A 47183-nucleotide genomic window follows, 5' to 3' on the forward strand; every position below is an offset into this window, starting at 1 on the left:
GCGCTTGTAGGGGCGGTCGGAGGTGATGGCATCGTAGACGTCGCAGATGGCCGTCATGCGCGCGATCAGGCTGATCTCGTCGCCCTTGAGCTTGTCGGGGTAGCCCGAGCCGTCCATCTTCTCGTGGTGGTGGCGGCAGGCATCGAGCACCGCATCTTCCACGCTGCCGCCTTCCTGCAGCATGAGGTAGCCCCGCACGGGGTGGCTCTGCACCACGGCAAACTCCTCATCCGTGAGCTTGCCCGGCTTGTTGAGCACGGTCAGCGGTATGGCAGCCTTGCCCAGGTCGTGCAGCAGCCCGGCCATGCCGGCCACGCGCCTGTGCTCCTCGTTGAGGTTGATCTGCCTGGCCAGTGCCACCATCAACGCGCAAACCGCCACCGAGTGCATGTAGGTGTAGTCGTCCGCTGTCTTCAGGCGGGCCAGGCTGATCAGGGCGCCCGGGTTGCGGGTGACCGAATCCGAAATTTCTTCGACCAGGCTGCGGGCGCTCTCCGCGTTGACCGCCTTGCCCATGCGCGCCTCGCTGAACATGGAGACCATGGCCTGCTTGGCCTCGCCGCAGATCGAGGCGGCTGCCTGCAGTTCGCTGTGCATGCTGGCGGCAGCCCGGCCACGCGCGCGCCGTGGAGCAGGGGGAGGCGAGGGCGGAGAGGGGGGATCCACCTGCAGGGGCGGCAGCTTGTCAAGCATGCCGAAATCGGTCTCCACCTGGAAGTCGGCCTCCTCGCGCGAGACGGAGCGCACACCGGCCGCCACGTCCAGGCCCTTGGACGTGTCGATCCAGACCTCCTTGATGGACGCGGCCTTGATGCGCGCAAGGTCCTTGGGCTCTTTCAAGACGAACTTTGCCCGCCAGAATGGGTGGTCCATCCAGGAGCCGCAGAAATCATGCACATACATGCCCAAGGTAAGGTGCTGGATGCTGATGCGCTTGAGCATGGGTGTGTCCTGTGGCGGCCAAGTGCCTGGGAGCGGCAACCGGGGCCGAGGCTGTCGCCAGTCCATTCTTGTCCATCGGCGGGCTGGCAACAAGCGGGCGATTGCCACTGTGGCAAAACTCCCATGCAGCGACCCCAGGCAGCCGGTGCGCTGGCCCTGCCGCGCTCCATGCGGCGTGCCCGATATGGTGCAATGGGGACTCAGCCTGCCGCTTCGACCAGCGCGCGCCCTGCAGCCCGCAGCACCTTGCCCGCACTATCGCCCAGCAGCAGCGAGCCGCTGCTGAACGCGCCATCGACCAGCAGCGAGAGCTGCGAGGCCGTCACCTCGGGCTTCCTGAGTCCTATGCGCCTGCACAGTGCAGCCAGGCGTTTGCGCTGCTCCAGCCGGTGTGCGGCCGATATGGCGCGGGCCGGGTGGGCCGGGTCGGCAAACTCCGCCGCCACGTTGAGCTGCGGGCAGCCGCGGTAGCCGGGGCGGGCCACACGCTCGCCCACCCAGGCGAGCAGGGCGTCGAGCTCGGCCGCCGCATCCGGGGCATGCGTATTGGCGGCCTCGTCCCATTGCTGCCAGAACTCCCTGTCCTCGCGTTCCAGGAAGGCGGCGACCAGGTCGTCCTTGGTGCGGTAGTAGCGGTACAGGCTGGTCTTGGCGATCTGTGCGCGCTCGATGATCAGGTCGATCCCCACGGCGCGCACGCCCTCGGCATAGAACAGCTGGCAGGCCGTGTCGAGGATGCGCTGCTGCACGTCGCCCGCCGGCGCTGGCGGTGCCGCGGCGGCTGGCGTACTGGCTGCGGTGGTCTTGCGGGCGGCGGTAGGGCTCATGCCGGCATTGTCCCATATTCCGCGTTGACACGATACAGACCTGTATGTAGCATCGCGCCACCTTCAACAAAACGTACAGGTCTGTATCGTGGCTGCAAACACCTCCCTCCCTTTCTCTTCTTCTTCACACGCGTCTGCCCGCCCTGTGCTGGTCTACGGCGCCGCCGGGCACACCGGGCGCTTCGTGGTGCAGGCGCTGCGCGAACAAGGCCATGCCGCGCTGCTGGCCGGGCGCGATCTGGGCAAGCTGCAGGCCGCCTTCCCCGATGCGCCGGCGGACCAGCTGCGCGTGCAGGGGCTCGATGGCGATGGGGCCGCCCTTGCACGCCTGCTTGCCGAGAGTGCGCTGGTCGTGAACTGTGCCGGCCCGTTTACCGACAGCGCGCCCCAACTGCTGCAGGCCGCACTGCAGGCTGGCGTGCACTATGTGGACGTGTCGGCCGAGCAGCCCACGGCGCGCGAGGTCTTCGGGCAGTGGGGCGAGCGCTTCAGCGCCTCCGGTCTGTGCGCTGCACCGGCCGTGGCCTTCTACGGCGCCGTGGGCGACCTGCTGGCCACCAGCGTCCTCGGTGACTGGCCCGATGCCGATGCCGTCGAGCTGCACATCGCCCTGGACAGCTGGCACCCCACCGAGGGCACGCGCAAGACCGGCGTGCGCAATGCGGGCCGGCACGTGGTGTATGCCCATGGCCAGTTCCAGGCGCCGCCCGCCGTGGCCCCGCGCAAGACCTGGGCCTTTGCCGCGCCGTTCGGCGAGCAGGCCGTGGTGGGCTTCTCCAGCGCCGATGCCGTCACCATCGCCCACCACATCCGCGTGCCCGACGTGCCCGCCTGGATGAACGAGACCCCTCTCACCGAGCTGCGCGCCGCCGATACGCCTGCACCCGTGGCGGTGGACGCATCGGGCCGCTCGGCCCAGCGCTTCCTGGTGGAGGTGGTGGTGCGCCGCGGCGGCGAAGCGCGCCGCGCCAGCGCCAGCGGGCAGGACATCTACGCCATCACCGGCCCCCTGGCCGCGCAGGCGGTGGGGCGCATCCTGGCGGCGCGTGGGGGGCTGACCGGGGCCTTGTCGGCGGGGCAACTGGGCGATGCGCGCAGCTTTCTGCAGGGGCTGGCGCCAAAGTACCTGCAGCTCGATTTCGGCGGGTGATGGGCGGGTGATGGACGGGAGCTGCGCAAACGGGCGGTGCCGGCCCGCCGATGGAGGGGCCCGCGCCGGCATCTCGTAGAATCCGCCCCCCTTCCACCGCGCAGCCCCCACCCGCCATGCCGCAGATCCTCGTCGACCAGTTGCGCAAGACCTACCGCATCCACGAGCGCGACCCGGGCGTGCGCGGGGCCTTGCGCGCGCTGGTGCGGCCGCGCCACCGCACGGTGGAAGCACTGGCGGGCGTGTCCTTCTCGCTGGAGCGCGGCGAGTTGCTGGGCTTCATCGGGCCCAATGGGGCGGGCAAGTCCACCACCATCAAGATCCTGGCGGGCATCCTGCGGCCCGATGGCGGGCGGGTGGAGGTCAATGGCCGCGACCCGTTTGCCGACCGCGAGCGCCACGTGGCGCACATCGGCGTGGTGTTCGGCCAGCGCACCCAGCTGTGGTGGGACCTGCCGGTGGGCGACGGTTTCCGTCTGCTGGGCGATATCTACCGGGTGGACCCGGTGCGCCTGGCGCGCACGCGCGACGAGCTGGTGGCGCTGCTGCACCTGGAGCGCCTGCTCGACCAGCCCGTGCGCCAGCTCTCACTGGGCCAGCGCATGCGCGCCGAGATCGCGGCAGCGCTGCTGCACGAGCCGGACATCCTGTTCCTGGACGAGCCCACCATCGGGCTCGATGCACCCTCCAAACTGGCCGTGCGCGATTTCGTGCTGCGCGCCAACCGCGAGCGCGGCACCACGGTGCTGCTCACCACGCACGACATGCACGACATCGAGGCGCTGGCCCAGCGCGTGATCGTGATCGGCCACGGGCGCGTGCTGGCCGACGGGCCGGTGGACGCGCTGCGCGCCCAGGTCATGGCCGCGCGCCGTGTGGCCGAGGGCCTGGCCCAGGACATCGACGCCGATGCGGATGCCGAGGACATGGCCATCGAGGCCGTCATCGCGCGCTTTTACGCGATGCACAGCGCCACCGAAGCGTGATCCGCATGCAGAAGATGTATGCCGCCATGCCCCTGCACGAACGGCTGCGTCCGTATAGGGCTGCGTTCGCTTCGCGCTTTCTGCAGATGCTGCAGTACCGCACGGCGGCGTACGCGGGCTTTGCCACGGAGTGCTGGTGGGGCGGCATCAAGGTGATGGTGCTGGCCGCCTTCTATGCCGGCAGTGCCGGGGGCGCGGCCGGGGCACCCATGTCGCTGGCCCAGGCCATCACCTACACCTGGCTGGCCCAGGGGCTGCTGGCGCTGCTGCCCTGGCTGGGCGACCCCGAGGTGGCGCAGGCCGTGCGCAGCGGCTCCATCGCCTACGACCGCATGCGGCCGGTGGATGCGTACACGCTGTGGTTCGTGCGCTCGGCCGGGTGGATCGCCGCGCGCGTGCTGCCGCGCCTGGCGCTGATGCTGGCCTTTGCCGGCGTGGCGCTGCCCCTGCTGGGGCTGGGCGCCTGGGCCTGGCAACCGCCGGCCGGCGTGGCGGCCAGCCTGGCGTTTGCCGCGTCGGCACTGCTCGCGCTGCTGCTGTCCACCGCGCTGGTCATGCTGCTCAACATCGCCGCCGTGGCAGCGCTCAACGAACGCGGTATCAACGCGCTGGCAGGCCCGGTGGTCATCGTGTTCTCGGGCAACCTGCTGCCGCTGGTGCTGCTGCCCGATGCCTGGCAGACGGCGCTGCTGCTGCAGCCGCTGGCGGGGGTGATGGACATCCCGGCGCGCATCTACTTCGGGCAGTTCGCGGGTATGCAGGCGCTGGGCGGCCTGGCGCTGCAGGGCGCCTGGATCGTGCTGCTGGTGGTGCTGGGCCGCGCTGCCATGGGGCGCACCATGCGCCGCCTCGAAGTCCAGGGAGGCTGACATGGGATCGCTGGCACTGTTCGCCCGCCTTGTGCGCTCCTCGCTGGCCGGGCAGGCGCGCTACCCGGCCTCGGCGCTGATGCTCACGCTGGGCCAGTTCCTGGCCACGGGCATCGAGGTGGTCGGGGTGTGGGCGCTGTTCCACCGCTTCGGCGAGGTGCAGGGCTGGGGCATTGGCGAGGTGGCGCTGTTCTATGGGTTGGTGAACTGCATGTTCGCCGTGGCCGATGCGCTGGGGCGCGGCTTCGACGTACTGGGCACGGAGTTTTTGCGCACCGGCAGCTTCGACCGCCTGCTGCTGCGCCCCCGGGCCCCTGGCGCTGCAGCTGATGGGGCACGACTTCCGCATCAGCCGCCTGGGCCGGCTGGCGCAGGGCTTGCTGGTGCTGGGCTTTGCCACGGTGCAGGCCGGCATCGCCTGGACTCCCGCCACGGTGGCCATTGCGCTGTGGGCGCTGGCGGGCGGCGTGGCACTGTTCCTGGGCATTCTGGTGCTGCAGGGCACGCTGTCGTTCTGGACGGTGGAGAGCCTGGAGATCGCCAACGTGCTCACCTATGGCGGCGTGCAGGCGGCGCAGTACCCGCTGGCGCTGTATGCGCAGTGGTTCCGCCGCGTGCTGACCTTTGCCGTGCCCCTGGCCTGCGTGGCCTACTACCCGGTGCTGGCCATCCTGGGCAAGGCCGACCCGCTGGGCGCACCCGCGTGGGTGGGGCTGGTGTCGCCGCTGGCGGGCTTCGTGTTTCTGGCGGCGGCCTTCGGCGCCTGGCGCGTGGGCGTGAGGCACTATGCCTCCACCGGCAGCTGAGCGAAGCAGCAGTGTCCCTGCGGCTTGCCGTGGAAACGGGCTTGGTTGGGTGGGCAGGTCCATGCGATCATGCCAGGCGATGACCACAACAGGAGTTGCAGAGTGAGCGAGATCGCCAAGGTGGAACCCCAGGCCGTGCCGCAGGCCGCTTCGGGCCTGGACGGTGTCGAGCGCGTCGTGGCCGAGCCGCTGCGCTTCAAGGCCAAGCTGGCCATCGGCGAGAACGCGTACGCCTCGCTGCGCATGGTGAACCGGGGCCGCGAGCTCTGGGACGTGCTGGGCGCAGCCGGCGCCGGGGCGGCCGTCGCCAAGTCCAGCCTGGTGGCATCGGCGTTCTTTGCGCCTTCGGGGCTGATGGGGGCGCTGGGCGTGGGCGCGGCGGCCACGCCGGTGGGCTGGGTGGCGCTGGCGGCGCTGGCCTCGGGCGGCGCCTGCTATGGTATGTACCGCTGGCTCGGCCATTCCAAGGGCAGCCGGGTCATCGAGATTCCGCGCTGTCTCAACACGCCGCTGGACACCCTGGGTCTGGCGCTGTTCGACCTGATCGCGCCGCTGTCGCTGCGGCTGGCTGCGGCGGCCGATGGCGTGGTGCCGCCGCCGCGGCACGCCTTCCTGGCCGCACACCTGGTGGACGAGTGGGGGCTGGATGATCGTTTCGTCACGCAGGCCATGGCCGCGATCGAGCCCGGCCTGGCCCATGCCCCGCCCCAAGAGCTGGCGCGTGAACTGGCTGCCTTTCTGCATGCCAACCCGGACTGCAACCACCAGGTCATTGCGGCCGAGATGGGGACCTTCCTGGAGCAGATGCTGCAGGCCGGCGGGGCGGCGCTGGCCGAGCCCGAGCAGCAATTGCTGGCCCAGGTGCAGCAGACCCTGCAGTCCCCGCCGCCCGGCGAAGTGGCCAAGGTCTGGACCCGGGCCCGAGAGCATGCGGGCCACTATGGCGGCCAGGTGGCCGGTGCGGCCGGCAAGGCGGCGACATGGACCAAGGAACAGCTGCCAACCGTGCAGCAGATGGAGGAACTCAGAATGCGTGGTACCGAACTGCCCGGTCAGATTGCGGGCGCCGTGGGCAAGGCCGCCAGCTGGACCAAGGACCAGATGCCCACCGCCCAGCAGGTGGACGAATTGAAGAAGCGCGGCGGCGAGCTGACGGGCCAGGCGGCCGAGACCTTGCGCAGCGCCACCCGTGCAGCGCAGGACGCGCTGCCCACCGCCGAGCAAGTCCAGCAGGGCGCGCAGCGCACGGGCGCCTTGGCGCGCCAGGGGCTGGACAGGCTCCGGGCGAAACTCGGGCGCTGAGCCGGGGCAGGGCGGGGTCGACGGCCTCTTGTTATCAGTACTGTATTTAAATACAGTATAGATTTCCAACGAAAGGCCAACCATGCTCCAAGGTAGCTGCTGCTGCGGGTCCGTCCGGTTCACGCTGTCCCGCCCGCCCACCATGATGGGCACCTGCCATTGCACGCGCTGCCGCAAGCTCGGCGCCAGCACCTTCGTGTTCGTCGAGCGCGAGGCGTTCACGCTGGTCTCGGGGGCCGATTGCATCACCACCTACGAGCCGCCGGCACCCTACCAGTACAAGCGCTGCTTCTGCACGCGTTGCGGCACCTCGCTGGGCGAGGTCACGTCGGCCGGCAATGCCTTCCCTGTCGCTGCCAATTGCTTCGACAGCGAATTGGAGCTGGCCAACCAGTTCCATGAATTCGTCAAGGAGAAGCCGCACTGGGTGGGCATCTGTGACGAGGCCCGGCAGTTCGCGGAGCACCCCCACCAGTAGCTGCTGGCCGGGCCCTAGCTACCGCTCCTGCGCGGCCAGCCGCAACCCCAGCCCGATCAGGATCACGCCCGAGATGCGCGACTGCCAGGCCATGAAGCGCCGGTTGCCCACCAGCCGCTCGCGCATGCGGTAGAGCACGGAGACCAGGGCCAGTTCGTACAGCGTGTCCATCACCGCCATGGTGGCACCCAGGATGAGCATCTGCACCACCACCGACCCACGTGCCGGGTCCACGAACTGGGGCAGAAAGGCCAGGAAGAACAGCGCCACCTTGGGGTTGAGCGTGCCGGCCACAATGGCCTGGGCCAGCGGGGCCTTGCTGGCGGCGGGGGCCGCAGCGGACTTGTCGGCAGGCTGTGCAGCTGTGGTGGCCTGGGCGCGCGAGCGCAGCGCCTGGATGCCCAGGTAGATCAGGTAGGCCGCGCCGACGTACTTCACCACCGCAAAGGCCAGCGCCGAGGTGGCCAGCAGAGCCGACAGCCCCAGCGCCGCGGCCGCCGCGTGGACCAGCGTGCCCACGTTCAGGCCCACTGCCGTGAGCGCACCTGCGCGGCGCCCGCCGGTCAGGGTGTTGGCCAGCACCAGGGCCTGGGCCGGGCCGGGCACCAGGATCAGCGCCGCGCTGGCGGCAACAAAGGTGGCGTAGGTGAGCGGGTCGAAGAGCATGGCGGTGCCTGGGTTGTTCTGTGGAGCGGATACCTTGGCCTGAAAAGCGTGGGAAGAGCGACGGTCTCGCTTCGGATATTCTGTCGTGTCTACCTTGTTAATGCAAGTGTGTTGCGTTTGAACTATTGAAGGATAACCATGGTGGTGGATGAAGAGCGCGTCTCTGGGGCCCGCACCGATGGGTTGCGCTTGGCCGAATGCCCGCCAGGCCAGGCGCCCGCATGGACCGCGCACGACCGCAGTTTTGTGGTGGAGGGCGAGCTGGTGCCGCACCTTGTGGATGGCCGGTTGGGCTATGGCATCACCAGCGTCGCGCCGTATGTGAAAACCTATGCGGACGAGGAGGGCGGTGCCGCAGGGCCGGACGACGGTGAGGCTGCCTGCCACTCCGTGGTCGCCTACCTGGGCGGGCAGCCGGCTGGCGAGATCGTCCTGGCACGGCACTGGAACGGGTACGCCTGTGTCCATGACCTGGTGGTCGGCCAGGCCTTTCGGCGCCGGGGCGTGGCCCGGGCCCTGGTGGAGCATGCGATCGCCTGGTCGCGTGCCCAGCAGTTGGCGGGCGTCACGCTGGAAACGCAGAACAACAACGTGGCGGCCTGCCGCTGGTACGCGGCCTGCGGGTTCAGGCTGGAGGGTTTCGATTACGGCCTGTACCAGGCGCTGGCGCCCGGCACGCGGGAGGTGGCCCTGTTCTGGTACTGGCGCGCGCCCCACTGAGGGTGCCGCCTTGGCGTTTCTGCGCCACGGGGCGTGGTCCTGTCATGCGGGGCCGCTATAGTGCCAGGGCATGCCATGCCCGGACTGGGGCATGGCTTGGGCTGCCCGCAGCCACACCACCACAAGCCGCCAGAAAAGACCGCCCCACCGATGCCCGGATCCCACCTCGACGCCCCGCTGTTCATCAAGGACATCTACGAAACCCAGGTCGATACCGCCAAGACCTCGTTCTTCTTCAACGATGGCGGCATGCCGGTCTACCTGAGCGAGGCGCCTGCGGATGTCACGCCGCTCGTGCCGGCCGCCACAGACCCGGCCCTGGCCGTGGGCAACGAGTACCTGGTGGCCGACGTATTGGGTGTGGCATCCAATCCGCCCTATGGGGTGGAGACGCAGCTGGGCTTTGCGGCCGAGGAGGTGGTGTTTGCACCCCTGTGGGCCACGCGCAGCATCGCGGCGGCCTTTGGCATCACCCTGGTGGAGCCCGGGCAGGCCGTGCGGATCGAAAGCCCGGTCACCGAACTGCAGCAGGTGGAGTACGAATACGGTGTGTTCGCCGGCCACTGGTCGCCCTACCAGGGCACGGGCGACGCCTTGCTCAGCGTGGTCTGCACCGACCTGGAGCACCATGATTTTCCGCATGTGTTCGCCTCCACCGACCCCACCCAGCCGCTGGTGATCTCGGTGGGCCGCTACTGGCCGGCGCTGGGCAAGATACGCTTGGCCGACCTGTGGGTGCCGCGCGGCAGTGCGCTGTATGTACCGCCCAAGCCAGCCAGCAGCGACCCGGCTGCCGTGGTCGACCTGCACAACAACCGCAACTCGGCGCGTGCCTGCTGGGGCGACATCCGCCAGAACAGCATCACCACGCACACGCTGCTGCAGACCGAGGGCGGCTTCTTCTACTGGTACTGGAATGGGATCGCGACCGTGCACAGCCGCCCGGTCGCGGTAAGCTGAGCCCGGGCCAGGAAGCGACAGCGAGCAATGACCATGGACATGTCCCACGTGAAGGGACTCGGTGGCGACGACAGCGACAGCGTGGTCTACAAGACCCTGCTCGAATCGACCCGCGCCATCCCCTGGAAGATCGATTGGGCGACGATGAAGTTCGCCTACATCGGCCCGCAGATCGAGCCGCTCCTGGGCTGGCGCCAGGACAGCTGGTTCACGGTGGACGACTAGGGCCTGTTCACACTAATTTCGGGGATCGCGTTGGCCGGCCTGGGGGCTGGATGCAAGGCGCCCGCGCGCAGCAAGGTGTGCACCTTGCAAGCGCGGGCAACGCCGCAGACGGCCCCCAGGCCGGACAACCCGAAGGGAAGACCCTTGCCTGCGCGCCACTCGTCGTTGCGCTCCTTGCGTGTGCAAGGGCACACGCTGCGTCGCGCGCCTAGAATGGCACGCTGGCAAGGGCCTTCGCGACCCCGAAATTAGTGTGAACAGCCCCTAGGCCACGCGCATGCACCCCGAGGACCGCGACTACGTGGTCAACTTCTGCGTGGCCCAATCCCAGGCCGGCGTGGACCACGAGGCCGACTACCGCGCCCTCACCAAGGACAACGGCTATGTGTGGATACGCGACGTGGTCCACGTGGTGCGCAAGCCCGATGGCCAGGTGGAGGCACTGATCGGCTTCATGTTCGACATCACCGAGCGCAAGAAGACCGAGGAAAAGCTGCTCGCCCTGCAAAAGGAACTCGAAGCCCTGTCGTTCAAGGACGGCCTGACCAACATCGCCAACCGGCGCCGCTTCAACTCCGCCATCGAGCTGGAGTGGGATCGCGCGCGCAAGGCCGGCACGCCGCTGTCCGTGCTCATGCTCGACATCGACTTCTTCAAGCAGTACAACGACCTGTACGGTCACATCCAGGGCGATGAGTGCCTGATCAACATCGCCCAGACACTGAGCCTGGCGCTGGAGAACCCGCGCGACCTGGTGGCGCGCTTTGGCGGCGAGGAGTTCATCATCCTGTTGCCTGGTGCCGATGCCGCCACCGCCCTCAAGGTGGCCGAGCGCTGCCAGCGCCTGATCCAGAAGCAGGCCATTGCCCATGCCCAGTCACCGCACGATCAGCGCGTGACGCTGAGCATCGGCGTGGGTACCTCCACGCCGGGTGGCTACGCCAAGCCTGCGGACTTCATCGATGCCGTGGACCAGCGGCTGTATGCGGCCAAGAAGAACGGGCGCAACCGCATTGAAGTGGTGTGACGGGCTGACTGGCCGTTCTATGCCCGGCCTCCGAAGGTGTCGGCATCGCGCAGGCCGGCCAGAAACGCGGTGAAATCCGGCGCGAGCGCGATGACCTCAGGTTCGTCGCCATAGGTGTCGACCCATACCACGCCGGGCTCGCCTTCGGGGCCGCAGGCGCGGTAGTCGAACATGACGACGGTGTGCCCCGCGGTCGGCGTTTCCGCGAACACGAAACCCCAGGAGGGATAGCCCCAGTCCGCATGGATGGCGTGCTCGGTGGCGATGTCGATCCCATGCTTGCCACCGATGCCGCGAATGCCGGTGATCGCAATGTGGTCAGTGGCCCAGGACGTGGGGCGGTCCACCGCAAAACAGGGGCGCCGCACGCTGCCTCCGTTCCTGGTCATCAGCAGCAGTTCGGCATAGGCCGCCGGAAACCGAAAGCCCAGCGCCTGCTGCGCCGCGTGCAGTGCGCTGCGCGCCAGCGGCGGGCCGGTGAACCAGTCCGTGCCATCGAAGAGGTCTGGGGCGCTTGCCGCTGCGCTCTGTCGGGCCAGCAGATCGATGGCATCTGCCACGTGGCCCGCCGCGGCATCCAGTGCGGCCCGGCAGGCAGCCACAGGTGCTCCGGACGCCAAGCGAACGCGCTGCAGATCGTGAAGCGTGGACGTCATGGTCGGGCCCGCCAGGTATTCATGCAGCAGCGTGCGGGCGCCTCATGCCAGATCCTGTGCCGATGGCAGGTACAGCCCCTCCGCCGTCGTGACCGAGCGCGCTGCGCGCACGGCCCGCGCCGTGGCGATCGCCGTCGCCTCGGCCGCCATGGTCGAGAGCACCATCATCCCCGGGTTCTTGCCCGCCACGCCTGTGCCCAGGGTGAACAGCGTGTCGCCATCGGACATGGTGTGCACCGGGTTAATGCTGCGCGCCAGGCCGTCGTGCGCGGCCACGGCCAGGCGGTGGGCCTGGGCCTTGGTGATGGTGGCATCGGTCGCGATGACGCCGATGGTGGTGTTGGTGCCGGCCAGCAGCGGCCTGGGCGGCTCCCCGCGCAGCAGGGCGCGGCGCGTGTCGCGCAGCTGGCGGCCATCGTCGGTGCGGGCGCCGGCGATCACCTGGGCGGTGTCGGGGTCGATCACATCGCCCAGGGCGTTGCAGGCGATCAGCGCGCCCACGGTGACGCCATCCACGGTGACCGATGCCGTGCCGATGCCGCCCTTCATCGCGTTCTGGATGCCGAAGATCTTGCCCACGGCCGCGCCCGTGCCCGCGCCCACATTGCCCTCGGCCGGGTCGGCGCGCGAAGCGGCCTCGCACGCGGCGTAGCCGGCCGCTGCATCGGGGCGGATGCGCATGTCGCCCACCAGCAGGTCGAACAGCACGGCGCTGGGCACCAGGGGCAGGCGGCCCACCACCACGTCGAAGCCGAAGCCGCGCTCCTCCAGCCAGCGCACCGCGCCGCTGGCCGCGTCCAGCCCCCACGAGCTGCCGCCCGCCAGCATGATGCCGTGCACCTTTTCCACCAGGTTCGACGGGTCCAGCAGGTCCGTCTCGCGCGTGCCGGGCGCGGCGCCGCGCACGTCCACGCCGCCCACCGCACCTTCGCGCGCCATGACCATGGTGCAGCCCGTGGGCCGGCGCGGGTCGGTGAAGTGGCCGACCTCGATGCCGGGCACGCGGGTGATGCTGCCGGCGTCGTGCGATGCGCTGTGGGGGACAGGGGAGGGGGAGGTGGTCGTTGTCGTTGTGGTCGTCATGGCCTGTGATTATGGGCTGTGGCATGCGGGAGGCACCGCTGCGGCAAGGGATCGACCTGTTTCCGGCCGCGTTGTAACGGTGTGTTTTATGGGCTTTTGAACGTGACGGGTATCACCTGTGCCCCGGGGCCGCCGCACCACAATGGGCCGATAACACAAGAGAGAGGAAGGATCACCATGGCGACACCACCCTGGCGTCGGGCTTTGGCCTGTCTGTTGCCCGCGTTGCTGGCGGGCTGGGCCTCATCCACCAGCGCCGTGCACGCGCAGAGCATCGCCACCGGCGCGCGCCACGGCCTGGCACTCCAGGCCGACGGCAGCGTGCTGGCCTGGGGCGACAACCGGCTGGCGCAACGCGGGGCCGGCACAACCCTGTATGTGCCCACCGCGCGCGAGATCGCCTTGCCCGCCAAGGCCGTGGCCGTGCAGGCCAGTTCCACCAGCGCCCTGGTGCTGGACGACCAGGGCAACGTCTGGAGCTGGGGCACCAACCGCCGCGGCGAGCTGGGCGACGGCACGCGCACGGACCGGCCCACGCCGCGCATCGTGTTCCGCAATGCGGCCAGGATCACCATCAACGGCGGGACCTCCTCCCCCAGCTTCGTGATCGACAAGGACGGGCAGCCCTGGTGGTGGGGGCCGATGTACGCAGGGGGCGAGGTGCTGGTGCCCACCCGGGCCGCGCAGGTGCCGGCGCGCTTGGTCTCGGTGGGGCAGTACGGGCCCACCACCGCAGGGCTGGATGACAAGGGCGTGATCTGGGCCTGGGGGGAGTACGTGCCGTGCGCCGCCTCGACAGGGCCCAGCGGGCCGGTGGCCATGGCGGGCTTGCCGCCCATCGAGCGCTTTTACATCCAGCTGAGCGCCGTATGGCCGGAAGGAGTGCGGACACTCTTTTCGCGCGCGGAGGCGGTGGACACCAGCGGCCGTGCGTGGAAGTGGGGCGGAGAAGCCGGCTTCGGGCCTGGACCGGGGCCCACCTTCGGCATCGGAATGCCTTGGTACCTCAACACCCTGTGTCCCCCTGTCCGGAGCCCGCAGGACGATCCCAGGGAGCCCTACGCGCCGAAGGCCCATTCCGAACTGGTGCGCGCGGGCACGGTCATCGAGCGTTTCATCACCTCGGATTCCGCGCAGGCGCAAGCGTCCAATGCCTACACCACGCTGGGCATCACGGCGGATGGCGAGCTGTGGCAGTGGCGTGACGAGTACAACGCCCCGCCGGGCATGACGCTGCGCCGCGAGGCCTCCAACGTGGCGGACGCCAGCCGCTATTCGACCCGGGAGCGCGAAGGCGCGCTGGGCCTGATCTACGTCACCCGGGACGGAAAGGTCTACGCCAAGGGCACCAACTACAACCTGCACCTGGGCATTGCCCGTGCGGAGGCAGACGGGGCGGAAGCGGTCTCCAGCCCGCAGAATGTCCAACTTCCTTCCGCAGCAGTGAGCGTGCATGCCAATGGAACCGGCAGCTATGCCCTGCTCAAGGACGGGACCCTGCTCGCCTGGGGCGCCGGTGCCGGGCAACTGGACCGGTTCAGCGACATCGGCTGGTATGCCGTTCCCGAGCGGCCATCGCAGGTGGCGCTGCCCTTTGCCATCGCCAGGATCGCGGTGGCGCAAGGCCGGTGGCTGGCGTTGGACACCGATGGCGGCGTCTGGAGTTCGGATGAATGGGGCTCCGGCCCGCAAGCCTCCGGTGTGCTGCGACCGACCATGGTCAGCCGCGCCAATGGCCTGCCCGCTGCACGGGCCATATCTTTGGGCGGGACCGCCAACGGCGGGAGCCTGGCCAGCATCCTGGGCGTGGATGGATCGGTCTGGACCATGGGCTCTTCGGCCGGCGTGTTCCCGCCGCCGCCTGCGCCTCGGCCTGGCCTGGACGAATATTTCTCCCAGATGCGCGTGCCCAGAAAGGTTCTGGGCTTACCGCTCTCCATTGTGCAGGTGGCCTCGGTGGGCCGGTCGTCGTATGCGCTCGATGCCTCGGGAGGCGTCTGGTTCTGGGGGCAGCATGCCTACGGCCTTGGCGGGCGCTCGGCAGCGCAACTGGGCATTGACCTGGTCGTGAACGAGCCCTACCTGCTGCCGCTGCCGCACAAGGCGGTGTCCATCCACACCAACGCCAATGACGAGGGGTTCTGCGCAGTCCTGGCCGATGGCTCGGCCCAGTGCTACGGCCGGATGTTCAACGAGCATGCGGGAAGGGCCTTTCGCCTGCATGCCCCCATCGAGGAACTGTCGATCGGCGTGGCGGAAAGGGGCCAGGGGCTCATTGCCGACGAGCGGGAGGGGACCGTGCATTTCCGCCTGGCGGACGGCACCGTCTGGGCCTGGGGTCGGGGGCGCTACGGGCAATTGGGCAACGGCACCTTTGCCAATGCCGCAGAGCCCACGCCCGTGAACAACGATGCGGGCACCGGCGACCTGGACCTGGCCCCCGCCACGCCCAATGTGCCCACGGCCAGCCGCCCGCCGTTCCGTGTGAAGACCCGCCTGGCGGGCAACCTGCGCACGCTCTCGTTCGACGCGGATGTGTTCGGCAGCGTGGGCCTGGGTGCCGGCAACCTCTACGCCTTCGCCACCGCAGACCTGCGCACCTGGATGCAGCTCGATGGGCAGGGCCAGTGGGGCCCGTTGCGCGCAACGGTGCCCGCCGCAGCCAGCAACGTGCCGCTGGGCAGCGAAGCCCAGTCGACTCCCCTGGCCATCCTGCCGCAGTTCTCAGGCACGGGCCTGGCCGGCGTGCGGGTGTTCGTGGGCCAGGGGCGTGATGCGCAGGAAATGCTGTCCGCCCGGCGCTTTCGCGAGGTGCTGGAGCTGGCGCCCGAAGACTGAACGCAGCGCACGCACGCATACGCCACAACCGCTACCCGCCCTTTGCCAGGACCACCGCATGCAACTCCGTATCCTGCCATCCATCGCCGGCCTGCTGTTGGCCCTGGCTGCCAGCGCCGCACCGGCCCAGACCATCGCCACCGGCGCACGCCACAGCCTGGCCCTCACGGCCGACGGCAGCGTGCTGGCCTGGGGGGACAACCGCCAGGGGCAGCTGGGGCAGGGGCGTAACGCGTACAGCGATGCGGACCGGGTGATCCCGCTGCCCGCCAAGGCAGTGTCCCTCAAGACCAGCGCTACCCATGCCCTGGTGCTGGATGAAGAGGGCAATGTCTGGAGCTGGGGCACCAATCGCAAGGGGCAACTGGGCGATGGCTCGCTGACCGACCGCGCCACGCCGCAGGTCATTTTCCGCAATGCAGCGCAGATCACCTACAACGGCGGTGATCTGTACCCGTCGACCCTGATCGACCGCAACGGTCAGCCCTGGTGGTGGGGGCCATTGCCGTCCGGTGCGGTGCAGGCGCAGCCCGTGCAGTCTGCCGCCATTCCCGCGCGGCTCACCGCGCTGATGCAGGAGGGCGCCACCTCGGCCGGGCTGGATGACCAGGGCGTGGTGTGGGCCTGGGGCGAGGGCGTGCCCTGCACCGGCTCGCCAGCGCTGAGCGGGCCGGTGGCGATGCGTGGCGTGCCGCCGATCCGCCGCTTCAGTCTCACGGACCAGACCTACGGCAACATGTACGGCCGCAACCCTCCCCATTCCCTGGTCTACGCGCAGGACCGCGATGGCCGGTACTGGGCATGGGGTTCGGAGTTCATCACGGGCGGCTTCGAAGGACTTTGGCCGGTGTGGAAGGATTTCTGCCCCCCGGCCCAGTCCGCCGACGCGCAGCGCGTGATGGATGCCGCCTACACCGGGCCCGACGAACTGCGCAACCTGGGCGTCGTGCTCAGCTATGTGGACCAGGCACGGTCCAAGACCATCGATGTGAGCAAGCAGGCGTTCTACTACGGATGGACGCAAGGCGGGGACCTTTGGCTGTGGACCTACCGGGACAGCAGCCATGCCACCTACACCGTGGCGCAGGTGGCCTCCGGCGTGGTCGAGGCGGGCGCCTATTCTTCCGGGCCCGATGCCTACTTGCCCGGGCTGATGTACATCACCCGCGATGGCCGGCTCCATGTGCGCGGCACCAATGCCCGGCTGCACCACGGCGTGGCCGATGGCGATCTGGACTCGTCCTCCAGCCCGCACAAGGTGGCGCTGCCCGGCCCGGCGGCCAGCGTCCACACGCAATCCAACGGCAGCTACGCGCTGCTCAAGGACGGCAGGGTGTTCCGCTGGGGCTCGGGGGACCCGCGCTACGGCAGCCAGGACAGGGTTCGGTGGCCCGCGATGCTGCCGCTGCCCTCGCTGGTGGATGCGCCCGTTGCCTTCGTGAAGCTGGCCGCGGACAACGAGTTGTGGATGGGGCTGGATGCCAGCGGCAACGTCTGGAGCACGACCCCGGTGGAGCAGGGCGCCACGGCGCAGGACCTGCGCCCGGCCATGGTCCCGCGCTCCACGGGGCTGCCCGCCGTGCGGGATATCGCCGCGCGGGGCGGCCTGCTGGTGGGCGTGGATGGAACGGTGTGGACGCGGGGCATATGGACCAGCGCCTCGGCCGGTGCACCCAAGGCATTCGTTCCCACCCAGGTCAGCGGCCTGCCATCGACCATCGCCCAGGTAGCGGTCACCCGGGTCGGAGGTTTCTTTGCGCTCGATGCCTCGGGCTCCGTCTGGTACTGGGGCTCTCACGGCTTCGGGCTGGGAGGGCGCGACACCGCCCAGGAGCATTTGCTCAGTCCCGCGGTGAAGGCGCCCTTCGTGCTGCCCCTGCCGGACAAGGCGGTCTCCATCCATACCAGTGACTACAACTTCTGCGCCGTGCTGGACGATGGTGCCGCCTTCTGTCGCGGCCGGATGTTCAACGGGCACCTGGGCCAGCTGTTCCGCCTGCATGCGCCCGTGCGCGAAGTGTCCATCAGCGTCGATGGCGAGCGCGAAGGCACGGTGCACTTGAGGTTGGTCGACGGCACGGTCTGGGCCTGGGGCAAGGGGCTGGGCGGGCAACTGGGCTCGGGCACCTACACCAATGCTGCCGAGCCCGTGCCGGTGGTCGATGAGGCCGGCACGGCCGACCTGGATCTGGCCCCTGCGACGCCCAATGTGGCAACGCCAAAGCGCCCGCCGTTCCGTGTGAAGACGCGGCTCGAGGGCAACCTGCGCAGCCTGTCGTTCGGCGGGGATGTGTTCGGCAGCGCGGGTACGCCAGCGGGCAGCAATGTCTACCTGCTCGCCGGGGGCAGTACCTGGCTGCAGCGCGATGCGCAGGGCCGGTGGGGCCCGCTGGGCTGGCCGGTGCCGGCCGTGGCCAGCGGTGTGCAGTTGGCCAGCGAAACCCAGTCGGTGCCGCTCGACCACATCCTGCAGCAGTTCCCGGGCTCGGGTCTGGCGGGCCTGCGCGTCTATGTCGGCTACGGCCGCGATGTGGACGAGATGCTGGCCGCGCGGCGCTTTCGCGAGGTGCTCGAGCTGGCACCCGAGGACTGACACACGGTGCATGCCCCATCCCGGTAGGGTGGGGCGCTGCCGGGCTTGGCGGCCTAGGATGATTTCTTTCCGCGCATGCCGCCACGTTGCCGTCACACACCGTGGCGGCACCGTGGCGCGTGGCACTCGTCGCTGGCGCGCCTTGCGACAGACCAAGAGAGGAAGGGAAGATCACCATGACGACACCACCACCACCATGGCGTCGGGCTGCGGGCTGCCTATTGTTGCCTGCACTGCTGGCGGGCCTGGGCCTGTCGGGTGCCGCTGGGGCCCAGACCATCGCCACCGGCGCGCGCCATGGCCTGGCACTGCAGGCCGATGGCAGCGTTCTGGCCTGGGGCGACAACCGCCTGGCCCAGCTGGGGCAGGGCAAGACGGTCTATGCCAGCACGGCGCGCGAGATTGCGCTGCCGGCCAAGGCCACGGCGGTGCGCACCAGCAGGACCACCGCCCTGGTGCTGGACCAAGAGGGCCATGTGTGGAGCTGGGGCACCAATGCCCGGGGTCAGTTGGGCGACGGTACGCGGGCCGACCGGGCCACCCCGCAGGTGGTCTTTCGCGGTGCGGTGTACATCGCCAACGGGGGCGACGCCGCTCCCTCCTTTTTGATCGACAAGGACGGCCAGCCCTGGTGGTGGGGGCCGCTGCCGTCCGGTAGGGATGCCGCCGTGCCCGAGCGCGCAGCGCAGCTGCCCGCGCGGCTGGTGCGCATCGAGCACCAGTTGCGCGCCACCGTGGCGCTGGACGAGCAGGGCGTGGTCTGGTCCTGGGGCGAAGGCGCGGCCTGCTCGGGCAGTGGCACTGCGGCCTCGGCGCCGACGGCCATGCGCGGCGTGCCGCCCATTGTGGATTTCATCTTCGAGGCCCAGGGGCCGATCACCAACCTGGGCCCCGACTGGCCCGCCCTGGGCCCGGTCTCGCGCGTGACCGCCAAGGATGCCGGTGGCCGTCTGTGGGTGTGGGGCACCGATCCCCACCGCATTCCGGACGGGCTGCCGTCCCAGGGGCTCACCCATTGCCCGGCCGAGCGCTGGGCACTGGCCTACGATCCCTTCGTGGGCCGCGACAGCATCCACCCGGACATGGAGAAGGCCGGTGTGAAGCTGCAAAAGGTGGTGCATGGCGGCGGTGGCTCCCTGGGGTGGACGGCCGAGGGCGATCTCTGGCGCTGGCAGTATGTCCCCACGGGTGAGATTTCGGGTGGCCCACGCATGGCGGTGGAGCGTGTCGCCACCGGCGTGGTCGATGCCAGCGGCCACAACACGGCGTCGCGGGGCGTGCTGCCGGTGCTGATGTACATCACGCGCGACGGCAAGGTCCATGCCATGGGGTCCAACACCAGCCTGCACTTGGCGGTGGCCGCCGATGCAGCCGGTGGGGCCGAATCGATCGCCAGCCCGCGCAAGGTTTCGCTGCCTTCCGCTGGGGTGAGTGTGCACGCGAGCGAGGCGGGCAGCCACGCGCTGCTGGCGGATGGCAGGATCTTCCGCTGGGGCCTGGGCGCTGTGCAGTACGACTGGCAGGCCAGCTACCTGGGAAGCAGCTTTGTGCAGACGCCCACGCACATCCCGCTCGGGGCGCCGGTCACCCAGCTTGCGGCAGCGCAGGGCCAGTGGCTGGCGGTGGACGCCGATGGCAAGGTCTGGAGTTCCGGCGGCTGGGGGATCGATCCCGTCCCCCACAGCCGCCCGGCCGTGGTTGGGGGCTCCACGGGCCTGCCGCTAGCGCGCAGCGTGTCCGTGGGGGGCAACGGACATGGCGCCATCCTCGGTGTGGACGGATCGGTATGGACCATTGGCGGCAGCCGCGAAATCTTCCCTCCCTTCCAGGGCTCCGATGTCCATGGGTCCCTGGTCGCGTCCTCGGTACCTCGCAAGGTGGAGGGGCTGCCCAGCTCCATCACTCAGGTGGCGACGGCCGATGGCAGCTATGGTGCAGCGTACGCGCTGGACGCGTCCGGCACCGTATGGTTCTGGGGGGCGCAGCACCTGTACGGGATTTCCGGGCAGGACAGTGCGGGCCTCAACCGGGGGCAGTGGCTCGTGCGGACCCCGATTGTGCTGCCGCTGCCGCACAAGGCGGTTTCCATCCACGCCGGGGATTTCAATGTCTGTGCCGTGCTGCAGGATGGGTCTGCGCAGTGCTACGGCAAGCTGTTCAACGAGCACCGGGGACGGCGCCTGCAGTTGCATGCACCCATCCGAGAAATATCCATGGGGGTGGACGAGGACCGCGCCGACACCGTGGCGACAGCCCGGCGGGGCGGCACGGTCCACCTGCGCCTGGCGGACGGAACGGTATGGGCCCTGGGCCAGGGCCGCCAGGGGCAACTGGGGTCCGGTGCCTACGCCAGTGCGGCAGAGCCCATCCCCGTGGCCAATGAAGCCGGCACCGGTGACCTGGACCTGGACCCCGCTGCACAGAATGGGGTGGCTGCCAACCGCCCCCCGTTCCGGGTGAAGACGCTGCTGGCGGGCAACCTGCGCAGCCTGTCGTTCACGGGCGATGTGTTCGGCAGCTCCGGCACGCCGCCAGGCGCCAACGTGTATGCACTGGCCTCCGCCGGGCCCCTGGGCCAGGGTGTCTGGGTGCAGCTCGATGCGCAGGGCACCTGGAGCCCGCTGCGCTGGCCGGTGCCTGCGGTGGCCAGCAACGTTCAGCTGGGCAGCGAGGCCCAGGCCGTGCCGCTGAATCTGCGGCCGCAGCAACTGCAACAAGGCTCCGATCTCACGGGCCTGCGGCTGTACATCGGCTACGGTCGCGATGTCGACGAGATGCTGGCCGCACGGCGCTTTCGCGAGGTGCTGGAGCTGGGGCCCGACGCGACCGGCATGGTCCTGACGTCGGACTTTTGAAGGGCTGCTGCGCGTTGAGAACCCTCGGCCATGCAAGCGGGCAGGCGCCCGTGCTCATCGCTCAGAACAGCGTGTAGTAGCTGTCGTAGCTGCGCAGCCAGAGGTTGGGTTGCCGCGATTCTTGGTCGAAATGGAGCTGCAGCAGGTTGGCGCGCGGCAGGGCGCTGTCCACCACCAGTTCCTTGTCGTTGGTGGCCTCTTTCACCTCGCTGAAGGCCAGCCGCTGCAGCACATGGGTGAAGGCGGCCTCGGCATTGCGCGGGCGGTAGTCCTCGTCGAGCAGCAGCGAGGGCTTGCGCAGGTATTCCTGGTGCAGCCAGTACCACACGCCCTCGCTGGTCGTGCCTGGCTGAGCGCCGGGGTTGCCCTGGTCGCCCCAGGTGTGGGTGGGCTCGCCCGCGGTCACCCCGGCAGGGTCCCAGGCCAGCGCGCCAAGGCCGTCGCCCACATGCACGAACACCGCCAGGCTGCGGTCGTAGCGTGCGCGGACGGGGGCGGGCAGAATCGTGTCGAGCCCGTCCTTGCCGCCGGACGAGTAGTCCCATTGGCGCAGCAGCATGTCGGTCACCGTGGTCATGGAAGACGGGTGGACAAAGGATGAGTCGCCCACCTCGACGCGCCAATCGGCCAGCAGCCTGACCATGGCGGGCAGCGGGGCGCCCAGGCGCTTTTCCAGGTCCTGCAATGCAGCGGCGGCAGGCTTCTTGCCGGTGGGGGGCTTGGCCCGTTCGACCGTGACCGTGCCTTCCTCCAGGCGCTTGGACAGGCCGCGCACACGTTCGATCCAGGGCTTGCCCTGGTCGTAGAGCGGGGCCGATACGCGGGACATGTCGCGCACCGTCCAGGTCCCGTTGAAGGGCGTGGCCTTGCCTGCCAGGGTCACCGTGCCGCGCAGCTGCACGCGCTGCAGGCCCTGGGGCAGGGCCCACACCAGCGCTGGCCGCCGGTGCAGGCCGGGCTGCGTGGCCCAGTCCACTGAAACCGAGAAATCGGCTGTGCGTGAGGGTCTGGCAGGGCCGCAATCTAGACGGCGGGCGCAGCCGGGTTGCACACCCGGCGAGCACGGCAACGACGAGTGCGGCCCTGCCAGACCCTCACCCTTTGGGCCGGGGTGGCAGCGGGCGCTTCGCAGCGTTGCGGGCCTTGCCAAGGCGGCCAGCCTTGGCCGCAGCCCGCGCCTTGCGCTGCACCCCACTGCCACCCCGGCGCACAGCCGATTTCTCGGTTTCAGCGGACTAGTTGTTGAGCTGGGCCACCACCTTGCCATTGGCCAGCACATCGGCCACGACGGAGTCGCCCACCTCCAGCCAGGGGGGATGCCGGCCCGGGGGCCTTGTACGGAACCTTGGGGCTGTGCCTGCAGCAGGCTGCAGGGCAGCGTCCCCAGGGTGGCCAGAATGGTCCGCCGTGTCGTGGTCATGGAATCTCCCTCTCTCTATCTGTCAATGTATGAGTGAGGCGGGATTGTAGAGAGGCGATGCCGGGCGCGGATCAATACTGGGTGTGGTGTCCGTAGTGGCCGTTGTAGCTGTTCAAAAGCAGCTGCGGGGCACGCGCCCCGTTGAAGTGCAACAGCAGCAGGTTGCCCAGCGGGGTGGCGCTGTCCAGCACCAGTTCATCGTCGGTCATGGGCTGGTACTGGTCCGCCAGCGCATGGCGCTCGAACACGCTGGCCAGGGCCAGGTCGGCGCTGAGGGGGCGGCCGTCCTTGTCCAGCAGCAGCGAGGGCTTGACGGCCATCTCCTGGTGCATCCAGTACCACAGGCCATCGCCGCCCATGGCGGGGCTGGGGCCGCTGCCCAGCCGGGCGTGGTCCTCGGGCGTGAGGCCTTGGGGGTCCCAGGCCAGGGCGCCCATGCCGTCGCCGACCGTGACGAACACCGCCAGGCTGCGGGCATAGCGCTCGTGCACGCCGGGCGAGAGAAAGTTGCCCGGGGCATCCTTGCCGCTGCGTGGGTAGCCGAAATCGCCGTGCATCAGGTCGAGCAGGGTGGTCATGGAGGCCGGGCGCACAAAGTGCGAACGGCCCAGGCGGATGTCGCAGGCCGACAGCAACTGCGCCACTGCCGGCGGCAGCGGGGTGCCCAGGCGCTTTTCCTGGGCCACCAGGGCGGCACCAACCACCGGCCTGGCGGGGGCTACGGTGAGTGGAGCGTCTTCGCCCTCGTGGACCGGGATCGCCTGCACCAGCGCGCGCACGCGTTCGGGCCAGGGCCGGCCCTGGTCGTACAGCGGTGTCGACATGCTGGCCAGGTCGCGCACCGCCCAGGTCCGCGTGAAGTGGCTGGCCTTGCCCGCCACGGTCACCGTGCCGCGCAGCTGCAGGCGCTTCACGCCCGCAGGCAAAGCCACGGTGGCAGCCGGCAGCCGGGGCTTGCCGGCCTTGGTGGAGCGGTGGTCCAGCTGCCCCACGACCTGGCCATCGGCCAGCAGTTCGGCCGCCACGCTGTCCCCGGCTTCCAGCCAGGGGTGCAGGCCGACCCGCATGCCGGCCGCCGCAGGTGTTTGCGCCAGCAGCGCCACGGGCAAGGCGCCCAGCGTGGCCAGCGTGTTGCGCCGGGTGGTCCCTGTCATCGAATCCCTCTTATGTTTTGCAGATGGGGCGCGATTGTAGGCAGGCGGCGGCGGGCGCTCGACAGATGGCCGGCGCGATGTGCCTCAGCCGGGGCTGCACTCAAGGAAAATTCGCACGGGTCAATACAACCCGTAGGGATGCCCGTAGCTGCACAGCCATAGCCTGGGGTGCCTCCGCTTGTCGAACTGCAGTTGCAGCAGGTTGGGGCGCGGCAGGGCCGTGTCCACGACGAGTTCATCGTCGGCCTGCGCCGAGGCCAGGCGAGACAACGCGAAACGCTGGAAGACCTGCGTGAAGGCGGCCTCGGCGGTGTGCGGCTGGCCGGTGGCGTGGTCCTGCAGCAAGGCGGGTTCGTCCAGCGAGTCCTGGTGCAGCCAGTACCACAGGCCTTCTTCTCCAGGCGCACCCTCGGGGTCCCAGGCCAGGGCACCCAGGCCGTCACCCACGTCCACGTACACGGCCAGGCTGCGGTCGTAGCGGGCGAGTACGTCGGGGGAGATCAGTTCCTGCAGCCCATCTTCGCCGGTGCGCGCGTAGTCCCACTGGTTCACCAGCATCTCGGCCACGGTGCCCAGGCCGCGGGCGCCCACGAAGTACGAGTCGCTGATGCCGATGTCCCAGTCCGCGAGCAGTTGCAGCAGGGCGGGCACGGGGGTACCCAGGCGCTGTTCCAGGGCCTGCAGCGCCGCCTGGCCTGGCTGCGGCGGTGCCGGTTCGATCTGGATGCGCGGGGTCTGCCGTGCCAGCGCATGGATGCGCTCGCCCCAGGGCAGGCATGGGTCGTACAGCGGGGCGGAGGCGGGGGCCATGTCGCGCACCATCCAGGTCCTGTCCAGGGCCGCGGGGGCCTTGCCGGCGAGGGACACCGTGCCCCGCAGCTGCAGTTGCTGCAGCCCGGGCCGCATGGGGACAAGCACCACGGGCTGCCTTTGCAGCCCGGGCCGCGTGGCCTCATGGTCGAGTTGCGCGACGACCCTGCCATCCACCACCACCTCGGCTGCCACGCGGTCGCCCACCTGCAGGCAGGGGTGGATGCCTGCGGCGGCTGCAGGGGGCGGGACGAGGGGCTCTGGCAAGGGGCGGACCACGGGAGTTTGCGACGCCGGGATTGTAGGCACGGCGGTGCAAGCGGTCGAACCTGCTCATGGCGTGGCCGGCTCGATGCGTGTCACCACATAGGCGCCGGCCTGCTGCTCGGCGCGAAAACGCACCTTGGCACCGGGCCTGACCTGCGCGGCCTGGGCCGGGTCGGTGACGCGGAACACCATGGTCATGGCTGGCATGTCCAGGTTGCGGATGGGGCCGTGGCGCAGCGTGACCTTGGCGCTGGCGGCATCCCAGCGCACGACCTCGCCCTCGCTCAGGTCCGAAGTGGCAGCGGCAGGGGCGGCATGGCTGCCGTGGTCCTCGCCATGGTCATGGTCGTCGCCCGCCAGGGCGGGCACGGTGCAGAGGCCGGCAGCCAGGGCAAGCAGGGCGGTGCGCAGATGGCGGGAGGGGGTGGAGCGGGTCATGTCGATTCCTTCTTGTTGCCAGGGTGGTTCGTGAAAACGCGGGTGCTGCCGTTGCGTGCGACCAGCAGCACGGCGTAGCTGTCCCTGCGGCCGCCGTAGGCGGGGCCATCCATGCCGGGCGACCCAATGGGCATGCCGGGCACGGCCAGGCCCAGGGCGTCGGGCTTTTGCCGCAGCAGGGCGTGCACATCGCTGGAGGGCACATGGCCTTCGACCAGGTAGCCGCCCACAAGGGCGGTGTGGCACGAACCCAGCTTTTGCGGCAGGCCCAGGCGGGCGCGCACGGCGTTGTTGCCGGTGTCGTGGACCTTCACGGCAAAGCCGTTGGCCTGCATGTGGTCCACCCAGTCCTGGCAGCAGCCGCAGTGGGGGTCTTTCCAGACCTCGACCGGCGTGGGGGCCGCTGCACCTGCTGCCAACGGCAGCGCGGTTGCGGCGAGCATGGCCAGCCAGGCGCGACGGGTGCTGGCGGTTGGTGTGTGGGTCATGGGATGTCCTTGCTCTTCCAGGGTCAGCCCTTGCGGGGGATGACGTTGATGGTGCCCACCATGCCGGCCTGGTAGTGGCCGGGGATCAGGCAGGCAAAGTCGAAGCGGCCCGCGCGGTTGAACTGCCAGACGATCTGGCCGCGCTTGCCGGCGGCCACGTGGGCCATGTAGGGCTCGTCGTGCTCCATGCCGGGGTGTTTGGCCATCATCTCGGCGTGCTGGGCCAGCGTGGCCTGGGTGCCGAGCACGATCTCGTGCAGCAGCTGGCCCTGGTTGTGCACCACCAGGCGCACGGTCTCGCCCTCGCGCACCTCGATGTGGGCGGGGGCAAAGCGCATGTCGTCGCCCATGCGCAGGGTGATGGTGCGTTGCACGGCCTGGGCGCTGCCGGCAATGCCCCAGTCCTGCTGCTGGGCGGGCAGGGCGGCCTTGGGTGCTGTGGCGTGGGGGGCATCGCCATGGGCCCAGGAGGCGCCGGTGCTGGCCAGCAGGGCAGTGGCGGTTGCAAGGTGCAGGGCCAGGCGGTTCAGTGGTCGGAGGTGGTTCATGGTGTGTCCTTGGATGGGGATCAATGCTGGTGGCCGCCGCTGTGGGCGGCGGGCTTGCGTGCGCGGGCGGCACTGGGCGCGGTGCCCGGCGTGGTGACCCGTGGCGGGGCGGGCATGGCGGCCGGCGCACCCTGCCATTCATAGGCCTGGGTGCCGGGCGGCTGGGCGTAGTGGCCTGGGTCGCGGTAGTCGCCCGCGGCCTGGTGGGCACGCACCTTGAAGGTGGTGAACATGCCGCCCATCTCCAGCGGGCCGTAGGGGCCGGTGCCGGTCATCATGGGGAAGGTGTTGTCGGGCAGCGGCATCTCCATGGCGCCCATGTCGGACATGCCGCGCTCGCCCATCACCATGTAATCGGGCACGATCTTCTGGATCTTGCCGACCAGGCCCTTGTGGTCCACGCCGATCATGGTGGGCACGTCGTGCCCCATGGCGCCCATGGTGTGGTGGCTCTTGTGGCAGTGGAAGGCCCAGTCCCCGGGTTCGTCGGCGACCAGCTCCACCTGGCGCATCTGCCCCACGGCCACGTCGGTGGTCACCTCGGGCCAGCGCGCGCTTTTGGGCACGGGCCCGCCGTCGGTGCCGGTCACCTCGAACTCGTGGCCGTGGATGTGGATGGGGTGGTTGGTCATGGTGAGGTTGCCCACGCGAATGCGCACGCGTTCGCCCAGGCGTGCCACCAGCGGGCTGATGGCCGGGAAGACCCGGCTGTTCCAGCACCAGATGTTGTGGTCCAGCATGGTGTTGACCTTGGGCGTGCGCGCCCCGGGCTCCACGTCGAAGGCGTTGAGCAAGAAGGCGTAGTCGCGCTGCACCGTGGCGATGTGCGGGTGCGCCGCCTTCGCGTGGGTGATCCACAGGCCCATCATGCCCATGGCCATCTGCACCATCTCGTCGGCATGCGGGTGGTACATGAAGGTGCCGGGGCGCCGCGCCACGAACTCGTAGACGAAGGTCTTGCCCGGCGGGATGGCCGGCTGGTTCAGCCCCGCAATGCCGTCCATGCCGTTGGGCAGGCGCTGGCCATGCCAGTGCACCGACGTGTGCTCGGGCAGCCGGTTGGTGACGAAGATGCGCACGCGGTCGCCCTCCACCACCTCGATGGTGGGGCCCGGGCTTTGCCCGTTGTAGCCCCACATGTTGACCAGAAAGCCCGGCGCGACCTCGCGCACCACGGGCTCGGCCACCAGGTGGAACTCCTTGACCCCGGCGTTCATGCGCCAGGGCGCGGTCCAGCCGTTGAGGGTGACCACGGGGTGGTAGGGCCGCCCGGTGGGCGGGTGCAGCGGGGGGGCGGTGTCGGCGCTGGCCTGCAGCACGGGCTCGGGTAGCGCGGCCAGGGCCACGCGGCTGACGGTGGTGGCAGCCACGGCCGTGGCCGCGCCTGCCGTGAAGAAATGGCGTCTTTGCATGGTAGGTCAGTGGCCTTTTGGGGTGGAGGGGGTGGCGGCGCCGGAGGCAAGGCCTTGCAGGGCGCCCGGCGAGGTGCCGGTGAGGGCCAGTTGCAGGTCGGTCTCGGCCAGCCAGAAGTCGCGCTGCGCCTCGATGGCGCCGGCCACCGATTGCGTGCTGGCGCGTGCCTCGGCCAGCAGTTCCCACACGCTGGCGAGCATGCCGTTGTAGCGCAGCGTGGTCTCGTCGCTGATGAGCTGGCGCAGCGGCACCACCTCATCGCGCTGCTGGCGCGCCAGGTCGAGCGCGGTGCGGTAGGTGAACCAGGCGCTGCGCACCTCGCTGCGGGCGCGCACGGCGGTGTCCTGCAGCGTGGCGGCGCTCAGCTCCACGCGCGCCTGGGCGCGGGTGCGCGCGGCGCCGCCCCAGTCGAACAGGGGCAGCGGTACATCGAGCTCCCAGCCGCGCGTGGTCTCGCGGTGGCCGCTCTCGCGCTCGGTCGTGGTGTTGCGCTGGTAGGCGATGCCGATGTCGCCGAACACCGCGCCCGCGCGCGCCCAGCCCTGCTGGCGCGCCTCGGTGTCGAGCTGGCGGCGCGCGGCCTGCACGTCCAGGCGCTCGCGCAGCGCGGTGGCCTCGATGCCATCGGCAGGCAGTACTGTCGCGGGCAGGGCCGGCAACTGGCCGGCCAGGGTGTAGCCCGTCTGCACGCCCCACAGGCCCATGCTGCGGCTGAGCTGCTCGCGCGCGGTGGCGGCGGCCAGGCGGGCGCGGGCGCGCTGGGCATTCGCCTCCTGCAGCACGGCCTGTTCGCGCGCATGCTGCAGGCGGCTGAAATTGCCCACGCGGGCCATGCGCCGGGCCAGCTCGGCACCGGCCTCGGCGGCCTCGACCATGCGCTCGTGCGTGGCGGCCACCTGCTCGGCGGCCACGGCGCGCAGCCAGGCGCGGCGTGTGTCGGCGGCCTGGGCCACCACCTCCTGCGCGGCCTGCAGCGTGGCCACCTGCATGCGCTCGGCCTGGCGCTCCATGCGCCAGGGCAGGGTCACCAGGTCCAGCAGGCTGAAGGCCAGCGTGCGCTCGATCTCGCGCTCGTGGCTGTTGGTCAGCCGCGCGATCGAGAACTGCGGGTTGGGCAGGGTGATGGCCTGCACGCGCTCGGCATCGGCCACGCCCAGCGCAGCCAGGCGCGCCTGCAGGCCGGGGTGGTTGAGCAGGGCGATGCGCACGGCCGCGTCCTGTGTGAGCGGCTGGGCCAGCCAGCCGGCAATGGCCTGGCGCGCCTGGTCGCGCGCTGCCGGGTCGGCGGCGGGCAGGGCGGTACCGGCCACACCGGTGCGTGGCTGCGCCAGGGCCTGCACGTCACCGCGCAGGCCGTCGGGCGAAACGCTGGCGCAGCCTGCAAGCAGGGCGGCCAGGGCCAGACCTGTCAGATGGGGAATGCTGCGGCTCATGGCTTGTTCGCCCCGTGCTGGTGGGGGGTGGCAGGCGCTGCCGGGGAACTGCCCTGGCCGGCCTCCCAGCGCACGATGTCGGCATGGCCGCGCGGGAAGGCGGCTACGGCCTGGTGGGCGGCGCGCCAGTCGACCAGCGGTGCATCGGCGCCTTGCGGCAATGCTTGCGGCTGCATGGGGGTGTAGGCCAGTGGGCTGTGGGTTGCCGGGGGCGCTGCCGCCGGGGCCGGGCCGGCGGCAGCGTGCGGCTGTGCCCCTGCCACGGCGGGCAGGAGCAAGGCCAGCCACGCCAGGGGGCGCAGCACGGGCCGGCGAAGAACAAACAAGAAGAGGTCGCGCATGGTGCGGTCTCCAGAAAAACGGGAATGGAACGGCGCCGTGGCCTGCGGTGTGCGCTCAGCTGGCGCTGGCAGGGGTGGGCGGGCTCGGGGCGGACGCGGTTCAGGTGCGCGGGGGGCGAAGTGCAAGCCCATGCGCCAGGGCAACGGCGCGCCAGCGGCGCCGGTCTGGGCGGCAGGGGATTGCCAGGCGCTCCCGCACAGGCCCGAACAGGCCCTGGGGATGCTCGAGCCTCAGGCGATGGGGGGCTTGATGGCCAGCGCGGCGGTGGCGCTGTCGAACGGGGTGGCTGCCGCAGGGGCGGCACCGGCCACCAGCGGCAGGGGCGCGGCCGGCATGGCCGGTGGCTCCATCAGGGCCGTGTGGCAGATCTCGCAGGCGGTGCAATTGGCGTGCTGGTGGTGCGTGGCGCAGCCGGTGCTGCCGGGCGTGCTGCCATCGCAGGCCAGGGTTGCGGCTTCGGTGGCCGCGTGGTGGCCACCCTGCATGCTGCTGCCATGGTCCCCCGCGTGGGCTGCCTCGCCCGCGGCGGCATGGTCGTGCTGGCCGTGGTGGTCCGCAGCAGCCGCCTGTGCCACGGCCGCCGGCGCAGGGTGCTGCATGGGCACCATGCCCGCGGCCATGGCGGTGCCCACCAGGCCCCGAAGGACCAGCACCACCATCAGCAGATAGAACAGGGGGCCGCGACGCATGGGCGCAATGATAAGACTTTTGGGCCAGGCGTCGCGCAAGCGCCGGCTTGTCGCATGGTTTACCCGCAAACGCGCCGAGGGCACCCGATCCGGGGGTACGATGTATCCAGATGTTTTTAGGGCTGCCTGGGCTTGGCGGGCGCTGGCGGACCGGCGCCGGGACCGCAGGGCCAGGCCGGTGCAAAAACCCATCCCTCCTCTTCGCGAAAGGCCCCATGCGTGCTTTGCCGCAGTTGGCTACGGGCTCCCTGTCCGCCAGGATCCGGCTTTTGATCCTGGTGGCCACGCTGCCTGCGCTGGCGCTGGTGGCCTACCAGGCTAAGGCCAACCGCGAGGAGTCGGTGGCCGCAGCGCGCGAGAATGCGCTGCTGCTCACCCGCAGCATGGCCTACAGCCAGCAGAGCCTGATCGACACCACCCGCACCTTTTTGCAGCAACTGGCCATGACCCGCCGGGCGCAGCAGCTCGATGCCCCCGATTGCTCGCAGTACCTGGCGGAGGTGCTGGCGCTCAACGCCACCTACATCAACATCGGCCTGCCCCGCGCTGATGGGGATTTGCGCTGCAGCGCCGTGCCGCCCAGGGCGCCGGTGAACCTGACCGACCAGCCCCACTTCCTGCGGGCCATTGTGGCGCGCGAGTTCTCGGTGGGCAGCTTCCAGGTGGACCCGGCGGTCGGCCTGGCCAGCGTGAGCTTTGCGCAGCCGCTGGTCGACCCCGAGACCCGCGCAGTGCTGGGCGCGGCGGTGGCCGTGGTGTCGCTCGACTGGTGGAGCCGCCGCCTGCACGAGCTGGGCCTGCCCGACGGGGCCGTGGCCCGCGTGCTCGGCCCCGACGGCCGGGTGATCGCGCGCTTTCCGCCCGATGCGCGGGAGCTGGGCACCCTGTCCGAGCTGCCCCAGCCCGGGGCCGGCGCCCAGGCCCTGCAGGGCGGCGCCCACCTGCTGGAGTCCGACGATGGCGCCCGCTACATCGAGGTGGCGCGGCCCCTGCTCGAATCCCAGGGCCGGCCGGTGGCCAGCATGCGCCTGTCGGTGCCGCTCGATGCGCTGTATGCCCGCATCGCGCGGCAGATGTGGCGCGACATCGGCTTTTTGCTGCTGGGGCTGCTGGCCTCGTTCGTGCTGGCACACGAAGGGGTGCGCCGCGGGGTGGGCAAGCCGCTGGCCCGGCTGCTGCGCGCCACCGACCAGCTGGCCCGGGGTCAGCAGGTGGCCCCGGTGCCCGAGACGGGGTTTCGCGAACTGGCCCAGCTGGCGCAGCGCTTCAACCACATGGCCCAGGCGCGCCAGCAGGCCGAGGGCGAGCTGCGCCAGAGCGAGGAGAACCTGGCCATCACCCTGCACTCCATCGGCGATGCAGTGGTGGTCACCGATGCCCGCGGGCATGTGGTGCGCATGAACGGCGTGGCCGAGCAGATGACCGGCTGGCCGCTGCGCGAGGCGCAGGACCGCCCGTTGACGGATGTGTTTCGCATCGTCAACGCGCGCACCCGCGAGCCATCGAAGGACCCGGTGCAACTGGTCATGGCCAGCGGCCGGGTGGTGGAGCTGTCCAACCACACCACGCTGATCGCCCGCGGCGGCGCCGAATACCAGATTGCCGACAGCGCCGCCCCGATCCGCAATCCCGCGGGCGGGATCACCGGGGTGGTGCTGGTGTTCAGCGATGTCACCGAGTCCTACCGCGTGCGCCGCCAGCTGGAGGACAACGAGGCGCGCTTTCGCACGCTCACCATGCTGTCCTCGGACTGGTACTGGGAGCAGGACGCGCAGCTGCGCTTCGTGATGCTGGAGGGCGAGGCCGCCAAGCGCACGCTGCCTGGGCCCCAGTGGCATGTAGGCAAGACCCGCCACGAGGTGGCTACCGACGACGGCGGCGGGGTGGCTGCGTCGGAGGGCACCGCGGTGGACTGGGCGCAGCACGAGCATGCACTGCGCGAGCGCCGCGAGTTCCGCGACTTCGAGTACCCGCGCCAGTCCACGGTGGGTGCCGTGGAGTGGGTCTCCGTCAGCGGCACCCCGATATTCGATGCCGACGGCGTCTTTCTGGGCTACCGGGGCATCGGCAACAACATCACCGCGCGCAAGAACGCCGAGCGGGAGCTGCGCATCGCCGCCATTGCCTTTGAGTCGCAGGAGGGCATGCTGGTCACCGATGCCGACACCGTGATCCTGCGCACCAACCGCGCCTTCACCAAGATCACTGGTTACGACAGTGCCGATGCCGTGGGCCGGCGCGCCAGTTTTCTCGCGTCGGGCCAGCACGACACGGCCTTCTTCACTGGCCTGCGCCGGACCCTGGACAGCGTGGGCGAGTGGAGCGGCGAGATCTGGAACCGCTGCAAGGATGGGCAGGTGAGCCTGCACCAGATGGGCATCACGGCGGTCAAGGACGCCCAGGGGCGGCTCACGCACTACGTGGCCTCGCTGAGCGACATCACGCAGAAGGCCGCCGCCGCCAGGGAGATCGAGCACCTGGCCTTCTACGATCCGCTCACCCTGCTGCCCAACCGCCGGCTGATGATGGACCGGCTGCAGCAGGCCTTTGCCAGCAGCGCCCGCTCGGGCCAGTACGGCGCGCTGCTGTGCCTGGACCTGGACCACTTCAAGAACCTCAACGACACCCTGGGCCACGACATGGGCGACGTGCTGCTGCAGCAGGTGGCCCAGCGTCTGAAAGCCTGCGTGCGCGACGGCGACACCGTGGCGCGCCTGGGCGGCGATGAGTTCCTGCTGCTGCTCAAGGGCATGAGCAGCGAACCCACCGAGGCGGCCGAGCACACCCAGACGGTGGGCACCAAGGTGCTGGCCGCGCTCAACCAGCCCTACCAGCTGGCCCTGCACCATGTGCACAGCACGCCCAGCATCGGCGCCGTGCTGTTCAGCGGCCAGAGCCAGTCGGTGGACGAGCTCATGAAGCGTGCCGACCTGGCCATGTACGCCGCCAAGACGGCCGGGCGCAACGCCGTGCGCTTTTTCGATCCGCGCATGCAGGCCGCCGTGACGGCCCGCGCCGCGATGGAGAACGACCTGCGCACCGCCCTGGCCGAGGACCAGTTCCGCCTGTACTACCAGGTGCAGGTGGGGCAGGGCGGGCGGGCCATCGGTGCCGAGGTGCTGATCCGCTGGCAGCACCCCGAGCGCGGCCTGGTCATGCCCGGCGAGTTCATCCCCCTGGCCGAAGAGACCGGCCAGATCCTCGCCATCGGCCTGTGGGTGCTGCGCACCGCCTGCCTGCAGCTGCGCCACTGGGAGGACGACCCCGCGCGCAGCCACCTGCAACTGGCCGTGAATGTGAGCGCGCGCCAGTTCCGCCAGGGCGACTTCGTCGACCAGGTGTTTGCGGTGCTCAGCGAAACCGGCGCCCGCGCCGACCGCCTCAAGCTGGAGCTGACCGAAAGCATGGCGCTGGACAACGTGCAGCACACCATCGCCCGGATGAACGCGCTGCGGGCGTTGGGCGTGGGCTTCTCGATGGACGACTTCGGCACCGGGCAGTCCTCGTTGTCCTACCTCACGCGGCTGCCGCTGGACCAGCTCAAGATCGACCAGAGTTTCGTGCGCAACATCGGCATCCAGGAGGCCGATGCGCTCATCGTGCAGACCATCATCGGCATGGCGCAGAGCCTGGGCATCGACGTGATTGCCGAGGGCGTGGAGACCACGGCGCAGCGAGAGTTCCTGGCGCTGCACGGCTGCAACCTGTGGCAGGGCTATTTGTTCAGCCGGCCGGTACCGCTGGAGAACTTCGAGCAACTGATGGCGCAGCGGTACGCGGACCACGGGTAGCAGGCCGATCCCGGGACGTGGCCCGGATGGCCGCGCCTTGGCCGTTGGCCGTCAGCCGGCGCGCTGCGCGGCGGGCGTGGCCAGGTACTCGCCCACGGTGATGCGGTAGCCGCCCGAGAGGTTTTTGGCAATCGCCTGAACGGTGTAGATCGGCCCCCATGGAATGCCGCACTAGGGCCTGTCAACACCAATTTCGGGGTCGCGAAGGCCCTTGCCGGCGTGCCGGTCTGGGCGTGCGACGCGGTGTGTGCTCTTGCACACGCAAGGAGCGCAACGACGAGTGGCGCGCCGGCAAGGGCCTTCCCTTCGGGTTGCCCGGCCTGGGGGCCGTCTGCGGCGTTGCCCGCGCTTGCAAGGTGCCTACCTTGCTGCACGCTGGCGCCTTGCATCCAGTCCCCAGACCGGGCAACGCGACCCCGAAATTGGTGTTAACAGGCCCTGGCCCAGCAGCAGCGATGCCAGCGTGTACAGCGCCTGCGTGAGCTGGAAGTTGTCCCGCGTGGCGAAGTAGTAGCGCGAGGGGATCTTGAAGGTCATGATGACCACGCTCACGGTCAGCAAAAAGCGCTTGACCTCGGTGTCGGGCGTGACCTTGCGGCCGTTGTACGTCGCGCCCCCGGCCATGATCTTCGGTGCGTTGGCCTGCAGCCACTGTTCGAAATGCGAGACCTCGCGCGCAGACTGGCCGGCCCGCGCAAAGAGAAAGAAGAACACCAGTGCACACAGCACCGAGATCCCCAGCAGCACGGGCCGTGACAGCACGGCGGTGCCGGCATCGTAGGCCAACAGGGCCTTGAGGCCCGAAGCGGTAAAGACCAGTCCTGCAATGAGCGCAAGCCAACGCATGTGAAATCCCTCCAGAAGTATCGTTTTGTTTTTCTGACGCCGGGCCGCTGCGCTGTGGCAGATGGGCCGCAACGGGCAATCCAGGCCTTGCCGGGCCGGCGCCCCTGCGTCACGATGGACTGCAGTCGATGGCACCCGCGCCGCGCCAAGGGGCGGCATTGCCACCGTGTCACTTTCGAGCCACTGGAGTTCCATGCTGTTTCGCAGAGTTGTTGCCACCCTGGCCTTGTCGTTGTTGTCGGCGGGGGTGTTTCTGCCCTTTGCCCAGGCGGCAGAGATCCATCCTCTCGAATACGAGCAGTTGCGCGACCGGATCAAGCAGCGCGGGTCGGCACCGGTCGCGGTGTGGCTGCTGCGCCTCTTCAGCATTCCGGACGCCGACGCCAGGGCGGTTGAATTGCAGGCACGGATCGACCGGCTGCTGGTCGAATTGGGGCGTGAGGCACTGCCTGGTGGCCGGCATGTGAACAGCGGGGGCGGCATCATGCTGTGGGTGACGGAGGCGGGCCTGGAGATCGTAGTCAACAGCCCCCTTGCCCTGCGCGTGCTTTTCTTCAATGAGTGGCGCCATTCGACCCTGCTGCCGCAGTCGGATGGCCACCTCGACGAACTGGACCGCCGGCTGAAGACCAGTGCCAGCGGGTGGGTGGACGTGGAAGCAACGCTCGCCGTGCCGGGGGCCGAGTTCGACATCGATCGCCATACCGGAGAGGGTTCTGTCGTGCTGAAATCGCCCGCGCAGCACAGCGCGGCGGTGGACGCCGCGATGCTGCTGTTCAGGCGCCTGGGCGTGCCCACCTCGTCCGGCCTTCCGGCCAGCACGGCAGGCGGTGTCATCACCGTGCTCGACGTCTCGGGCGTGACCCGCAATGGCACCGTGCTGCTGCGCACCAACGAGCGCGGGCTGGCAGAGCTGGCCTGGAACAACTGGGCCATCGCGCTGAAGGCCCCCGGGTACAGGCCCATGCTCGCGCCGCTGGTGATCCCGCAGGGCTACACGACCCAGCCCGAGCCCGGTGCCGGGCAGTCGCGGGCGGTCGTATTCCTGAAAACCCCGGCGGAAGAATGGGGCGTCGCGTTGGCAACCCGCAATGCCATCTACCGGCGCGCACTGGAGGATGTGCTCGCGCCCTATGCGGTGAGCGGAACGCCGCGGTGGGAGGAGGCGTTCGGCAGGACCACCGTGGTGCTGCCGGATGCCGAGTTGGAGCGCCTGGCCCAGGCTCGCGATTTGCGTGTGAAGTACGTGGTCATCGAAAAGCCGATCAACAAGCCCGCAGCCCCACCCTGAGGGTCACGTCCCCATGTACCGCCCCGGTCGGTGGTTCATGGCCAGCACCAGGTTGAGCGCCACCGCGCCGGCAATCGACCACAGCACACGCAGCGGCTCCACCGTGAACAGTGCCAGCAGCACAATACAGCAGTCCACCGCCATCTGGATCTTGCCCGCGCGCCAGCCGTAGCGGTCCTGCAAATACAGGGCGGCAACGCCCACGCCACCCAGGCTGCAGCGGTGGCGAAACAGCACCAGGAACCCCGTGCCCGTGATGGTGCCGCCCGCAATCGCGGCGTACAGCGGCTGCAGCTGCGCGAACTGCAGCAAGTGCGACTGCAGCTCCGTCAGTGCTGACAGCAGCAGCACCGCGATGAAGGTCTTCACCGTGAACGCCCGCCCCAGCTTGCGCAGCGCCAGCCAGTAAAAGGGCAGGTTGACCACGAAGAACAGCTTGCCGAAGCCGATGCCCGTGGCGTAGTGCGCCAGGAACGCCAGCCCCGCCGTGCCGCCCGTGAGCAGCCCGGCGCTGGTGAAGAAGGCGACACCGACCGAGATCAGCAGCACGCCGGTGAAGATGGCGACGGCGTCTTCGGTGGGGGTGTGGGGGGCGGGTGGGGCGGCGGCTGCAGAATGCTCGGAGCTGGTCATGGCGAGGGCGCGAAGGTAGGGGGAACCACTGGGCGGGGCATGGATTGGACCACGCAAGCCGCGTGCCGGGCTTGCCCTGGGTCAACCTGATAGTGCGAGAAACCGCGTGGAAGAACTCTCTTCTACGGTTAGGATGGCGCCCACAAAAAGAGAGGGAACCATGACCATGAGGATGATTGCGCCGGTGCTGCTCGCCTTGGCGCTGGGTGGCTGCGGCACCACGGCCGTGCTGGAACCGGGTTCGGCCAAGACCATCGATCCCGATGAATCGTTGATCGTGCTGGGCGTGAACCCGGGCTACCGCGTGTTAGTGTTCCCGGGCGAAGTCGTTGGCGGTCAGTTCAAGCAAAGCGGTTTTGCAACGGCTGTTATCAACGGCGCAGCGACCGACGGCTACGTTGTCGCCAAGGCGCGCGCGGGCCAGGTACTGGGCCTGACCAGTGTGTCCGCGCAGGGCGAAGGTCTATTTGGCCGTAGCTATACCGCCTGCGGGGGCGCACGCGCACCGGTGTTCCATGTGCCCAAGGGGCAGATCCTGTACCTGGCCGACATCCGCTACGAACCCAGCGGCGGGCGTTCGCTGAACATCCGCTATGAAGACCGCTTCGAAGCGGCTGCGGCGTTCGTTCGCAAGCAGTACCCGCAGTTCGAGGGAACCATGCAGCGCACGCGCGTGGAGGCATTGCCCATGGCGGGCATCTGTCAGCCGAACATCATCTACATTCCAATCTACGTGGGGCGCTGAGGTTCATGCAAGGCCGGAGTCCGGCTCGGGTGCCTTCCCGGTTCGTCACCTTGTTCTGCGGCCTGCTTTCGCTGCGGTGATTCAATCCGACCGCCCCACCACCGCCGCAATATGCTCCACAAACAGCTTCACCGCCTCCGCCGTGTTGTCCTTCGCCCAGATCACCCCCACCGGCCCGAAGCGGATGGTGCGGTCCAGGGGCAGGATGCGCATGTTGCCCAGGGCCACCTGGTACCGGGCCATGGCTTCGGAGCACACGCCGATGTAGTCGCCCTGGTGCACCAGGGCCTGCAGGGTGGTTATGGCGGGGGTTTCCACCTTGGGGCGCAGCCACGAGGCGCCGGCGTCCAGCAGCGCGGCGTCGAGCTGTGAGCGGGTGAGGGTGCCCGGGGGCGGCATGATCCAGTTGTCCTGCACCAGGTCGATCAGGCGGATGGGGCCCTGGGCGTCCCAATGGCGGCTGGCGCGGCCCACCACCAGGCAGACGTTGTCGTCGAACAGCTCGCGGTGTTCCAGCCCGTCCTTGTAGGCGCGCGAGTCGAGCGAGCACACCACCAGGTCGAGCTGCTTGTTGTCGATGCCTTCGAGCAGCTGGGTGAGCGGGCTCTCCGACACCGTGACCGAGATGTACGGGTACAGGGCCTGGAACTCCACCAGCGCCTGCGGTATGCCGCGCGCCACCCCGGCCCACACGCTGCCGATGTGCAGGCGCGCCGTGCGCCCCTGGGCCAGGGCGCCCAGCTCGGCCTGGGTGCGGGTGATGTCGCCCAGCACGCTGATGGCCAGGCGCTTCATGATGATGCCGGCCGGCGTGAGCTGCACGCGCCGCCCTCGCGTGACCAGGGGCGTGCCCACCAGCTCCTCCAGGTCGGCCAGCCAGTGCGACATGGCCGACTGCGTCATGTGCAGGCGGGCGGCGGCCTCGGTCAGGGTGCCGGCCTCGTCCAGCACCATGAAGGATTCCAGATGTTTGACCTTGAGCCGGCGCGCCCAGGCCACTTGGTCGTATGCAGTCATGAGCAAATGCTAATGCATCCATCGTGCTAATTCACTGGTCCTTGGGGCGGCTGCGCCGAATAATGGCCCGCATGCAGGCAGCACTTTTCACAACGCTGCCACCTTCCCGCCGCCTACCCCCGGAGATTTGCCGTATGAAGAAACCTTTCTGCCTGGCCGCCAAGGCCGTGGCGCTCGCGCTGTCGTCGCTGGCCGCGCTGCCCGCCGTGCAGGCGCAGGACGCCAACAACTACCCCACGCGCCCGATCCGCCTGGTGGTCTCGCAGCAGGCGGGCGGCAGCTCCGACACCGTGGCGCGCCTGTGGGCCGAGCATGCGGGCAAGGCCATCAATGCCACCATCACGGTGGAGAACAAGCCCGGCGCCGGCGGCATCATCGCCGCGCAGCAGGTGCTGGGCCAGCCGGCCGATGGCTACACGCTGATGTTCGGCGGCGTCTCGCAGATGGTGCTCAACAAGTTCGTCTACAAACCGCTGCCCTACGACCCCGAGAAGGACTTCGTGGGCGTGGGCATGCTCAGCACCGTGCCCTTCATCCTGGTGGCCAACCCGGCCACGGGCTTCAAGTCGCTCGACGACCTGGTCAAGTACGCCAAGGCCAACCCCGGCAAGCTCAACTTCTCGTCCTCGGGCCTGGGCAATTCCACCCAGTTGGCGGTGGAGCTGTTGCAAAAGAAGCTCGACATCAGCATGGTGCACGTGCCCTTCAAGGGCGAGCCCGACGGGCTCATGGCCACCATCGGCGGCCAGACCCAGGTGATGGCGCCCGTGGGCGGCTCGGCGCTGCCGCACATCAAGAACGGCAAGATCGTGCCCCTGGTGGTGCTGGCCCCTTCGCGCCTGGCCGAGCTGCCCGACGTGCCGGCCGCCAACGAGCTGGGCGTGAAGGACTTCGACACCATGGGCTGGAGCGGCATCGTCGCCAAGGCCGGCACGCCCGCCGCCATCATCGCCAGGCTGCACGAGGGCACGCGCGCCTTCCACGCCAGCCCCGAGGTGCAGGCCAAGCTCAAGGGCATGAACGCCATCGCCATGCCCGGCCCGTCCAGCCAACTGATGGAGGTGACGCGCCGCGACACCAAGGCCTGGGGGCCTACGCTCGAAGCCCTGAACCTCAATCCCAAGTGAGGTGATGCGGCCGGCCCGCTGATCCCCTGCATGCGCCCGCTGCACTGGCAGCCGGCGCATCTCTTCCATTCTTTTTGAGTTTCTCCATGAAAAAACAAGCAATGGTGTCCTGCCCGCAGCCCGAGGCGGCGGAGTCCGGCATCGAAGTCCTGCGCGCGGGCGGCAACGCGGTGGACGCGGCCGTGGCCGTGGCGCTGTCGCAGACCGTGGTAGACCCGCTGATGTGCGGCATCGCGGGCTTCGGCACGGCGGCCGTCTTCCTGCCCGGCAAAGAGGCATACGAGTATTTCGACTTCCACGCGCCCGCGCCGCTGGCCGCGCGCGAGGACATGTGGGCCGCGCTGCTCGAAGGCGAGACCAAGGACGGCTTCGGCTTCATCCTCAAGGGCCGGGTCAACGACATCGGCGCGCAGTCCATCGCCACGCCGGCCACGCTCAAGGGCCTGGCCGCCATGCATGCCGCCCACGGCCGCCTGCCGTGGAAGGAGGTGGTGGCGCCCGCCATCGCCTGGGCGCGCGATGGCTACTTCGTGCGGCCCGGCATGTACTCGTTCTGGATCGACCAGACCCTGGCCGGCCGCGCCAGCAACATGGACCGCCTGCACTACAGCGACGAGGGCCGCGCCCTGTACTGCCGGCCCGACGGCAGCGCCAAGCCCATCGGCACGCCCATCGTGAACGAGAACTTCGCCCGCGTGCTGGCCCAGGTGGCCGAGGAAGGCATCGAGCCCTTCTACGAGGGCGAGCTGGCCCGGCGCATGGTGGAGCATGTGCAGTCGCTGGGCGGCCTGCTGTCCATGGACGACCTCAAGAGCTACCAGGTGCGCCGCGCAAAACCCCTGGTGGGCCGCTACCGCGACCGCGTGGTGACGACCAACCAGCCCCCGGGCGGCGGCGCGATGCTGCTGCAGATGCTCACCATCCTCGAAGAGTTCGACCTGGCCGGCATGGAGCACAACGGCCCCGAGTACCTGCGCACCCTGAGCGAGGTGATGAAGAAAGCCACCACCGACAAGGACCGCCACATCGGCGACCCGGCCTTCGTCGAGGTGCCGCTGGACCAGCTGCTGTCCAGGGAGAACGCCGCCCGCGTGGCCGCCGACATCCGCGCCGGCAAGCGCCACAGCGTGGAGCGCGTGAACCTGGGCGCGCCCGTGCCCAAGGACACCACCCACGTCAGCGTGGTCGACGGCGAGGGTGGCTGCGTCTCCATGACGCATTCGCTGGCCATGCCCTCGGGCGTGATCACGCCGGGCATGGGCTTCTTCTACAACGGCTGCATGGGCGTGTTCGACCCGCGCCCGGGCCGTGCCGGCAGCATCCAGCCGGGCAAGAGCCGCTTCACCTCGTCGTGCCCGAGCATCGTCTTCAAGGACGGCAAGCCCGAGATCGTGCTCGGCGCGCCCGGCGGCACGCAGATCGCCATGGGCGTGTTGCAGGTGTTGCTCAACCTGATCGACCACCGCATGGGCATGCAGGAGGCCGTGTCGGCCCCGCGCTTCTCGTCCACCAGCAACTCCATCGACGTGTGCAACCGCATCCCGCGCCATGTGGGGCGTGAGCTGCAGGCCCAGGGCTACGAGGTGCTGCGCAACCCGTACAACTACACCATTGGCTGGGTGCATGGGGTGCAGATAGCTGCCGACGGCACGCTGCACGGCGGCGCCGACCCGGGGCGCGACGGGGTGGCGTACGGCACGGCGGTGGCATAGGCTCCTGGGGAACCGGGCCTTCTCCTACAGGCGGGTCAGTGCGCGGCTGACCTGGTGGCCTGGGCCCGGCACGGACAGTGGGGTGCATGCACGCCCCTCCCGCCAGCCCGCCCGGCAAGCCAGACCGCGACCCTCCCGAGCCCTTGCCTCCCTACGGCCAGCCAGCGGGCGGCTGGGGTTCGCTCAAGGCCGTCACCGTGAGCCTGGTGCGCGAGGGCGCGGTGTTGCGCACCGCCAATGCCCTGCGCCAGCAGAACAAGCCGGGCGGCTTTGCCTGCGTGAGCTGTGCCTGGGCCAAGCCCGCCAAGCCGCACCTGGCCGAGTTCTGCGAGAACGGCGCCAAGGCCACTGCCTGGGAGCTGACCGACAAGCGCGCGGGTGCGGACTTCTTTGCCGAGCACACCGTGACCGAACTGCGCGGCTGGAGCGACCATGCGCTGGAAGGCCAGGGCCGCTTGGTGGACCCGCTGCGCTACGACGCCGCCAGCGACCGCTACGTACCCACCACCTGGGAGGAGGCCTTCGCCGCCATCGGCAGCAGCCTGCAGGCACTGCGGGCGCAAGACCCGCAATCGGCGGTGTTCTACGCCTCGGGCCGTGCATCGCTGGAGACGAGCTACCTGTACCAGCTGCTGGCGCGGCTGTACGGCAACAACAACCTGCCCGACAGCTCCAACATGTGCCACGAGAGCACCTCGGTGGCGCTGCCCGAGACCATCGGCGTGCCAGTGGGCACGGTGCGTCTCGACGACTTCGAGCAGGCCGACGCGATCTTCTTCTTTGGCCAGAACGTGGGCGTGAACAGCCCGCGCATGCTGCACCAGCTGCAGGAGGCGCGCCAGCGCGGCATCCCCGTGGTCACCTTCAACCCGATGAAGGAGGTGGGGCTGGTGCACTTTGCCAACCCCCAGTCCCCGCGCGAGATGCTGAGCACGGCCGAGACGGTGATCAGCACCCAGTACCTGCAGGTGCGCAACGGCGGCGACATCGCAGCCATTGGCGGCATGTGCAAGTGGCTGATCGAGGCCGACGATGCTGCCCGCATGGCCGGCGCGCCGCGCGTGCTGGACGTGGACTTCATCGCCCGCCACACCCAGGGCCTGGAGGCCTTCGCCCCGGCCATGCGCAGCCTGTCGTGGGACGACATCGAGCGCGAAAGCGGGCTGCCGCGTGCCGCGCTGGAACAGGCGGCCCGCACCTACGCCTCTGCCAACGCCGTGATCGGCATCTACGGCATGGGCCTGACCCAGCACCGCGAGGGCGTGGCCAACGTGCAGATGGTGAGCAACCTGTTGCTGCTGCGCGGCAACATCGGCAAGCCCGGGGCCGGCATCTGCCCGGTGCGCGGGCATTCCAACGTGCAGGGCCAGCGCACCGTGGGCATCACCGAGAAGCCCGGGCTGGCGCCGCTCGACAAGCTGGCAGAGCTCTACCACTTCGAGCCGCCGCGCGAGAAGGGCCGCAACACCGTGGCCACCTGCGAGGGCGTGCTCGACGGCTCGGTGCGGGCCTTCATCGGCCTGGGCGGCAACTTCGTGCGCGCCGCGCCCGATACGCGCCGGCTCGAAGAGGCCTGGCGCCGCATGCCGCTCACGGTGCACGTGGCCACGCGGCTCAACTACACGCATGTGCTGCCCGGCCACGAGGCCTGGCTGCTGCCCTGCCTGGGCCGCATCGAGGTGGACGCGCAGGCCACGGGCCCGCAGACCGTGTCGGTGGAGGATTCGACCGGGTGCTTTCACGCCTCCCAGGGCGTGGCCGACCCCGCGGCCAGCAGCCTGCGGTCAGAAGCGGCCATCGTTGCCGGCATCGCCCAGGCCACGCTGGCGCCCAACCCGCATGTGCCCTGGGAGCGCTGGGTGGGCGACTACGCGCTGGTGCGCGACGCCATCGAGGCCACCTGGCCCGAGGTTTTCGCGGGCTTCAACCAGGGCCTGCACGCCCCCGGCGGCATGCCCCGGCCCAACCCCGCGCGCGAGCGGGTGTGGAAGACCCCAAGCGGAAAGGCCTGCTTCATGCTGCCGCCGCCCATCGCCGCGGCAGGCCCTGACGCCTCGGTGCTGCGCCTGATGACGGTGCGCAGCGACGACCAGTTCAACACCACCGTCTACAGCCTGAACGACCGCTTTCGCAACGTGTGGGGCAGCCGCATGGTGCTGCTCATGCACCCCGAGGACATGGCCGAGCGCGGCCTGGCCGAAGGCGCACCGGTGCTGGCCACCACCGCACTGGGCGCAGGCGAGGACGACGGCCATGCCCGCCAGGTGGCGGGCCTGCGCGCGCTGCCCTACGACCTGCCGCGTGGCTCGGTGGCCGGCTACTTTCCCGAATGCAACCCGCTGGTGCCCTTGTCGCACCACGCGAAGAAGAGCCAGGTGCCAACCGGCAAGTGCATCCCCATCCGGGTGACGCTGGCCGATGCGGCCACCGGAGCCCAGCCATAGCCACCCACGAAAGCACCCACCCATGCCTACCCCCACGCTTGCCACGCCCCTGGCCTACACGCCCGACTGCGAATTCCAGGAGGAGGACGAAGCGCAGACCACGGCCGAGCTGCTGGAGACGCTGCGCGGCATCAGCGAGAAGGTGGCGGCCGATGAAGGCCGCGCCTTTCGCAGCGTGCACGCCAAGAGCCACGGCATCCTGCACGGCAGCATTGACATCCCGGCGCTGCCGCCCGTGCTGGCCCAGGGCCTGTTCGCCACACCGGGCAGCCACCCGGTGGTGATGCGCCTGTCGAGCACGCCCGGCGATCTGCTCAATGATGCGGTATCGACCCCGCGCGGCCTGGCCCTCAAGGTGCGGGAGGTCGATGGCGTGCCGCTGGACCCGGCCGATGGCTCACGCAGCCAGGACTTCCTGATGGTCAATGGCCCGGTGTTCAGCGCGCCCACGGCGCGCAAGTTCCTCAAAAGCCTGAAGCTCTTGGCCGCCACCACCGACAAGGCGCCCGCCGCCAAGGCCCTGCTGTCGGCCGCGCTGCGTGGGTTGGAAGCGGTGGTGGAGAAAGCCGGCGGTGAAAGCGCCACGCTCAAGGCCCTGGGCGGGCACCCGGCGACGAACCCGCTGGGCGAGAGCTACTTCACCCAGGTGCCGGTGCTGTTCGGGCCGTACATGGCCAAGCTATCGCTGGTGCCCGTGTCGCCCGAACTGGTGGCCCTGCACGGCGCGCCCGTGGATCTGGCGGACAGGCCGCACGCGCTGCGCGATGCCGTGTCCGGCCACTTCGCGCAGACTGGTGGCGTGTGGGAGCTGCGCGCCCAGCTGTGCACGGACCTGGAAAAAATGCCCATCGAGGATGCCTCGGTGCAGTGGCCCGAAGACCTTTCGCCTTTCGTCACCGTGGCGCGCATCACGGTGCCGGCGCAGGCGTCGTGGGACGAGGCCATGTCACCGGCGGAAGACAATGCCCTGGCCTTCAGTCCCTGGCACGGCCTGGCGGAGCACCGGCCACTGGGTTCCATCATGCGTGTGCGCCGCCGTGCGTATGCCATGGCATCGCAGTTCCGCCACACCTACAACGCGGCGGCGGCCGACCCCGAGTCGGCGCACAAGTTCGGCGTAGCGCCCGTGGCGCCGTCGCCATGACAGCGCAGGCGCTATTTCAACTCCGCCAGGTAGGCGGCAATGTGCCGCGCGTCGGCCGGGCTCACACCCATGGCCGGCATGGCGGTGCCTGGCTTCACGGCCTGAGGCTCGCGCAGCCAGCGCTCCAGGTTCTCGGCAGTGTGGGGCAGCACGCTGGCGATGTTGGTGCGCGCTGCAAAGCCCGCGAGCGAGGGGCCCACATGCACCTCGGGCCCCGTCACCCCAGGGATCATGTGGCAGGCATTGCAGGCATGCTGGTACAGAGCCTGGCGGCCCAGCACGGCGTTGCCCATGGCGGGCGGCGCAGCGGCCATGCGCGCCGCGCCGCAGGTGGCGATGGTGCCCGTGCGGCGTGCGCCGTCCACTTCCTCCACCGTGATCTGGCGGAACGCGGCCACGTCCAGGTCGGGCAGGCGCTGCAAAAAGGCCACGGTGGACCACAGCTCTTCCTCGTCCATCCGGTGCTCCCAGGCGGGCATGCCGCTCATGCGGATGCCGTGGCGGGTCAGCCAGTACATCTCCCTAGCGCTCCATCGCCGCGCCGCATCGACCAGCGGGCCGGGCAGGGGCTGCATGCTCTTGCCGATGTCGCCTTGCGGCACGCCCGGGCCGCCGTGGCACTGCAGGCACTGGTCGCGGTAGCAGCCCGCGCCGCGCAGCACCATGGCCTCGTCGAAGGGCGGCGGCTCGTCCACGCCGGTGCGCGCGCGCAGCTTGACCGACTGGTGCATGGCGGTTTCGAGCAGCTGGTACAAGGGCTTGAAGTGCTGCTCGCTCGCGGCCACGTTGTACAGGCCCAGGTAGACCGTGGCGAAGCCGGCCGCTGCCGCCAGCACGGCCACGGCGAGCATGGTGGCGAATATGGTGGCGTAGACGGTCCTTCTGTGGGGCATCGGTTCATTATGTGGGCCTGCCGTGCGGCGGGATGTAGGACGCGGGGATGCAGCACTCCATGAAGCGCTTGATCGGATCCCTGGTCTGTGCGATGACGTTTCCAGTGGTGGCCTGGGGCGCTGGCCAGGCCCTGGGTGATGCGCGGCGGGGCGCCCTGCTCATCGCGCAGTACCAGTGCGGCGCCTGCCATGCCATTCCCGGCATCGCCAGCGCGCGCGGCAAGGAGGGGCCGACGCTGGCTTCCTACGGCCTGCGCAGCTACATCGCCGGCCGCATTCCCAACCGGCCCAACCTGCTGGTGCGCTGGATCGCGCAGCCCTCGGCCCTGGTGCCATCGACCACCATGCCCGACATGGGCGTGCCCGAGCAGGACGCACGCGACATGGCGGCCTGGTTGGGCGAGCAGCGCTGAGGAAGGCATGGCATGACCGCGTCACCCACCCTGGTCCCCGTGCTGTCGCCCGCGGGCCCGGCCGCGCAGGCCATTGCCGAGATCAGCTGGGTGCTGCTCATCGGGGCCACGGTGCTCTTCGTGGGCACCATGGCGCTGCTGGCCTGGGCGTTGGTGCGCCGGCGGCGTGATGGCGAGGTGGTGCTGCGCCCCCTGTGGTGGCTGGCCGGTGGCGGCCTGGTGCTGCCCGTGCTGGTGCTCACGGCGCTGTTCTTCTACAGCCTGCACCGCGCCCCGCCCTGGAAGGCCGTGCCGCCGGCCGATGCGCTGGTGGTCTCGGTCACGGGTCGCATGTGGTGGTGGGAGATCCGCTACCGCGACCCGGTGAGCGGCGCCGACATCGTGACCGCCAACGAGCTGCGCCTGCCCGTGGGGCGGCCGGTGTACCTGGGCCTGTCGAGCCTGGAGGTGATCCACAGCCTGTGGATTCCGGAGCTCGGGGGCAAGATGGACATGGTGCCGGGGCGGGTGAACCATTTGTTGCTGCAGGCGTCGCGGGCGGGGGTGTACCGGGGGCAGTGCGCTGAATTTTGCGGAGAGGCGCATGCGCGGATGGCCTTGCATGCGGTGGCGATGCCGCAGGCGGAGTTCGATGCCTGGCTGGCGGGGCAGGCGCGGCCGGCTGTGGTGGCGAATTCACCGGCTGCGCTGCAGGCGGGGAGGGCGGTGTTTGAGGGGCAGAAGTGTTTTGTCTGCCATACCGTGCGGGGTGTGGCTGAGGGTTCTCGGTTGGGGCCGGATCTGACGCATGTGGGGGGGCGGTTGTTCATTGCTTCGGGGACTTTGAGGAACGGGCCTGTGGAGATGAAGCAGTGGCTGTCGCAGGTGCATGAGGTCAAGCCGGGGGCGCGGATGCCTTCTTATGCGCGGTTGTCGCAGGGGGAGATGGATGCGTTGGTGCAGTGGTTGGGGGCGTTGAAATGATGTGGTTGTTGGATGGGCTTTGGTTTTGCTGGCTGCATGCTTCGGTTGATGGCGGAGGCCGGGATGTGCGCCCGGCAGCGCGGCTGGTTTTGCTGGCATGCCTTTGCCGAGGGCGGGAGCCGGGTCTCGGCCCGGCGGCCGAGGTACCTTTCTTTGCTTCGCCAAAGAAACGTACCCCA

General features: G+C 69.6%; 39 protein-coding genes and 2 pseudogenes. 22 read left to right on the forward strand and 19 right to left on the reverse strand.

Features of this window, described 5'->3' with window-relative positions:
* Both PMI14_RS16415 and PMI14_RS16420 read right to left on the reverse strand, forming a co-directional pair.
* Positions 1–942, reverse strand: a 942-nt coding sequence (locus PMI14_RS16415; protein WP_007856238.1) for an HD-GYP domain-containing protein, incomplete at its 3' end; no start/stop codon positions are given.
* Between the two features lie 200 nt (positions 943–1142).
* Positions 1143–1769, reverse strand: coding sequence for a TetR/AcrR family transcriptional regulator (locus PMI14_RS16420; protein WP_007856240.1), 627 nt, complete (start codon positions 1767–1769; stop codon positions 1143–1145).
* An 88-nt stretch (positions 1770–1857) separates the two neighbouring features.
* Here PMI14_RS16420 and PMI14_RS16425 point away from each other — a divergent pair, with 88 nt between their 5' ends.
* The 6 genes and pseudogenes from PMI14_RS16425 to PMI14_RS16450 all read left to right on the forward strand — a co-directional run bounded on the left by PMI14_RS16425 (position 1858) and on the right by PMI14_RS16450 (position 7360).
* A complete protein-coding gene (locus tag PMI14_RS16425; RefSeq protein ID WP_238541854.1) occupies positions 1858–2919 on the forward strand; it encodes a saccharopine dehydrogenase NADP-binding domain-containing protein in 1062 nt (353 codons plus the stop codon).
* Positions 2920–3035: 116 nt separating this feature from the next.
* A complete protein-coding gene (locus PMI14_RS16430; RefSeq protein WP_007856245.1) occupies positions 3036–3905 on the forward strand; it encodes an ATP-binding cassette domain-containing protein in 870 nt (289 codons plus the stop codon).
* Between the two features lie 26 nt (positions 3906–3931).
* Positions 3932–4774, forward strand: a complete 843-nt coding sequence (locus PMI14_RS16435) for an ABC transporter permease (RefSeq protein WP_035204178.1) — start codon at positions 3932–3934, stop codon at positions 4772–4774.
* A gap of 1 nt (position 4775) precedes the next feature.
* Positions 4776–5580 (forward strand): annotated as a pseudogene (locus tag PMI14_RS16440) (ABC transporter permease).
* Positions 5581–5682: 102 nt separating this feature from the next.
* Positions 5683–6882 carry a hypothetical protein gene (locus PMI14_RS16445; RefSeq protein WP_007856252.1) on the forward strand — a complete coding sequence of 400 codons (1200 nt, stop codon included), beginning with the start codon at positions 5683–5685 and terminating at the stop codon, positions 6880–6882.
* 82 nt (positions 6883–6964) lie between these two features.
* Complete coding sequence (locus PMI14_RS16450; protein WP_007856253.1) at positions 6965–7360, forward strand: GFA family protein; 396 nt, start codon at positions 6965–6967, stop codon at positions 7358–7360.
* 18 nt (positions 7361–7378) lie between these two features.
* Here PMI14_RS16450 and PMI14_RS16455 read toward each other — a convergent pair whose 3' ends face one another.
* Positions 7379–8026 carry a LysE family translocator gene (locus tag PMI14_RS16455; protein WP_007856254.1) on the reverse strand — a complete coding sequence of 216 codons (648 nt, stop codon included), beginning with the start codon at positions 8024–8026 and terminating at the stop codon, positions 7379–7381.
* 138 nt (positions 8027–8164) lie between these two features.
* On the opposite strand from PMI14_RS16455, the gene PMI14_RS16460 reads away from it, so the two are divergent.
* The 4 genes and pseudogenes from PMI14_RS16460 to PMI14_RS16475 all read left to right on the forward strand — a co-directional run.
* Positions 8165–8746: a GNAT family N-acetyltransferase gene (locus PMI14_RS16460; protein WP_007856255.1), complete on the forward strand. Its 582-nt coding sequence runs from the start codon at positions 8165–8167 to the stop codon at positions 8744–8746.
* A gap of 150 nt (positions 8747–8896) precedes the next feature.
* Positions 8897–9706 (forward strand): hypothetical protein, encoded by an 810-nt coding sequence (locus tag PMI14_RS16465; protein ID WP_007856256.1) that lies wholly within the window; start codon positions 8897–8899, stop codon positions 9704–9706.
* Positions 9707–9739: 33 nt separating this feature from the next.
* Entirely contained in the window at positions 9740–9931 is a 192-nt protein-coding gene (locus PMI14_RS16470; protein WP_007856257.1) for a hypothetical protein, read from the forward strand.
* A gap of 268 nt (positions 9932–10199) precedes the next feature.
* Positions 10200–10958 (forward strand): annotated as a pseudogene (locus PMI14_RS16475) (diguanylate cyclase domain-containing protein); the annotation flags it as partial.
* Between the two features lie 17 nt (positions 10959–10975).
* Here PMI14_RS16475 and PMI14_RS16480 read toward each other — a convergent pair.
* Together PMI14_RS16480 and PMI14_RS16485 are read right to left on the reverse strand one after the other, a co-directional pair.
* Positions 10976–11614: an SMI1/KNR4 family protein gene (locus tag PMI14_RS16480; RefSeq protein ID WP_007856264.1), complete on the reverse strand. Its 639-nt coding sequence runs from the start codon at positions 11612–11614 to the stop codon at positions 10976–10978.
* A gap of 42 nt (positions 11615–11656) precedes the next feature.
* Positions 11657–12697, reverse strand: a complete 1041-nt coding sequence (locus PMI14_RS16485) for a P1 family peptidase (protein ID WP_007856265.1) — start codon at positions 12695–12697, stop codon at positions 11657–11659.
* A gap of 177 nt (positions 12698–12874) precedes the next feature.
* Between PMI14_RS16485 and PMI14_RS16490 the strand changes: the two genes are divergently transcribed.
* The 3 genes from PMI14_RS16490 to PMI14_RS16500 all read left to right on the forward strand — a co-directional run bounded on the left by PMI14_RS16490 (position 12875) and on the right by PMI14_RS16500 (position 20983).
* Positions 12875–15535, forward strand: coding sequence for a Regulator of chromosome condensation (RCC1) repeat containing protein (locus PMI14_RS16490; RefSeq protein ID WP_007856267.1), 2661 nt, complete (start codon positions 12875–12877; stop codon positions 15533–15535).
* A 58-nt stretch (positions 15536–15593) separates the two neighbouring features.
* Positions 15594–18128: a Regulator of chromosome condensation (RCC1) repeat containing protein gene (locus PMI14_RS16495; RefSeq protein ID WP_007856269.1), complete on the forward strand. Its 2535-nt coding sequence runs from the start codon at positions 15594–15596 to the stop codon at positions 18126–18128.
* Between the two features lie 176 nt (positions 18129–18304).
* The gene (locus PMI14_RS16500; protein WP_007856271.1) at positions 18305–20983 is read left to right on the forward strand and encodes a Regulator of chromosome condensation (RCC1) repeat containing protein; all 2679 of its coding nucleotides are present in this window, start codon (positions 18305–18307) and stop codon (positions 20981–20983) included.
* Positions 20984–21044: 61 nt separating this feature from the next.
* On the opposite strand, the gene PMI14_RS16505 is transcribed toward PMI14_RS16500, so the two are convergent.
* The 10 genes from PMI14_RS16505 to PMI14_RS16550 form a co-directional block, all read right to left on the reverse strand.
* A complete protein-coding gene (locus PMI14_RS16505) occupies positions 21045–21959 on the reverse strand; it encodes a hypothetical protein (protein ID WP_007856272.1) in 915 nt (304 codons plus the stop codon).
* Positions 21960–22474: 515 nt separating this feature from the next.
* Positions 22475–23557 carry a hypothetical protein gene (locus PMI14_RS16510; protein ID WP_007856274.1) on the reverse strand — a complete coding sequence of 361 codons (1083 nt, stop codon included), beginning with the start codon at positions 23555–23557 and terminating at the stop codon, positions 22475–22477.
* A gap of 120 nt (positions 23558–23677) precedes the next feature.
* Positions 23678–24634, reverse strand: a complete 957-nt coding sequence (locus tag PMI14_RS16515; protein ID WP_238541855.1) for a hypothetical protein — start codon at positions 24632–24634, stop codon at positions 23678–23680.
* A 66-nt stretch (positions 24635–24700) separates the two neighbouring features.
* Positions 24701–25072 (reverse strand): copper-binding protein, encoded by a 372-nt coding sequence (locus PMI14_RS16520; protein ID WP_007856276.1) that lies wholly within the window; start codon positions 25070–25072, stop codon positions 24701–24703.
* A complete protein-coding gene (locus PMI14_RS16525; protein ID WP_007856278.1) occupies positions 25069–25560 on the reverse strand; it encodes a DUF411 domain-containing protein in 492 nt (163 codons plus the stop codon). The genes PMI14_RS16520 and PMI14_RS16525 overlap by 4 nt, the downstream gene beginning before the upstream one ends.
* A gap of 23 nt (positions 25561–25583) precedes the next feature.
* Positions 25584–26108: a plastocyanin/azurin family copper-binding protein gene (locus tag PMI14_RS16530; protein ID WP_007856279.1), complete on the reverse strand. Its 525-nt coding sequence runs from the start codon at positions 26106–26108 to the stop codon at positions 25584–25586.
* A gap of 20 nt (positions 26109–26128) precedes the next feature.
* Positions 26129–27520 carry a multicopper oxidase family protein gene (locus PMI14_RS16535; RefSeq protein WP_007856280.1) on the reverse strand — a complete coding sequence of 464 codons (1392 nt, stop codon included), beginning with the start codon at positions 27518–27520 and terminating at the stop codon, positions 26129–26131.
* Between the two features lie 6 nt (positions 27521–27526).
* Entirely contained in the window at positions 27527–28954 is a 1428-nt protein-coding gene (locus PMI14_RS16540) for a TolC family protein (RefSeq protein ID WP_007856281.1), read from the reverse strand.
* Entirely contained in the window at positions 28951–29295 is a 345-nt protein-coding gene (locus tag PMI14_RS16545) for a hypothetical protein (protein ID WP_007856283.1), read from the reverse strand. Before PMI14_RS16545 ends, PMI14_RS16540 begins: the two co-directional genes overlap by 4 nt.
* A gap of 231 nt (positions 29296–29526) precedes the next feature.
* Entirely contained in the window at positions 29527–29985 is a 459-nt protein-coding gene (locus PMI14_RS16550; protein ID WP_007856285.1) for a hypothetical protein, read from the reverse strand.
* 215 nt (positions 29986–30200) lie between these two features.
* Between PMI14_RS16550 and PMI14_RS16555 the strand changes: the two genes are divergently transcribed.
* Positions 30201–33776, forward strand: coding sequence for an EAL domain-containing protein (locus PMI14_RS16555; RefSeq protein WP_007856287.1), 3576 nt, complete (start codon positions 30201–30203; stop codon positions 33774–33776).
* A 360-nt stretch (positions 33777–34136) separates the two neighbouring features.
* Here PMI14_RS16555 and PMI14_RS16560 read toward each other — a convergent pair whose 3' ends face one another.
* Positions 34137–34622, reverse strand: coding sequence for a hypothetical protein (locus PMI14_RS16560; protein WP_007856288.1), 486 nt, complete (start codon positions 34620–34622; stop codon positions 34137–34139).
* Between the two features lie 193 nt (positions 34623–34815).
* On the opposite strand from PMI14_RS16560, the gene PMI14_RS16565 reads away from it, so the two are divergent.
* The gene (locus tag PMI14_RS16565) at positions 34816–35913 is read left to right on the forward strand and encodes a hypothetical protein (RefSeq protein ID WP_007856291.1); all 1098 of its coding nucleotides are present in this window, start codon (positions 34816–34818) and stop codon (positions 35911–35913) included.
* A 3-nt stretch (positions 35914–35916) separates the two neighbouring features.
* Here PMI14_RS16565 and PMI14_RS16570 read toward each other — a convergent pair whose 3' ends face one another.
* On the reverse strand, positions 35917–36546 hold the full coding sequence (locus PMI14_RS16570) for a YitT family protein (protein WP_007856292.1): 630 nt from the start codon (positions 36544–36546) through the stop codon (positions 35917–35919).
* 166 nt (positions 36547–36712) lie between these two features.
* On the opposite strand from PMI14_RS16570, the gene PMI14_RS16575 reads away from it, so the two are divergent.
* Entirely contained in the window at positions 36713–37291 is a 579-nt protein-coding gene (locus PMI14_RS16575; RefSeq protein WP_157405900.1) for a hypothetical protein, read from the forward strand.
* An 81-nt stretch (positions 37292–37372) separates the two neighbouring features.
* On the opposite strand, the gene PMI14_RS16580 is transcribed toward PMI14_RS16575, so the two are convergent.
* Positions 37373–38308: a LysR family transcriptional regulator gene (locus PMI14_RS16580; protein ID WP_007856297.1), complete on the reverse strand. Its 936-nt coding sequence runs from the start codon at positions 38306–38308 to the stop codon at positions 37373–37375.
* A gap of 134 nt (positions 38309–38442) precedes the next feature.
* Here PMI14_RS16580 and PMI14_RS16585 point away from each other — a divergent pair, with 134 nt between their 5' ends.
* The 4 genes from PMI14_RS16585 (at position 38443) to PMI14_RS16600 (ending at position 44735) form a co-directional block, all read left to right on the forward strand.
* Positions 38443–39435: a tripartite tricarboxylate transporter substrate binding protein gene (locus tag PMI14_RS16585; RefSeq protein ID WP_007856299.1), complete on the forward strand. Its 993-nt coding sequence runs from the start codon at positions 38443–38445 to the stop codon at positions 39433–39435.
* A gap of 86 nt (positions 39436–39521) precedes the next feature.
* Positions 39522–41147 (forward strand): gamma-glutamyltransferase, encoded by a 1626-nt coding sequence (ggt, locus tag PMI14_RS16590; protein WP_007856301.1) that lies wholly within the window; start codon positions 39522–39524, stop codon positions 41145–41147.
* 86 nt (positions 41148–41233) lie between these two features.
* A complete protein-coding gene (locus PMI14_RS16595; RefSeq protein ID WP_007856304.1) occupies positions 41234–43591 on the forward strand; it encodes an FdhF/YdeP family oxidoreductase in 2358 nt (785 codons plus the stop codon).
* Between the two features lie 22 nt (positions 43592–43613).
* Entirely contained in the window at positions 43614–44735 is a 1122-nt protein-coding gene (locus PMI14_RS16600; RefSeq protein WP_007856305.1) for a catalase family protein, read from the forward strand.
* 11 nt (positions 44736–44746) lie between these two features.
* On the opposite strand, the gene PMI14_RS16605 is transcribed toward PMI14_RS16600, so the two are convergent.
* Positions 44747–45628 carry a c-type cytochrome gene (locus PMI14_RS16605; RefSeq protein ID WP_007856307.1) on the reverse strand — a complete coding sequence of 294 codons (882 nt, stop codon included), beginning with the start codon at positions 45626–45628 and terminating at the stop codon, positions 44747–44749.
* Positions 45629–45687: 59 nt separating this feature from the next.
* Between PMI14_RS16605 and PMI14_RS16610 the strand changes: the two genes are divergently transcribed.
* Both PMI14_RS16610 and coxB read left to right on the forward strand, forming a co-directional pair.
* Positions 45688–46041 (forward strand): cytochrome c family protein, encoded by a 354-nt coding sequence (locus PMI14_RS16610; RefSeq protein WP_238541856.1) that lies wholly within the window; start codon positions 45688–45690, stop codon positions 46039–46041.
* A gap of 12 nt (positions 46042–46053) precedes the next feature.
* On the forward strand, positions 46054–47004 hold the full coding sequence (coxB, locus tag PMI14_RS16615; protein ID WP_007856310.1) for a cytochrome c oxidase subunit II: 951 nt from the start codon (positions 46054–46056) through the stop codon (positions 47002–47004).
* Positions 47005–47183: the final 179 nt, after the last annotated feature.

The organism is Acidovorax sp. CF316 (assembly GCF_000276605.1).
GTDB lineage: Bacteria > Pseudomonadota > Gammaproteobacteria > Burkholderiales > Burkholderiaceae_C > Acidovorax.

What these genes read in the sequence shown, in the direction of transcription:
- PMI14_RS16435 (WP_035204178.1), top strand. Translation starts at nt 3,932, where the DNA reads ATGCCCCTGCACGAACGGCTGCGTCCGTATAGGGCTGCGTTCGCTTCG.
- PMI14_RS16560 (WP_007856288.1), bottom strand. Translation starts at nt 34,622, where the DNA reads ATGCGTTGGCTTGCGCTCATTGCAGGACTGGTCTTTACCGCTTCGGGC.
- PMI14_RS16495 (WP_007856269.1), top strand. Translation starts at nt 15,594, where the DNA reads ATGCAACTCCGTATCCTGCCATCCATCGCCGGCCTGCTGTTGGCCCTG.
- PMI14_RS16565 (WP_007856291.1), top strand. Translation starts at nt 34,816, where the DNA reads ATGCTGTTTCGCAGAGTTGTTGCCACCCTGGCCTTGTCGTTGTTGTCG.
- PMI14_RS16460 (WP_007856255.1), top strand. Translation starts at nt 8,165, where the DNA reads ATGGTGGTGGATGAAGAGCGCGTCTCTGGGGCCCGCACCGATGGGTTG.
- PMI14_RS16580 (WP_007856297.1), bottom strand. Translation starts at nt 38,308, where the DNA reads ATGACTGCATACGACCAAGTGGCCTGGGCGCGCCGGCTCAAGGTCAAA.
- PMI14_RS16585 (WP_007856299.1), top strand. Translation starts at nt 38,443, where the DNA reads ATGAAGAAACCTTTCTGCCTGGCCGCCAAGGCCGTGGCGCTCGCGCTG.
- PMI14_RS16430 (WP_007856245.1), top strand. Translation starts at nt 3,036, where the DNA reads ATGCCGCAGATCCTCGTCGACCAGTTGCGCAAGACCTACCGCATCCAC.
- PMI14_RS16480 (WP_007856264.1), bottom strand. Translation starts at nt 11,614, where the DNA reads ATGACGTCCACGCTTCACGATCTGCAGCGCGTTCGCTTGGCGTCCGGA.
- PMI14_RS16545 (WP_007856283.1), bottom strand. Translation starts at nt 29,295, where the DNA reads ATGCGCGACCTCTTCTTGTTTGTTCTTCGCCGGCCCGTGCTGCGCCCC.
- PMI14_RS16500 (WP_007856271.1), top strand. Translation starts at nt 18,305, where the DNA reads ATGACGACACCACCACCACCATGGCGTCGGGCTGCGGGCTGCCTATTG.
- PMI14_RS16610 (WP_238541856.1), top strand. Translation starts at nt 45,688, where the DNA reads ATGAAGCGCTTGATCGGATCCCTGGTCTGTGCGATGACGTTTCCAGTG.
- PMI14_RS16575 (WP_157405900.1), top strand. Translation starts at nt 36,713, where the DNA reads ATGAGGATGATTGCGCCGGTGCTGCTCGCCTTGGCGCTGGGTGGCTGC.
- PMI14_RS16525 (WP_007856278.1), bottom strand. Translation starts at nt 25,560, where the DNA reads ATGACCCACACACCAACCGCCAGCACCCGTCGCGCCTGGCTGGCCATG.
- PMI14_RS16535 (WP_007856280.1), bottom strand. Translation starts at nt 27,520, where the DNA reads ATGCAAAGACGCCATTTCTTCACGGCAGGCGCGGCCACGGCCGTGGCT.
- PMI14_RS16490 (WP_007856267.1), top strand. Translation starts at nt 12,875, where the DNA reads ATGGCGACACCACCCTGGCGTCGGGCTTTGGCCTGTCTGTTGCCCGCG.
- PMI14_RS16520 (WP_007856276.1), bottom strand. Translation starts at nt 25,072, where the DNA reads ATGACCCGCTCCACCCCCTCCCGCCATCTGCGCACCGCCCTGCTTGCC.
- PMI14_RS16420 (WP_007856240.1), bottom strand. Translation starts at nt 1,769, where the DNA reads ATGAGCCCTACCGCCGCCCGCAAGACCACCGCAGCCAGTACGCCAGCC.
- PMI14_RS16465 (WP_007856256.1), top strand. Translation starts at nt 8,897, where the DNA reads ATGCCCGGATCCCACCTCGACGCCCCGCTGTTCATCAAGGACATCTAC.
- PMI14_RS16540 (WP_007856281.1), bottom strand. Translation starts at nt 28,954, where the DNA reads ATGAGCCGCAGCATTCCCCATCTGACAGGTCTGGCCCTGGCCGCCCTG.
- coxB (WP_007856310.1), top strand. Translation starts at nt 46,054, where the DNA reads ATGACCGCGTCACCCACCCTGGTCCCCGTGCTGTCGCCCGCGGGCCCG.
- PMI14_RS16530 (WP_007856279.1), bottom strand. Translation starts at nt 26,108, where the DNA reads ATGAACCACCTCCGACCACTGAACCGCCTGGCCCTGCACCTTGCAACC.
- PMI14_RS16455 (WP_007856254.1), bottom strand. Translation starts at nt 8,026, where the DNA reads ATGCTCTTCGACCCGCTCACCTACGCCACCTTTGTTGCCGCCAGCGCG.
- ggt (WP_007856301.1), top strand. Translation starts at nt 39,522, where the DNA reads ATGAAAAAACAAGCAATGGTGTCCTGCCCGCAGCCCGAGGCGGCGGAG.
- PMI14_RS16570 (WP_007856292.1), bottom strand. Translation starts at nt 36,546, where the DNA reads ATGACCAGCTCCGAGCATTCTGCAGCCGCCGCCCCACCCGCCCCCCAC.
- PMI14_RS16485 (WP_007856265.1), bottom strand. Translation starts at nt 12,697, where the DNA reads ATGACGACCACAACGACAACGACCACCTCCCCCTCCCCTGTCCCCCAC.
- PMI14_RS16595 (WP_007856304.1), top strand. Translation starts at nt 41,234, where the DNA reads ATGCACGCCCCTCCCGCCAGCCCGCCCGGCAAGCCAGACCGCGACCCT.
- PMI14_RS16510 (WP_007856274.1), bottom strand. Translation starts at nt 23,557, where the DNA reads ATGACAGGGACCACCCGGCGCAACACGCTGGCCACGCTGGGCGCCTTG.
- PMI14_RS16470 (WP_007856257.1), top strand. Translation starts at nt 9,740, where the DNA reads ATGGACATGTCCCACGTGAAGGGACTCGGTGGCGACGACAGCGACAGC.
- PMI14_RS16605 (WP_007856307.1), bottom strand. Translation starts at nt 45,628, where the DNA reads ATGCCCCACAGAAGGACCGTCTACGCCACCATATTCGCCACCATGCTC.
- PMI14_RS16600 (WP_007856305.1), top strand. Translation starts at nt 43,614, where the DNA reads ATGCCTACCCCCACGCTTGCCACGCCCCTGGCCTACACGCCCGACTGC.
- PMI14_RS16450 (WP_007856253.1), top strand. Translation starts at nt 6,965, where the DNA reads ATGCTCCAAGGTAGCTGCTGCTGCGGGTCCGTCCGGTTCACGCTGTCC.
- PMI14_RS16550 (WP_007856285.1), bottom strand. Translation starts at nt 29,985, where the DNA reads ATGCGTCGCGGCCCCCTGTTCTATCTGCTGATGGTGGTGCTGGTCCTT.
- PMI14_RS16555 (WP_007856287.1), top strand. Translation starts at nt 30,201, where the DNA reads ATGCGTGCTTTGCCGCAGTTGGCTACGGGCTCCCTGTCCGCCAGGATC.